This is a genomic window from Streptomyces sp. NBC_00878, assembly GCF_026341515.1.
GTDB lineage: Bacteria > Actinomycetota > Actinomycetes > Streptomycetales > Streptomycetaceae > Streptomyces.
Map to the genome: position 1 here is coordinate 1,203,774 of NZ_JAPEOK010000001.1, position 57,671 is coordinate 1,261,444.

Below are 57,671 nucleotides of genomic sequence, written 5' to 3' on the forward strand. Positions count from 1 at the left end.
TGCACTCCGTCGCGTACGTCGCCTTCCAGGAGCTCGCCACCCGCGTCTCGCACCGCAACACGGGGCACCAGTCCGGTGACCCGGTCTGCGACCGCATGCTGGCGCGCATCGCGACCGACGAGAACCTCCACATGGTCTTCTACCGCAACCTTCTGAAGGCCGCCTTCGAGCTCGCCCCCGACCTGACGATGCAGTCCGTCCGCGACGTCCTCGTCAACTTCCGCATGCCCGGCCACGGTATGCCCGGCTTCGAGCGGGCCGCCGCGCAGATGGCCATCGGCGAGGTCTACAACATGCGGATCCACCACGACGACGTGCTGCAGCCGGTGCTGCGTCACCTCAAGGTCCTGGAGCTCGACGGGCTCGGCCCCGAGGGCCTCAAGGCCCAGGAGGAGATCGGCCTGTACATGGGCGGTCTGGACGCCGAGGCCCTCAAGTTCGACGAGAAGCTCGCGGCGCGCAAGGCCCGGATGGCGGCGAGGGCCGCCGGCGTGTGACCGGTGGGCATTGCTGTCTGTCGTTCGTCGACCGCTGGTCCGGCTGTGGCTGATCGCGCCCACGCCGCGGAGCCGCACATTGACACAGCCCCGCGCCCCTTGAATCAGGGCGACCCCGCCTTGGCTCACTCGTATGCCGTCACCTGAGCCAGTGCCGCGTCTCGGACGTCGGGGTGCGGGTGGCAGCGCAGGGCCCTTAGCTGGGCGCGCCATGGCGGCGCCCAGCCCGTGCGGGTGCCGAGCGTGGCCGTGAGTGCCGTGGCGAGCAGGCCCTCGCTGTGGCCACCGTGAGCAGTGAACCGCCCGGCGGCGCCGAGCAGGATCCCGGCGTCGCCCTCCTGCGTCCGGCGGAGCCGGTCGGCCAGTTCCGTGGCGGTGCGCGCGGCGAGTGCCGGTCGCCCTTCCGTCAGCGCGGCCAGCCGGTCCAGGGCCGTGTCCACCCGGTCCGCCGCCGCGTCCAGGTCGAGATGAAACGCCGCGATCGAGGCGGCCTGCGGTACGAACCCGTCGTACCGCGCGAGCAGTTCACCGGCCCCGAGGGCCGCTTCCCGGATGGGCCCGGCGGCCGTGCCGGCCTGCTGGGCGAGCCGGGTGACGAGGTGGTCGACCCGTCGGCGGGCGGGGCGGTCGCGGCGCGGTTCGGCGTCGAGGAGGGCGAGCGCGGCGTCGACTGCGACGGCCCCGGCGACTGCGTTGGCGCTGGCATTGGCATTGGCATTGGCATTGGCATTGGCCCGACCGTCCGGCCTGTCTCCCGCACCCCGGTGCACATCACCCGCGCCCCCGGGCTCCGCGGCCGTCCCGGCCTCGGCTTCCATCCCGACCTCGGCCTCGGCCGCCGTCTCTGCCTCTGCCGCCGTCTCTACCTCTGCCTCGGCCTCTGCCTCTGCCTCTGCCAGTACGCGCAGAGCCTCCCGCAGCCCTCTCGCGCCTCCCGGCGATCCCGCCGCCGCGACCACCAGGCCTTCCGCCGCCGCCCGCCAGCTCGTGCGGTTCGACAGGTCCGCCGTGGCGGAGGCCAGGACGTTGGGGGCGTCCGGGGACCAGTGCGCCCAGTGGGACAGGGCGCCGAAGGCGAGGATCGCCGTCGCGGGGTCGTCGGTCGCGCACACGTCACGGACGAGCCGGGCATACCGCGCGCGGTGCCGTTCCGGCAGGTCGAGGGGCGCGACGCGGAGCACAGCCGCGCGGAGCACGGGTTCGGAGCCCGCGGCGTCGTGCAGGAGTTCCCAGACGCTCTCCTCGGCGAGCAGCGTGCCCGCGAAGGCTACGCACGCGGCCCGGACGTCGAGGTGGGCGCCGGGCCGCCCGTACGCCTCGGCTAGCAGCCCTGCGGCCACCGGCACGGGGAGCCGGGCCGCGGCGAGACGTGCGGCCTCCTTTCGGCCGGTCACCTTGGTGTCCGGGGCGAGCAGTACCTCGCGCAGCTGTCCCGCCAGCCGCGACGGCGCCACGTGCCGGGATGCCCGCGTGGCCGCGTACACGGCGACGCGGGCGCGGTCGTCCCCGGCATGCGCGAGCAGTTCGGGCAGTGCGTCGCCCGGCCGTTCGGTGTGGGCGAGCGCGCCGAGTGCGGCCTCCGCGAGCACGACGTCCGACGAGCCGGTCCAGTCGCGTACGAGTCCGGCGCCGCGGCCCGGCACACGGGCGCTCTGCCCGATGGCGGCCACCCTCGCGTACGACGGCAGCCCGGTGTCGGCGGCCTGATCGGCCAACTGGCGTGCCACGGCGTCCTGTTGGCGGGGCAGCCAGCGTCGTACGTCGTGGCTCACAGGCACGGTCCACGGGCTGCCCTTGGTGAGGAAACGACCGTACGGCGGGGTGTCCGCCAGGAGCACGTCGAGGAGGTCGGTACGGCGTCGGGTCACAACGGCCAGGACCGGCTCAAGAGTTCCCGCCGAGTGGTCGAGCGCGAGGATGCGCGCAGCCCGTTCGTCGCGGGTGGCAGGCGGCTCCAGCCACAGCTCGACGGCGTTGCGCACGGTCGCGTTGTCGCCGAACCTGACGGCCTGCCCCAGGAGTTCCTGCAACTCGGGCATGCCGGCGGCGCGGCGTCCGACGGCCCGGGCGAGCGAGAAGGCGAGACTGTAGTCGGCCTTCTCCGCCCCCGCCTCGATCCACGGGCGCAGCGCCTCGTACACCTGGTGCTCCTGGCCGCGCCGCAACGTCGCGTCGAGTCGGCCGAGGTCGGCGCCTGAGGTGTTCCCGGTGATCCGGACGAGGGTACGCAGTGCCCAGTTCACCAACTCCCTTGATCCTCCCCCGAATTCCGTCCGGCCCGGCCCCCTTCCCGGTTCGCCCGCCACGTGCTCTCGCAGTACGGACACGGCGAGTTCGCTGAGGTTGCCCCGGGTCTGGTGGGAGGAGTCCCGGGCTTCGACGGCGTCGGCGGCGATCCGGTCGAGGTGCGGCTCGGCGTCCTCGGTGAACAGGGCGGGCGGGATGCTGGACAGCGCGTACAGGGCCGACATCCGCACCGGCTCCTGCTCGTTGCGCAGCCGGGCCGACTCCTCCAGTACGGCGGTGACGGCCGCGGAGTCACCGGAGCGGGCGGCGTTGCGGATCAGCAACGGCCAGGCCAGGGCCCGGTCTTCGGCGGCGGGGCGGCGCGTCGCCTCGACGAGCCGTTCACGTATCTCGGCGACGGGCAGGAAGGATTCGGCGAGCAGTACGGTGTCCCACGCCTCACCGCGCTCTCGCGCCGCGGCGGCCATCCGTCGGGCCTCCTCGGCGACGCAACTGCGCGGCAGTGCCTCAAGGATGACCGCGTCCACGGTGGCACCGCCCGTGCCCCGGCCCGCTGTCGACGCCGTGTAGAAGGCGTGCCGACGAGCGGGCGGCAGCGCCTGGATGACGTGGGCGAGCCCACCCGGCGCGGCCAGCCTCCTTCCGTACAGGGCGAGTTCGTCCGACTCGGATCGCGCCAGTACGCGCAGCAGCGGGCGACTGCCTACGGCGACGAAGGGCGGAAGGCGGCCGGAGAGCAGCAGCCGGAGCACGCGTTCTGGTGCGACGGCGGCGAACGCGCCCACCCGGTCGAGGAGTTGAGGCGGCAGCCGGTCGGGGCCGAAACGCTCGACCAGCTCCAGCGCACGCAGTGGTTCGGCGGCCACGGTGACCGCGACGGCCCGCGTGTACCGCTGCCACCAGGCATCGCGCAGTGACTCCGGCAGAGCGGCCAACTCCCGCTCCACCACGTCGAGCAGGGCTCCGGGGTGCCGCGTGCCGAGGGACTTCCAGCCCCGTACGGCGTGCAGCAGCGAGGGCAGCAGCCGGGCGACCGTCTCCGGGGAGCACCCGGGCAGCAGCCGTGCCGCCTCCGCGTCGCCCCATTCCGCCCGCAGCCCGTCGACGAGCCGGTCCGCCAGCGCGGTACGCCGGCCCGCGACGACGGCGCGCAGCAGTTGTCGGCGTATCGCCTCGGGTGCGTCGGTGAGCGCCGACTCGTAGGCGGAGTCCGGCACTTGGAGACTGGCGGCGGCGCGCAGCGCGTGGCCGCGTACGAAGGAGTCCGGATCGGCGATACGCGCCGCGATCCACTCGGTGTCCCGGGCGACGGACGCCGCGACGACGGCGAGCCCCCGCTCGTAGGCGCCGCGCGTTTCGAGCTCGTCCAGGAGCGGACGCGTCTCATCCAATTCCCGTGTGCGAGCGGCGAGTTCGCGCATGCGCAATGGGTACGGGAGTGGATCGAGGGCGTTCAGCAGGCTCTCGGCCTGATGCCGCGGGGTGTGGACCATGGGGTGGATTGTGCCCGCCGGGGACCGTGGTGCGCGCCGGATTACCGATGCGGCCCACGGCGAAGCCGAAAGCCGCCCACCGCGCCCGCGACTGTCAGCCGTACGCATTTACGGGTCGGCCCAGCGGTGCAACGGTGCCCGGAGGGGGTGACACACCATGGCACAGACCCATGAGTGGATGTTCTACGAGGTCATGTGGCGCGGCTGGGCGGGCAGGGGACAGGTCCCGTATCCCGTGCCCTGGTGGGCGCAGCAGGCCTTCCGGCGCTGGAGCGACGACTTCGACACCGGGACGTACGAGTCCAAGGAGGCGGCCTTCGCCTCCAACGCCCTGTACCGCTACTGGCACATGGTCGGCGTCAAGGACCACCGGCAGGAGTCGCTGATCGGGCAGGCCGGTGAGATCGAGCCGGTCTACGACAAGTACTGCCTGTCGTTCTTCCTGCACGATCCGGCGACGGGCACGCTGCGGCTGCCCCAGCTCCCGGACGGCGGAAGCGTCGAACAGCGCATGGAGGCACCGCACTTACCGGTCGTCCTCACGACGTTCCGTACGCCGGAGGGTGTCGAGTTCGTGCAGCGCACCTTCGCCGCGCCCGTCGGCGCGCGGCAGCGGGACCTGGTCGTCTCGCGAGTGACGGTGGGCAGTCCGACCGGGCAGCCGCGCGAGGGACTGCTGTGTGCGGCGGTCATGCCCGCCGGGCGAGCGAAGCGATTGGGGGTCCCCCCGGACGGAGTCTGGGGGAGGGTTCCAGCGGCACGACCGCAACGGCCGTCAGATCACCGACCGACGGCTGACCTATCTGCGTCATCTGCCGGACGAACAGCGCGTGGAGACCAACTCGGGGTGGGGGCCGGTCTTCGACACCCCGCCCGAGCAGTACGGCGTGTACGGCAATCCGGACTCCTCCTTCGACCCGGACTCGTATCTGGCGCACAGCGCGTTCCACGACCTGGTGACGGGCGGGAAGCTGAACGGCGCCCTGGAGGCGCGGGACCAGGTGGCCGGGCTGTGCAGTGCCGTGTTCGCCTGGCCGTTCCGGGTCGTCGGGGACGAGGTCTTCGAACTCGACGTACGACTGCCGGTCGATCTGTACGCCGCGGCCGACGATCTGGCGGAGCTGAAGGGGACTCCGGCGACGGAACTGGAGTCCGCCAACCGGGACTTCTGGGCGGCGAAACTGCTGGGTCAGGGACTCCAGCCCCAACTACCGAGTCCGGTAGGACATCTGACGGACCTATTCCGGCAGGCGAGGTCGCAGCTGCTGATCCTCTCCGATCACGGCGAGATCCATCCGGGCCCGACCGTCTACGACTCGTTCTGGATCCGCGACTCGTCGGTGGAGGCCACCGCCTGCTCGCTGGTCGGCGATGCGGCCCTGGCCGAGCACCAGTTGGGCACGCACTACCCGCTGCGGTTCAACCGCGGCACCGGCCGCGTCGGCCCCGCCGAGTACGGCTTCTACGGCGGCCCGCACGAGAAGGACGACCGCGAGTGGGACAGCAACGGCCAGGCGCTGTGGGCCATCGGCCGTTTCGACCGTACGACCGGCCGACAGGCGGCGTTCGGGGCGAAGTTGTACGTCCCGTACGTGCGTGACGCGGCCCGCTGGCTGCGCGACAACCGTGACGGGTACGGGCTGTTGCACAGCGGCTGGAGCGCCGAGCACCTCGGTGAACGCGACAAGCCGCACTACTGGGACGACCTCTGGGGCCTCGCCGGGCTGTACGAGGCGGCGCGTCTCGCGGAACGGATCGACGCACCCGAGGTGCCCGAACTGTGGGCCGCCTTCGACGACTTGAAGCGCGCCACCGGCGACTCGATCCGCTGGGTGCTGGCCGAGCAGCGCGCCCGCGGCGCCTGGGAGACGTACATCCCGACCGGCCCCGCCGACGTCGGACGGCTGGACTCCACGATGATCGGCACGGCCGCCTACTTCCACCCGCTGCGCCTGCACATGGGCAGCAAGCTGGGCGACGAGGTCGACCGGGCCGCCCGCTCCACGCTGGACACGATGTACGCGCACTTCGTCACCGGCGGCTATCGCCACGAGGCGGCCTGGAACGCGTACGGGCCCTATCTGACCCTCCAGTTGGCGCGCGCGTACCTGCTCGCGGGTGATCCCGCGCGGATGGACGCGCTGCTCGGCTGGACGGTCGGCGCGGGCTTCCCGCGAACGGCGGACCGGGCTGCGGCACTGGGCGCCTGGAACGAGCAGCACGCGTTCCCGGTCGCCTCGGACTTCGCCGAAGTCCCGTACCGGCCTTGGTACATGGGGGACATCCCGCACGGCTGGGCGGCGGCCGAGTACCTTCTGCTGATCCGCGACATCCTCTTCTTCGAGGCGGACGAGGACCGCGATCCGCACCTGTACATCGCGCCGGGCATACGTCCGCACTGGGTACCGGAGGGCGAACAGGTCGGTGTGGAAGGGGCGCCCACGCTCTTCGGGGAACCGTTCGGGTACCGGCTCACGCACGATCCGGCCGGGCGGACGGTGACCGTCGACATCACCGAGGCGCCGGACGGAGTGCGGTTCGTTCATCCGTGCCGGTTCGGCCGGGTGCGGGCGGTGTCCGCCGACGGGCGGGACCTGGAGGTGACGGGCCAGGACGTGCGGGTACCGGCCGGGACGGAACGGTTCACGGTGAGGTACGAGTGACGGGCGCAGCCGTCAGCACTGCTGCTGGTCCGGGCCCGGGTCCGTGTCCAGGTCGTGGCTCTGGTCCTGGCCCTGGTCCTGATCGGGGTCCTGATCCTGGTCCTGTGTGCGTCGGAGGCTGAGCCGCTCCTTCTCGGAGAGGCCGCCCCAGACGCCGAAGCGTTCGTCGTGGTCGAGGGCGTATTCGAGGCACGCGGAGCGCATCTCGCACAGCTCGCAGATGCGCTTCGCCTCACGCACCGAGCTGCCCGGCTCAGGAAAGAAGAACTCGGAGCCGGTCTCGGCGCACAGTGCCTGTTCCTGCCAGGAGAAATCGGGCGTGTCGAGGGTGTCGTTGTGCATGCTCAGGATGATGCCGCGCATCGAAAAACGTTCGATCAACGCCGGATCAATGACGGTACCCGGCACCTAGTTGAGGAACTCCCCGCACCCCATGATGAGGCCCGGAGGCAACGGGCCGCACGGCGGCGCGCCCCAAAGGGGCGCGGGGCTGTCACATGTGCGGCTCCGCCACGTGGGCGCGCCAAGCCCCCACAACCCCGCACGCAACCACGACCGCGAGCCAACACCTCACGCAGGGCCCCGCCTGGCTACTCAGAGTAACCATCAGCCCGCCAAGCCCAGCGGCAGCGCTCCGGCAGCGATTGTCAGTGGTCGGTGCAAGACTCGGCGGTACAGGCAACGGGACCCCTCAAAGGAGGGCAACATGCTCACCACCCGCTTCGCCACCGGCGCCCCGAACTGGGTCGATCTGGGCACCAGCGACATCGACGGCGCGACATCCTTCTACAACAGTCTCTTCGGCTGGGACTTCCAGTCGGCAGGCTCCGAGTCCGGCGGCTACGGCTTCTTCCAACTGGCCGGGAAGACCGCCGCGGGCGGCATGCAGACCACACCTGAGCAGGGCCCACCGTCCTGGAACGTGTTCTTCCAGAGCCCGGACGCCGACGCCACCGCCAAGGCCGTCGAGCAGGCCGGCGGCAGCGTGCTCATGGCTCCCGACGACGTCATGGACAAGGGCCGCCTGGCCGTCTTCAGCGACAGGGCCGGCGTCAGCTTCGGCGTCTGGCAGCCACGCCAGCTGCGCGGCATCGATATCGCGGGCGACCCGGGCTCCCTGTGCTGGGTCGAGCTGTACACACCGGACATCGCCGCGGCGGCCGCGTTCTACAACTCCGTAATGGGCATGGAGACCTCGGCCGTGCCGTTCCCCGGCGGCACGTACACCTGCGTCAATCCCGCGGAGGGCGGCGAGGACTCCATGTTCGGCGGTCTCGTCCCGCTGGCCGACGACCCGACGGAGCAGGCGGCGGGGGCCTACTGGCTGCCGTACTTCGAAGTCGCGGACACGGATGCGGTGGCCGCCAAGGCCGAGGAGCTGGGCGGCACGGTCCGGATGCCCGCCACGTCCATGGAGGGCGTCGGCCGGATGGCCAAGCTCGCCGACCCGTACGGGGCGCGCTTCGCGGTGATCAAGAGCGATCCGCCGCAGAGCTGACCACGGGACAGTTCTCACAACAGGGCGGAGCTGGCCACAGGACACGGCCGGCAACAGGGCACGGCTGACAACAGGTCGGACGGAGGCCGGGTCTCCTTGATCGGGACCCGGCCTCCGTGTCGTCAAGTCCTGAACTCGGGCAAAATTCGAGAGCGCTCTCAGCCATAACCCTTGACGCCTCAACTCCCCCTGGGAACAGTGGAGCACCGCAGGAGATCGATCCCCCCACCGATCACTCCATCTCCTGCCACCCCCCACATCCCAGGAGACTTTCGTGATCTCACGCCGAGCGTTCCTTTCCAGCGCCGCGGCCGTCGGCGCCACCGCAAGCTACCCCGTCTGGGGAAGCGCTCTCAGCCCCACCGCGGAGGCCGCCCCCGCCACCTGCGAACTCGCCCTCAAGAACGCCTCGTTGCCGGGCACGGTCCGCGCGTACGTCACCGGGCACGAGCAGTCGACGCGCAGCTGGGTGCTGCTGCGGGCCGACGGCAGTATCTACCGGCCCACCTCGCCCTCGGCGCCGCAGACCCCGTTGCCCGTCGACTGTGCCATCCCGCTCGGCGCCGCCGGCTCGGCCCCGAAGGTCCTGACGCTGCCGCAGATGTTCGGTGCCCGCGTCTACTTCGTCCGTGACAGCACGCTCGACTTCTACCTCAACCCGGGCCCCGAGCTGGTCGAGCCCGCGTTCGGCACACCCGCCGACGCGAACTACGGCAAGACATGGTCGTTCTGCGAGTTCACGTTCAACAGCGACCAGCTGTACGCCAACATCAGCTACGTCGACCTGGTCACCGCCCTCCCGATCGGTCTGACCCTGGAGGGCGACGCCACGCACACGGTCGCGCCCTTGCCGAACGGCGCGGTCGACAGGATCGCCGCGGACCTCACGGCGCAGGCGGCCAGGGACGGCCAGCCCTGGGACAAGCTGGTGGTCCGGGGCAGCGGCGGCTCCGTGCTGCGCGTGATCTCCCCCCAGAGCCTGATGGCGCCGTACTTCGACCGGCCCGCCGAGATGCCGTTCCGCGACCTCTGGAACAGCTATATCGACGAGGTCTGGGCGAAGTACCGCTCGACCGACCTGAAGATCGACCTCCAGGGCGGCCGGGGCACGCTCACCGGCCGGGTCAGCGGTGACACGCTCACCTTCGCGGGCGGCCACACCTTCGCCAAGCCCACGTCGAAGGACATCTTCACCTGCAACCACGGCCCGTTCACCAACAACCCGGGCGACTCGGACGACAAGAAGGCCCTCCTCGCCCGTCTCGCCGCCGGCTTCAACCGCTCGATCATGCTCAGCCACCCGACCCAGCCCAACGGGACGACCACCGGCGACTACTACCAGGGCTCGGTCACCAACCACTGGTCGCGCATCGTGCACGCCAACTCGCCCATCGGCTACGCCTTCCCGTACGACGACGTACGCCCGGACGGCCAGCCCGACGTGTCGGGCGCGGCCCACGACGGCAACCCGCGCCGCTTCACGGTGACGGTAGGGGCGTAAGCGCTCCGCTGGAGTGCGGTAATTCGTCTGCGGGTGCGTTGTGGCTGGTGGCGCAGTTCCCCGCGCCCCTGAAAGACGGGCTGCGCCCTGTCTTTCATCTCTTGGGGGCGCGGGGAACTGCGCGGGCAACCCCCACCGGCCCGCACCCAAGAACACAACCCCCGCGGAGCGTTACGCCGAGGCGCGCCGAACCAGTGTCGTCGGCAGGACGACACTGGACGGCGCCCCCGCCAATCCGCCGGAGGCCGACGCGGAACCGGTCCGGTCGAGCCCCCGCAACAGCAGCCGCGCCATCAGCCGGCCCATCTCCTCTATGTCCTGCCGGACCGTCGTGAGCGGTGGGTCGGCCTGCTCGGTGAACGGCAGCATGTCGTCGAAGCCGACCACGGCGACGTCCTCGGGCACCCGCCGCCCCCGCTCCCGCAGGACGCGCATGGCGCCGACCGCCGTGAGGTCGTTGGCGGCGAACACCGCGTCCAGGTCGGAGCAGCGGTCGAGGAGTTCCCGCATCGCGCGCTCGCCGCCCCCCGGGGTGAAGTCGCCCTCCGCGATCAGCTTGGGGTCGACGTCCCCCATGACGTCCCGGAACCCGTCGAGCCGGTCGACCGCCGAGGTCTGGTCGAGGGCGCCGGTGATGTGGCCGACGCGCCGACGGCCCAGCCCGACGAGATGACGTACGGCCTCGCGGGCGCCGCCCCGGTTGTCGCAGTCGACGTACACCGCGCCGCGCGAACCGTCGCTCCAGCCGGGCCGCCCGCCGTACACCGTCGGCACACCGTGGATGAGGCCGGGCAGCGGGTCGTCGAGGTGCAGCGAGAAGACGAGCGCGCCGTCGACATGGCCGCCGGCGAGATAGCGGCCCACGCGCGCGTGGTCGGCGCGCCCCTCGGTGAGCAGCAGTACGAGCTGCGAGTCGTGAGCCGTCAGTTCCTTGCTGATGCCCCGGAGCTGAAGCGCGAAGAAGGGGTCCGCGAAGACTCTGGTCTCCGGTTCGGCGATCACCACGGCGACGGCGTCGTGCCGCCGGGTGACGAGGCTGCGCGCCGCCTGGTTGGGCACATAGCCGAGTTCGTCGACAGCCCGTCTGACGCGCTCGACCAGGGGCTCCCGCACACCGTCGCCGCCGTTGACGACACGCGACACGGTGGCCCGGGAGACGCCGGCCCTGGCGGCCACGGCCTCCAGTGTCGGGCGGGGCTCTGTCGACTGCTCGGTCACCTCGGGGCTCCTCAGGGCGGCGGTTGCCGATCAGGATAGCCGCCGTTGGACCCACCGTTGAGAGCGCTCCCTGTTCAAGCGGTCGAGCGCGTAGTCCCTGGAAAACCGCCGTGCCCGCACACCGGGCACTCAGTGCTCGTGCGGCTCATGGGGCTCGTAGCCCGGGATCGTCCCGTCCGTCTTCTTCACCAGGAACAGGCCCGCCATCCCCATGTCGGAGTGGCTCTGGACATGGCAGTGGTACATCCACGCCCCGGCCCCGACGCCCTCCCCCGCGATCACCTGGAAACCGAACGAGTCGGCGGGTCCCACGATCTTGTTGTCGATGACCTGGCTCGGGTCGTCGGGGCCGGTCAGCAGCCCGGTGCGGTTGTCCGCCCAGCGGTGACCGTGCATGTGGAAGGTGTGGTAGTACTCGCCGTGCGTGATCATCACGAACTCGACGCGATCGCCCACCGTGGCCGCGAAGTCGGGGCTCTGGTGACCGGGCTTGTTGTTGATCGTCATGTCGTTGAAGACGATCGTGTACGTCGTGTCGGGGAGGATGTCGCCCTGGCGACGGACGATCACAGGACCGTAGAGGCCTTTGCGGAGGCCCCCCGTGCCGTGCTCGGTGCCGACGACGTGGTCGTGGTAGTGCCAGTAACCCGCGCTGCCCGCCCGCCAGGTGCCGTCCTTGCGGCGGCCCGGGGCGTGGGTGCGCCAGGTGTACGTGCGCGTGTCGCCCGGCTCGACCTGGGACCTGCTCAACTTCGTGCCGTCGCTGGAGATTTCGTAGTCCAGGCCGTGGACGTGCAGACTCGCCGCCACGTCCATCGTGTTCTCGACCTCGATGTGGGCGGTGTCGCCCTCGTTGAGTTCGATGAGCGGGCCGGGGATCGAGGCCTTGCCCTTCTCGAAGCCGTAGCCCATCTGCCCGTCGGCGAGCTTCTCGATGTAGAGCTTGAGGTGCTTCACCTCGCCGCCCGCGGGCGCGGTCCGCGCCGGGCTGTCGGCGGAGGTCGCGTCCTGCGCGGCCACGAGCGACAACGATGTCGCGACCGTGGCCACGGCGGCCCCGCCCAGCATCATCCGCCTGCTGAGGCCGCGTCTGTCCATGCCGTCCGTGGTGCCCATGCCGAACTCCCCCAACCGGGTGCGGAATCAACGGAATTGACGGATCGAAGGAACCGAGTGACAGAGCCGAACCGGGGAGACGGTAGTGGCATCAGCCGCGTTTATCCACACCCAGGACAAAGTTCGTGCGATCCCGGTCATACCTATTGGCGAGTTCCGCGAAAAGGTCTAGCTTCCATGGCGCTGTTGCTGTGACCGAGGAGGGATGGGTGAGCACATGCGGCGCACTCCGCATCAAAAGCCCTTTGCCGTACGAGGGTTGAGCATCACCAGACGCAGAGCGAGACACCGGGGCTGGGCGGCCGTGCTGGCCGCCGGAGTCGTCACCGCGGGTGTCCTCTCGGGACCGGCCGCGAGCGCGCGCCCGGCACCCTTACCGCTGACAACGATGTCGATCAAGTCGCCGCCCGGCGGCGCCGATGTACGGGTGCTGGTCTTCCACGGGTCCGCGGCGAACGGCGAGGAGTCGCCCGTCGTCAACGCCGGGATCGAGGCGATCGAGGACATCGGTCTGTCGGGTCCGGCCGCGCAGCGCTACGAGGTCGAGGCCACGGACGACGCCTCGGTCTTCACCGACGAGACGAAGCTCGGCGGCTACAACGCCGTCGTCTTCCTGACCGGCGGCGGAGACATCCTCGAACCGGAGCAGGAGTCCGGCCTTGAGGCGTACATGGAGGCGGGCGGCGGTTTCGTCGGCATCCATGACGCGGCCCGCGCCGAGCCCTACTCGGACTGGTTCACCGGGCTCGTCGGCGCCCGTCCGGCTGCGAGCAGCCCAACCGCCGTACAACGGGCGACCGTTGAGGTCGGTGACCGCCAGCATCCGGCCACGAAGGAACTCCCGCTCCAGTGGAAGCGCCCCGACCAGTGGCTGAACTGGGTCAAGAACCCGTCCGGCGACGTGCACACCGTCGCCCGCGTCCGCGAGTCGACGTACCAGCCGGGCGACAGCAAGAACGGCGCGGACCACCCGGTGTCCTGGTGCCGTGACTACGACGGCGGCCGTTCCTTCTACACAGGTATGGGCGGCACGGTCTCCTCGTACGACGAGACGGACTTCCGCGCCCATCTGCGCGGGGCCCTCCTGTGGACGACCCGCATCGCGCAGGCCGACTGCAAGGCCACGATCAACGCCAACTACAAGGCGGAGCGCCTGACCCAGCCCAACCAGCCGGGCCAGAACGACCAGATCGGCGAGCCGCACGGCCTGGTCACCGCGCCGGACGGACGCGTCTTCTACATCGGCCGGGGCGGCACCGACTCCTCGCAGCCCGTGATCACCGACTGGAACAACCCGGACATCGGCAAGGGCAGGGGCGAGATCCACGTCGACGACCCGAAGACCAAGAAGGTCACGCTGGCCGGCGCGCTCACCGTCTTCGGCAACAAGGGCGGCGGCGACGAGCTCGTCAAGGTCGAAGAGGGGCTGCTCGGCATCGAGTTGGACCCGCGGTTCGAGGAGAACGGCTGGGTGTACCTGCACTACACGCCCCACTCCCGGATCAACCGCGACACGCGGATGGCCGAGCGCTACGTCTCCCGCTTCACGTTCAACTCGACCACGAACAGGCTGGATCTGAACAGCGAGAAGGTCCTGCTGAAGTGGCCGGTCCAGATCCACAGCTGCTGCCACTCGGGCGGCGGCCTGGCCTGGGACTCCAAGGGCAACCTCTACATCGCGACCGGCGACAACAACTCCAGCGGCTTCAGCGACGGTTACTCGGGCAACAACCCTCAGCCGAACTACAAGGGCGTCTCCTTTGCGGACGCGCGCCGCACGGCGGGCAACACCAACAACCTCAACGGCAAGATCCTGCGCATCCATCCGGAACAGGACGGCACGTACACGCTGCCCGAGGGGAACCTCTTCACCGGCAAGGAGACCGCAGAGGGCGGCGGCAAGACGCGCGGCGAGATCTATGTGATGGGTGTCAGGAACCCGGCGCGCATCTCCGTCGACAAGAAGACCGACACCCTGTACGCGGGTTGGGTCGGCCCGGACGCCCCTGCGCCGTCGACGACCTGGGGGCCGGCGAAGTACGACACGTTCGCCGCGATCACCAAGCCGGGCAACCACGGCTGGCCGTACTGCATGGGCAACAAGCAGCCCTACCGGGACCGCAATCTGCCCGATCCGTCGAAGCCGCTCGGCTGGTACGACTGCGACAAGCCGAAGAACGAGTCGCCCAACAACAACGGTCTCGTCAACCTGCCGCCCGTCACCTCGAACACCATCTGGTACTCGCCCCAGGGCGGCGGCCCGGACTACCCGCGCGACGCGAACGGCATCCCGTCGTACAAGACGGAGGACCAGAAGTTCCTGCTGCCGTGGCTGAAGGGCGGCGGACAGGCGGCCATGGACGGGCCCGTCTACCGCTACGACAGCACGTCCGCTAGCACCGCGAAGTGGCCCTCGTACTGGGACGGCAAGTGGTTCGTCGGCGACTTCTACGACGCCGACCAGCCGCGGCACGCCGTGGTCCTCGACCCCAAAACGGCCGGGCAGGGCGGCATTCCGGTACACGCCGAGACGCTGAAGAAGATCATCCCCATCGGCAACGACGGCATCAAGAACCTCATGGACTGGAAGTTCGGCCCCGACGGCACGCTGTATGTCCTCGACTACGGGCGCGGCTTCTTCACATCGGACTCCAAGTCCGCGCTGTGGCAGGTGACGTACAAGGGCGGCGGCCCCACGCCTGCCACCGATCAGCTGGCCAGGGAGGCGCAGTGACGACTGTGACGGGCATGCGAAAGCGAAGAACTGGACGACTGTGGACGGCACTTGTGGCGTCGCTGCTGATGGTGCTCGGGCTCGCCTCCACCTCGGCGTCCGGCCAGACCGACGGCGCTCCGGCCGGCCCGGCTGCGGCCGCGCAGACGCTCACGTGGACGGCCGGGGACGACATCTCCACGTACGTGTCCGTGCCCGCCACGGCGGTCGAGGGCGCGACGACGATCGTCTTCGAGAACAGCAAGGCGACCGGCAACACCACCGGTATGCCGCACACGTTGACGTTCGACGTCTCCGATCCGGAGTACAACAACGACGTACCGCTCAACATCCTGGCCAATCCCAACGACGACCAGGGCGGCAGGCACACGGCCGAGGTGACCCTGACGCCCGGCCGGTACCGCTACTACTGCACCATCCCCGGCCACGGTCAGATGCAGGGCATCCTCGTGGTCACCGAGGGCAGCGGCGACGACACGACGGCGCCCGAGACCGCGGCGGACGTGAGCGGTACGCGGAACGCGGACGGCGCGTACGTCGGTTCGGCGACCGTGACGCTCAGCGCGAAGGACGCGGAGTCGGGCGTGGAGCGAATCGAGTACGCGATCGGTGACGCGGGCGCCTGGCAGCCGTACACGACACCCGTGGTGGTCGATCAGGTCGGTGCCCACAAGGTCCGCTACCGAGCGGTCGACAAGGCCGGGAACATGGCTGCCGAGAAGGCGGAGTCGTTCACGGTGGTGGCCAAGCCGACGGACGACACGACTCCCCCGGAGACGTCGGCGTCCGTGACCGGCCAGCAGAACCCGCAAGGTGAGTACCTTTCCATGGCGACCGTCACGGTGACGGCCTCCGACACCGGCTCGGGCGTCAACACCATCGAGTACGCGCTCGGTGACGCGGCTGCCTGGCAGCCGTACACCACGCCGGTGATGGTCCACGAGGTGGGCACGCACAAGGTGCGGTTCCGGGCCACGGACAAGGCGGGCAACGCGGCGGCCGAGAAGTCCGTCTCGTTCACCGTGGTCACACCGCCCGCCGAGGACACGACTCCCCCGGTGACCGGCGTGAGCGTCGACGGCACGAAGAACTCGTCCGGGGCGTACATCAACAACGCCAAGGTGACGGTGACCGCGACGGACGCGCACGGCTCGGGGGTCGCCGCGATCGAGTACGCGCTCGACGGCGGTCCGTACCTCGCCTACACCGCTCCCGTGGTGGTCGACCGCGTGGGTGCGCACACGGTGGCCTACCGTGCGCGAGACAAGGCGGGCAACACCTCGGACGCCCGTACGGTGAACTTCACGATCGCCCCGGGCGGCGGCGTTCCGGCGCCCAACTGTGCCGAGTACGACGAGCGGTTGACGGTCATCGTCGGCACGGTCGACACGGGCGTGCCGAACCGGATCACCAACAGCCGTTGCCGCATCAATGAGTTGATCGAGGACGAGAAGGAATGGACGTCCCACGCGCTGTTCCTCAAGCACGTGACGACGGTCCTGAACACCCTCCTCAAGGAAGGTGTCATCGTCCAGCGTGAGTACGACCTGATCGACGAGGCGGCGAAGGAGTCGGGCATCGGCAAGCCGGGCCAGACCGAGGGGTACCGGACGATCCTCGACGGTACGCCGGCGTCGTTCGCCAAGTGGCAGCAGGTGGGCGGCGGTTCGTTCGGTCTGAACGCCGACGGGTCGATCACCTCGGGCACGTCGAGGGACGGGCTCGGCATGCTGTGGTTCCCCGAGCGCAAGTACGGGGACTTCTCGCTGAAGCTCCAGTGGCGTGACGACGCGCCGGGCACGGGCAACGCCAACTCCGGTGTGTTCGTGCGGTTCCCGGGGGTCCACGGCCATCCGGAGGAGTCACGGCCCGAGTGGGTCGCCATCAAGTACGGGCACGAGGTGCAGGTCCTCGACCGTCCCGACGGCGACATGTACAAGAGCGGTTCGATCTACGGCTTCGACCGGGTGGGCCTGGCCGGTGCCGGCGTCACCCAGAAGGGCACCTGGAACGACTACGAGATCCGAGTGGTGGACCAGCACTACTCGATCTACCGCAACGGCGTGCTGATCAACGAGTTCGACAACACCGGCGGCCAGGACTTCACCCCGCCGCGCTCGGACGACCCGGGCACGGACGGGCGGCGGTTCGCCTCCGGCTATGTCGGACTGCAGGTGCACGGCACGACGGACGTGGTCTCGTACCGGGACATCAGGATCAAGGAGTTGTGATCAGCTGCGACCAGCTGTGATCAAGGAGTTGCAGGGCCGTTCTCCTTCTTGTTCCTGGCCCTGCTCGGCTGTACCCGCTTGGGCTCACCCGGCATCTTCGGGTACTCGGGCGGGTACGGCAGATCGCCCAGGCCGTGGTCGTGTTCGTCGCGGCTGGCGAGTTCGAGCAGGGCTTCGAGGGAGTAGGCGCGGTCGTCCATGTCCGCGTGCACGTCGCCGAGTTGGGCGAAGCGCGCGGGCATGGTCGCGAGGTCGAAGTCACGGGGGACGGCGTCGGGGACCTCGTCCCAGGTGAGGGGTGCCGACACCGGGGCGTGCGGGCGGGGGCGTACGGAGTAGGCGGAGGCGATGGTGCGGTCCCGGGCGGTCTGGTTGTAGTCGACGAAGATCTTCGCGCCACGCTCCTCCTTCCACCAGGCCGTGGTCACCTGCTCCGGCATCCGCCGCTCCAGCTCGCGCCCGACGGCGATGGCAGCCCGGCGGACCTGGGTAAAGGTCCAGCGGGGCTCGATCGGCACGAAGACGTGCAGACCACGCCCTCCGGATGTCTTGGGAAAGCCACGCAGATCCCCGTACTCGTGAAGCACTTCGCGCAACTCGTGGGCGGCGCGGACGGCGTCGGCGTAGCCGGTGCCGGGTTGCGGGTCGAGGTCGATGCGCAGTTCATCGGGGCTGTCGACGTCATCACGGCGTACGGGCCAGGGGTGGAAGGTCAGCGTGCCGTACTGGGCGGCCCACAGGACGGCGGCGGCCTCGGTCGGACACATCTCGTCGGCGCTGCGCCCGCTGGGGAAGGTGATGTGGGCGGTGGGGATCCAGTCGGGCATGTTCTTCGGCGCCCGCTTCTGGAAGAACGACTCGCCGGTCACTCCGTCGGGGTAGCGCTCCAGGGTGGTGGGCCGGTTCCGCAGGGCGCGCAGAATGCCCGGGCCGACGGCGATGTAGTACTCGGCGAGGTCCCGCTTGGTGAAGCCGCGCTCAGGGAAGAAGACCTTCCCCGGACTGGACAGCCGCACCGTCCGCCCCGCCGCCTCCAGCTCCACCGCGTCTCCCATGCGAGCCACGGTAGGCGCAGTGGGCGCGGCTCGCATATTTGGGTGCATGGTCCGTATCGGGCGGATGGGGCGATCGCTGCGCCGATGAGGCATGGCTTGGATTAGTGCACATGTTCGATGCGGCTGGGGTCCAGGGTGCGGCGGTTGTGACACTTGGCGCTGGTTGGCCATGCGCATCGATCGTTGGGTTGCCACTGGAGTCCAGCGCCACTAGGACTGTGACTGAGCGGCTGATCTGCCCTCTGAATGCTTGAGTTGTTCGTCAGCGCCGCAGTTGACCCGGCTGAACACGGACCACGGTTTCCGTGCGGCGATCGACCCCGGCGGAGTTCGGTCTCCCGCTCAGTAGCCGGGCGGGATCCGGTCCTGCGGCCCGTCGGCCACCTCCGCTGCGCCTTCCTCCATCTGCGCCCTCTTGGCCACGGCCGGGTCGGTCGAGTCCGAGACCAGCTCCGCGATACGCAGAGTGCACTCCCACTCCGTCAGCTTGCCTTTGATTACCACCAGGTATGACTCCTGGTCGGCGAAGCGGTACACGCGGCGCCGCTTCTCGACGATATTTTTGCTCGGTAGATACGTGTGGAGGACGGCACGGAGCTCCTCCCGTGCCTGGTCCTTCGTTTCCCTCCCACGGCAGATGAACTCGGTCCTGTACGACTCGCCGTTGTAGTACTGCGCGATCACGGCCCAGTTGCCCATACTCACTCCCCCTCGGTGCCGCCGTCAGTCAGCCACAGCTCAGCCGCTGGGACAAGAGCAATACAGACCGTGGGGTGGCCGCCACGCGGTGGCGGGTGGGACGAGCGACTGACCAGCGCCGGACGGGACGAACCAGAGTCGAGACCGCAGCGGCCAACCATCTCTGAGCAGAATGACCAACCGCCCTTGGACCCAGGCTGCTCGCCAGCGCGGCACGAGTTCGTGCCGCGCTGGTGGCACCGCGGCCCTGCAGGCTGGACCCTCAACGAGGGCGAGGACGACCACCTGCGCTGGCTCGACACCGCGTACAGCGACCGCTCACTCATCACCAGCGTCGGCCCTCTTCACGCCGACCACGCCGAGCAGAATGACCGCCCCGTCGGCCTGCCGACATCGTCGAGCACCCTGCCGAGCCTGGTCGTGCGCATGTTCCAGCACGCCCGCCTCGGCGACCGCGACCAGCTGCTCGACGTCGGCACCGGCTCCGGCTACGGGACAGCCCTCGCGTGCCTGCGCCTCGGTGACTTCCAGGTCACCAGCATCGACGTGGACCCGTACCTCGTCGACGCCGCCCGCGAGCGCCTGGAGCACCTCGAACTGCGCCCCGACCTCGCCGCCCTGGACGCCACCGGCGAACTGCCCGGCGCCTACGACCGCATCGTGGCCACCGTCGGGGTCCGGCCGGTGCCCGCCGGCTGGCTCGCCGCGCTCAGGCCCGGCGGCCGGCTGGTGACGACGATCGGCGGCACCTCGCTCATCGTCACTGCCGAGAAGCAGCAGGACGGCAGTGCCGTCGGTCGCGTCGAGCGGGACCGCGCCGGATTCATGCGCACCGGGCACGGCCCCGACTACCCGCCGGGGTCCCGGGAGATCCTCGCCGCGGCACGCGAACACGACGGCGAGAGCGTCACCACCGGGCAGTATCCGGTCGTCGACGTCGAGCAGGCGTGGGACCTGGCCTCGATGCTCGACATCACGGTCCCAGGCATCCTCTACGGCTACGCGGAAGACCGCGGGCTGCGCACGGCGTGGCTCACGCACCCGGACGGCTCCTGGGCCCGCGCCACGGCATCGGGCTTCGCCCCGCCCACCGTTCACCAGTCGGGAGACCGCCGCCTGTCGGACACCCTCGACGAGATCCGCGCCCACTGGCTCCAGCACGGCGAACTACCTGTCCGCAGCGCCCGCGTCCTGATCACGCCGGACGGCAGGGCGCGGCTTGCTCGCGGTGCGTGGAGGGCCGAGCTGTGAGCTCCTCGCACCCCCGCGTGATCACATTTCACTGGCCTACGCCATTCGCAGATCGCTGAGCCGAGGCCCTGAGCCGGAGGCCCTGAGCTGGAGGCCCTGAGCTGGACGTTTTGGATGTCCACGCCCAGCAGGCGGACATCATTCGCGGCTCATAGAGTCGGAACATGGATCTGCCGGTGATGCCGCCCGTGAAGCCCATGCTCGCCAAGTCCGTCGCGAGGATTCCGCCGGACATGCACTACGAGGCGAAGTGGGACGGGTTCCGGGCGATCGTGTTTCGGGACGGCGATGAGATCGAGATCGGCAGTCGTGCCACCAAGTCGCTGGTCAGGTACTTTCCCGAGCTGGTTGAGGCGCTGCGGGAGCGGCTGCCGGAGCGTTGCGTGATGGACGGTGAGATCGTGATCGCGCGCGACGGGCGGCTCGACTTCGACGCGCTCACCGAGCGCATCCACCCGGCTGCCTCCCGCGTGAAGACGCTCTCCGAGCGGAACCCCGCGTCGTTCGTGGCGTTCGACCTGCTCGCGCTCGACGACGAGTCGCTGGTGAACGTTCCGCTGAGCGACCGGCGGACGCTGCTGGTGGCGGCGCTGTCCGGCGCCACAGCTCCTGTCCATGTGGCGCCGGCGACGACGGACATCGAGGTGGCGCGACGGTGGTTCGAGCAGTACGAGGGCGCGGGCCTCGACGGGGTCGTCGCCAAGCCGCTCACGCTGCGCTACCGGCAGGACGAGCGGCTGATGTACAAGGTCAAGCACGAGCGCACGGCGGACGTGGTGGTCGCGGGCTACCGGCTCCACAAGAGCGGCCCGGTCGTCGGGTCGCTGCTGCTCGGCCTGTTTGACGCCAAGGGAACGTTGCAGCATGTGGGGGTGTGCGCGTCGTTCACGATGAAGCGGCGCGAGGAACTGGTCGCGGAGCTGGAGCCGCTGCGGATGGAGTCGGCCGTCGGGCATCCGTGGGCGGCCTGGACCCAGGACGCGGCGCACGAGACGGCACGGATGCCGGGCGCGCCCAGCAGGTGGACGGGCAAGAAGGACCTCTCCTGGCTGCCGCTGCGGCCGGAGCTCGTGTGCGAGGTGGCGTACGAGCACATGGAGAACGGCGAGCGCTTCCGCCACACGGCCCGCTTCCGCCGCTGGCGCCCCGACCGTACGCCCGAGAGCTGCACCTACGCCCAGCTCGACGAGCCGGTCGGATACGACCTGGCGGACATCCTGGGACCGCAGGACTGACCAGGCTGACCAGGCTGGCTGGGCTGGCTGGGCTGGCTGGGCTGGCTGGGCTGACCACAGCGACCCGTCCGACCAGGACTGACATCAGGCAGGGCGTCCGTGGGTACCCGGACGGCCTCCGCCGACCCCTCGGCGTGTATCGATCGGCCATCAACCCTGGCCGATCGACCCATCAACGCGCGCAATCAGAATCGAGCGGGTATGGCCATCAATGAACTTATAAGCGCACAATCATTAACATGAGACGCGGTGGCAACGGTGGACAGGGGACGGATGGCACGCAGGCAGCGCAAGCGGAACAACACCATGACGGCGGCACTGCTGGCTGCCACGGTGGCCGCCTCTCTGGCGTTCGCGTCGGGCTGTACGACACCTGACGGCCGACTCGACAACGGCCGCGAGAACGTCCCGGACGGCACGGACAGCGGCAGCCCCGAGACTGGGACACCCCGCACCGGTTCACCGCTCGCCGTGAAGATCGACAACGTCCCCGGCGCCCGGCCGCAGACGGGCCTGGACGCCGCGGACATCGTGTACGCGGAGCAGGTGGAGGGCGGCCTCAGCCGGCTGATGGCGGTGTACGCGACGAAGCTGCCGAAGACCATCGGCCCGGTGCGCAGCGCCCGCGAGTCCGACCTTGAACTGCTGCGCCAGTTCAACGATCCGACGCTGGCTTTCTCCGGAGCGCAGGGCAAGCTGCTGCCGCTGATCGACAAAGCGCCGTTGCACCCGGCCTCTCCGGCCGACGCCGGCAAGGCGTACTACCGGGGATCGGACAAGCCCACGCCACACAACCTCTATCTGCGCCCGCAGCGGCTCCTGGCGGCCACGCCCGGAGCGGACGCGCTGACGACGGGATTCCGGTACGGGGCGGCGCCCGAGGGCGGCAAGGCCGAGCTCACACGTACGGTCCGCTTCCCGGCGGCCCGTTTCACCTTCGACTGGTCGAAGGACCGGCAGCGCTGGCTGGTGTCGATGGACGGCACGCCGACGGTCACCACCGACGGCAAGCGGGTGGCCGCCTCGACGGTCGTCGTGCAGTACGTGGAGGTTCGGAAGTCCGCGTACCGCGACTTCCTGGGCAACAACACTCCCTACACGAAGACCGTGGGCTCGGGCACGGCGAAGGTCCTGCGCGACGGCAAGGTCTTCGACGCCGACTGGAAGCGGCCGGCGGCCGCGGACGGCACGGAGTTCACGACGACGAACGGCACACCTCTGAACTTCGCGAAGGGCCAGGTGTGGGTGGTGTTCACGAAGGCCTGAGCCTCAGGGCCGAACCTCAGGCCCAGCCCCAGAGCCAAGCCTCAGGGCCGAACCTCGGGCCCAGCCCCGGAGCCAAGCTTCAGGGCCGACCCTCAGGCCCAGCCCCGGAGCCAAGCCTCAGAGCCGAGCCTCAGACCGACCAACCACGGGTTCCACCGAACCCCCGGGGTTACGCAGTCCCTCCGCCGCGTCCGACACCCGTTGGAGCAGATCGAAGAACACGGCCTGCTCCTCGCCGGAGAGCGGCGCCAGGAAGACCTGGTTCATCCGCGCCGTCCGCACCGCCAGTTTCCGGTGGACGCGCACGCCCTCGTCGGTGAGGCGGACCAGGAAGCGCCGTCCGTCCTGCGGGTCGCGCACCTTGTCCAGGAGTCCGCGTCGGCCGAGCCGACTGATGACCTCGGCGATGGTGGACCGGTCGAGCCCGACCCGCTCCCCCACCGAGCACTGGTCGAGCCCCGGCTCGGCGACGAGCGCGTTCAGCACCGCGAACTGCGGTGAGGTGATCTCCTCGGAGACCATCGTGTTCCAGAGTAGGTAGTGCGCCTGCTGCAGCCGCCGGGCCAGGTGCCCGGGGTGGGCGGAGAGATCCACCGCGGCCATGTGCCCTCCTCGTTAGTTGGTGCACTGAGCTCATTAGTTGGTGCACTGAACGATAGCGGGCAACCGCTCTCCTTGTCTCACCATGAGACGAGACTCTGAACTGCGGATTCCACCAAAGCCTTGACGGTTGCGGGATCGAATGACAGCGTGTTTGAAACCTCGAATAAATGCTCAGTGTCCTGACTAATTGGCACCGCAGGGTACTCGGGAGAGATGGGGCTTCGCAGATGGACAAGGTGGTCGCCACAGCCGCCGAGGCAGTGGCCGATGTGCCCGACGGGGCGACCCTCGCGGTGGGCGGTTTCGGCCTCAGCGGTGTGCCGAACGTGCTGATCGAGGCGCTGTACGAGCGCGGAGTCTCCGGCCTGGGGGTCGTCTCCAACAACTGCGGGGCAATGGAGTCCGGGCTGGCGGTACTGCTGGCCGCCGGGCGGATCGCCCGCGTCACCGGCTCCTACATCGGGGCGAACAAGGAGTTCGCACGGCAGTACCTGGCCGGGGAGCTGGAGGTGGAGATGATCCCGCAGGGCACACTCGCCGAACGGCTGCGGGCCGGCGGGACCGGGATCCCCGCGTTCTTCACCCCGGCCGGCGTCGGCACCCAGGTAGCCGACGGCGGACTGCCCTGGCGCTACGACGGCAACGGCGGCATCGCCCTCGCCTCACCGCCCAAGGAAGTCCGTGAGTTCGACGGCACGCAGTACGTCCTCGAACACGGCATCCGCACCGACTTCGCCCTGGTCCGCGCCGCGAAGGGCGACCGGCACGGAAACCTCGTCTTCAACAAGTCCACCCGGAACTTCAACCCCCTGGCCGCCATGGCCGGACGCGTGACCATCGCCGAGGTGGAGGAGTTGGTCGAACCGGGCCACATCGACCCGGACGCCGTGCATCTGCCGGGCATCTTCGTGCAGCGGGTCGTCGCCCTCACACCCGAACAGGCCGCCGACAAGAAGATCGAACAGCGGACGGTGAGCAGCTGATGGCCTGGACCCGCGAACAGATGGCCGCCCGCGCCGCCCGCGAACTCGAGGACGGCCAGTACGTCAACCTCGGCATCGGTCTGCCGACCCTGATCCCCAACCACCTCCCACCCGGCGTCGAAGTGATCCTGGAGTCCGAGAACGGCATCCTCGGCACCGGCCCCTACCCCACCGAGGACCAGGTCGACCCCGATCTGATCAACGCGGGCAAGGAAACCGTCACCGTCCTGCCGGGCGCCTCCTTCTTCGACTCCGCCCTCTCCTTCGGCATGATCCGCGGCGGCCACATCGACGTCGCCGTCCTCGGCGCCATGCAGGTCTCCGCAACCGGAGACCTCGCCAACTGGGCCGTCCCCGGAAAAATGATCACCGGCATCGGCGGGGCGATGGACCTCGTCCACGGCGCCCGCACTGTCATCGTCGTCATGACCCACACCGCCAAGGACGGCTCACCGAAGATCCTGGAGCAGTGTGCGCTGCCCCTGACCGGCAAGGCCTGCGTGAACCGGATCATCACCGACCTCGCCGTCCTCGACGTCACCGACGAGGGACTGGTCCTCGTCGAGACCGCACCCGGCGTCACGGCCGGGGAGATCGTGGCGAAGACCGCCGCGAAGGTCCGTATCGCCGACAAGCTCACTGACGAGCTCACCGACGAGCTCACCGAGGAGATCCAGTCGTGAAGGACGTCTACGTCGTCGACGCGGTCCGCACTCCGTTCGGCAAGTACAACGGGTCGCTGTCGTCCGTCCGCCCGGACGACCTGGCCGCCCACGCCATCCGCGAACTCCTCGCCCGTACCCCGGAGTTGGACCCGTCCCGGATCGAGGACGTCTACTTCGGCAACGCCAACGGGGCCGGTGAGGAGAACCGCAACGTCGCCCGCATGGCGGGCCTGCTGGCCGGACTGCCCACCTCCGTGCCCGGTGTCACCGTCAACCGGCTGTGCGCCTCCGGCCTCGAAGCCGTCGTCCAGGCCGCCCGCGCCATCGCGGTCGGAGACGCCCACATCGCGCTCGCCGGTGGCGTGGAGTCCATGACCCGCGCCCCCTACGTGCTGCCCAAGAACGACAGGCCCTTCCCGGCCGGCCACACCGAGCTGTACTCCACCACCCTCGGCTGGCGCATGGTCAACCCGAAGATGGACCCGCAGTGGACCATCCCGCTGGGCGAGTCGGCCGAACTCATCGCCGACAAGCACAAGATCAGCCGCGATCAGCAGGACGAGTTCGCACTCGCCAGCCACCGCAAGGCCGCCCAGGCCCAGGCGGACGGCCTCTTCGACACCGAGATCGCCCCCGTGTCCATTCCGCAGCGCAAGGGCGACCCCCTCGTCTTCGGCGCAGACGAATGCGTACGGGCCTCGACATCGCTGGAGGCGATGGCCAAGCTCAAGCCGTCCTTCCGCACGGAACACGGCACGGTCACCGCGGCCAATGCCTCACCGCTCAACGACGGCGCCGCCGCGCTGCTCCTCGTCGACGAGGACGGCCTGAAGGCCACCGGCCGCGAACCCCTCGCCCGCGTCTCCGCCACGGGCGTCTCCGCCCTCGACCCGGACTACTTCGGCCTCGCCCCCGTCGAAGCCGTCAACCGCGCCCTCGCCAAGGCGGGCAAGGGATTTGACGACCTGTCAACTCTCGAACTCAACGAGGCCTTCGCCGCACAGGTCCTCGGCTGTGTCGCCGAGTGGCCCGACTTCGACCCGGCCGTCCTCAACCCACAGGGCGGTGCCATCGCACTCGGCCACCCCCTCGGCGCATCCGGCGCCCGCCTCGCCGGAACCGTCGCCCACCAACTCGCCCGCAAAGGCAGCGGAACCGGCGTCGCCACCCTCTGCATCGGCGTCGGCCAGGGCCTCGCCCTCGTACTGGAGCGTTAGGAACTCTCATGGCTCTCACTCAGTCGGACATCGACGTCGAGATCAAGGATCGCCAGGACGCGTACGACAAGGCGGTCGCCGGCGGCGCCCCGGTCCTGCACCACCCGCGGCGCGACTACCCGCCGTACCGCAGTTCCGTGCTGCGGCACCCCAAGCAGCCGCTGGTCGCCGTGAGCGGCGGGGACCCGGAGGCCGTCGAGCTGTCGGGGCCGGTGTTCGGTGTCGCCGACATCACCGAGCACGACAGCGACCTGACCCTCCAGCACCGGGGCGAGCCGATCGGCGAGCGCATGACCGTCTCGGGCCGACTGCTCGACCGCGACGGCCGTCCCGTGCGCGGCCAGCTCGTCGAGATCTGGCAGGCCAACGCCGCCGGACGGTACGCCCATCTGCGCGAGCAGCATCCGGCGCCCCACGACCCCAACTTCACCGGTGTGGGGCGGACCCTGACGGACGATCAGGGCCGGTACTCGTTCACCACGATCAAGCCGGGCCCGTACCCGTGGGGCAACCACACCAACGCGTGGCGGCCCGCGCACATCCACTTCTCGGTGTTCGGCACCGCGTTCACCCAGCGGCTCGTGACGCAGATGTACTTCCCGAGCGACCCGCTGTTCCGGTACGACCCGATCCTCCAGTCCGTGACGGACGAGGCGGCCCGCAACCGGCTGATCGCCGCGTACGACCACGACCTCTCGCGGCCCGAGTTCTCGATGGGCTACGCATGGGACATCGTTCTCGACGGTCCCTCCGCCACCTGGATCGAGGAAGGCCGTTGACCATGACCGAGACGACCGGGCGCCTGCTCCCCACCCCGTCCCACACCATCGGCCCGTTCTACGGCCACGCGCTCCCCTTTCCCGGCGGCGCCGAGGTGGCGCCCCCGGGCCGCTCCGACGCGATCACCCTGCACGGGTACGTGTTCGACGGCGCGGGTACGCCGATCCCCGACGCCCTGCTGGACTTCTGGCAGGCGGCGCCCGACGGCTCGCTGACCGGCGCGCCCGGCTCGATGCGGCGCGACCCGGCGACGGGCGGGTTCGTGGGCCGCAACGGCGTCGGCTTCACGGGCTACGGGCGGGTTCCCACGGACCCGGACGGGCACTACGCGCTCCACACGTTGCCGCCGGGCAACACCGGGCTGCCGTACATCAGCGTGTGCGTGTTCGCGCGCGGTCTGACGCACCACCTCTTCACCCGCGCGTACCTCGCCGACGGCGCGGACCCGCTGCTCGACTCCCTCCCGGCCGAGCGGCGCGCCACGCTGATCGCGGCGGAGGGCGCCCACCGGACGTACCGTTTCGACATCGGCCTTCAGGGCGAAGGCGAAACGGTCTTCCTGGAGTTCCAGTGACAGCTGCCTCCCCTGCCGATCCCGGCAACCCCGGCGATCCCGCCGGTTCCAGCGATCCCGTCGCGTCCAGCGATTCCGTCAGTCCCGTCGATCCCGGCGGTTCCGACGTCGGTCTGCTCGCGCCCGGGCGGGCGGGCTCCCCCGCCGAGTCCGCGACGGGCGACCGCGCCTTCCTTCAGGCGTTGCTCGACGCGGAGGCGGCACTCACCCGTGCGCAGGCCTCGCTCGGCCTCGCCCCGGCGGAGGCCGCCGACGCGGTCACCGCGGCGGCCGACGTGGCACGTTTCGACGTCCGCGGCCTGGCGCTCCGCGCACGGGACGGCGGCAATCCGGTGATCCCGCTGGTGGCGGACCTGACGTCGGCCGTCGCGGCGGTCGACACCGAGCACGCCCCCTACGTCCACCGGGGCGCGACCAGCCAGGACATCATGGACACGGCCGCCATGCTCGTCGGCACCCGGACGCTGGACCTGATCCTGGCGGACCTCGCCCGTACGGAGCGTGCGCTGGCGCGGCTCGCGCGCGAGCACCGGGACACGGTCATGCCGGGACGCACCCTCACCCAGCACGCCGTGCCGACCACCTTCGGGCTGAAGGCGGCGGGCTGGCGGGCGCTGGTACTGGACGCGAGGGACCGCGTCCAGGCCGTGCGAGAGCGACTCCCGGCCCAACTCGGGGGCGCGGCGGGCACGTTGGCGGCCTTCACCGCGTACGGCGCCCCGGACACGGGTGCCCTTGTCGAGGCGTACGCCCGTGAACTGCGCCTCGCCGTACCGGTGTTGCCCTGGCACACCCTCCGCACGCCCGTCGCCGACCTGGCCGGAGCCCTCGCGTTCACCGCGGGTGCCCTCGGCAAGACGGCCGCGGATGTGCTCACCCTCGCCCGTACGGAGATCCGTGAGCTGAGCGAGAGCGCGGGCGGTGGTTCGTCGGCCATGCCGCACAAGGCGAACCCCGTACGCGCCACGCTCGTCGCGGCGGCAGCCCGCCGGGCACCGCACCTCGCCGCGACGCTGTACGGGTCCCTCGCCGCCGAGGACGAACGGCCCGCCGGTGCCTGGCACGCCGAGTGGGAGCCCCTGCGTGACCTGCTGCGTCTGGTCGGCGGGGCAGCACGCGACGCGGCCGAGCTGACCGAGGATCTGCGGGTCCACGCGGAAGCGATGCGCGCCCACCTGGACCTCACCCACGGCCTGATCGTCTCCGAGCGACTGTCCGCCGAACTCACGCCGGTGCTCGGGCGGGCCCGCGCCAAGGAACTGCTCACGCTCGCCGCGCGGCGGGCCACCGCCGAGGACCGGCCACTCGTGGAACTCCTCGCCGAGGAGCCCGAGTTGAAGGACCTCGACCTCGCGGTCCTCACCGACCCCACCCAGTACACCGGCTCCGCCGGAGCCCTCACCGACCGTGCCCTGGAGCGACGTTGACCACCCAACCACCTCTCCCCTACGGCAAGTTGCCGCACCACCGCGCCGAAGGCCCCGTATCCGCTCCCCCACTCCTCCTCGGCCCGTCCCTAGGGACGTCGACGGCCCTGTGGGACAAGGTCGCGCCCGAACTCTCCGTCACCCACCGAGTCGTGCGCTGGGACCTGCCGGGCCACGGCGGCTCCTCCGCCGGTCTGATCGGTCCCGGAGCGAGCGTCGCCGACCTCGCCGCGCTGGTGCTCGCGCTCGCCGACTCGCTCGGCATCGACCGGTTCTCGTACGCCGGTGTCTCGCTCGGTGGCGCGGTGGGGCTGCATCTCGCCGTCCACCACCCCGAGCGGGTCGAACGGCTCGCGGTGATCTGCTCCTCCGCGCATTTCAACGGCTCCAAGCTGTGGGAGGAGCGCGCCGCGCTCGTGCGGGCCGAGGGACTGGCCGAGCTCGCCAAGGGCGCCGACTCCCGTTGGTTCACGCCCGGTTTCACCGTTCCCGAGCTGATCGAGGATCACCGGACGGCGGATCCGGACGCGTACGCCGCCTGCTGCGACGCGCTCGCCGCCTTCGACATCCGGGAGCGGCTTCCGGAGATCGGCGCGCCCACGCTGCTCGTCGCCGGGCGTGAGGATCCCGCGACACCGCCCGCGCATCTGCGCGAGATCGCCGACGCGGTTCCCGGTGCCGCGCTGGTCGAGATCCCGGGTGCCTCGCACCTCGCGCCCGCCCAGTGCCCGGAGGCCGTACTCACCGCTCTGCGCGCGCACTTCGACGGTGGCGCCAAGCGGGGCATGGAGGTTCGCCGCCAGGTGCTGGGTGACGTACACGTCGACCGTGCGCAGGCCCGGCAGTCGGAATTCACGGCGCGGTTCCAGGACTTCATCGCTCGGTACGCGTGGGGCGAGATCTGGACCGACCCCACCCTGGCGCGCCGCGAGCGGAGCATGATCACGCTGACCGCGCTGGTGGCGCACGGGCACTACGACGAGCTGGCGATGCACATCCGCGCCGCCCGCCGTAACGGGCTCACACCGGAGGAGATCGGCGCGGTGCTGCTGCAGACCGCCGTGTACTGCGGGGTCCCGGCGGCCAACTCGGCGTTCGCCGTGGCCCAGCGGGTGCTCGCCGAGGAGGACGAGGCCACGGGCTGACCTGCCCCTCGGTCAGTCGGTCAGTCGGTCAGTCGGTCAGTCGGTCAGTCGGCGGACGGTGCGCCAGAGGGCGCTCGGCCCGGCTCCAAAATCACCCGGCCGCCGAGCCATCCCCCACCGAGCCATCCCCCACCGAGCCATCCCCCACCGAGCCATGTCACAGAGACAACCGTCATAGAGACAACCGCCGCCGCTCCGTCAGCGAGGGCGGGGCACTCGGACCGGGTCCAGTGCCTCCCGGGCCCTGGCCACCAGGCCGTCCGCGCCGCAGGTGCGCGCCAGTGTCAAACCGCGGGTCAGCTCGGTGACGGAGCCGGACGCGATGCCGTAGTCGACGCGGGCCGCCGCGTGCTCGTAAGCACAGGGGGACGCCTCGAGGTAGGCGACGGCCTGCGCGTGCAGCGTGACCGCGCGCCGGCCGGTTTCCAGGGTGGCGGCGCAGCGGAGGGCTTCGCCTATGGCCGTGTCCGTGCCGAAGCGTTCGGCCTGGATGCGGGCCTCGGCCGCCACTTCGGCGGCGCGGCGCGGGTCCGCGACGGCGAGGGTCCGGGCGAGGTCTCCCGCCCAGGGCGCCACCACCGTGTTGTGGCCGCCGCGGGCCGCGGACATCTTCTCGGCGGTCTCCAGTTCGTTCACGCCCTCCTCGACGCGGCCGGTGGCGATCAGCAGGCGGCCCCTGATCGAGTGGGTGTCCGGCAGGACGATCGTGGACGGGTGGGGCGGTTCGAAGGAGTACCGCTCGGCGATCTCCTCGGCCGCGCCGACATGGCCGCGGGCGAGCAGTGTGTCGATGAGCATGCACGCCGCCGACCAGTGCATGGGCAGCCCGCGGCCCACCCGGTCCGCCAGCCGGAGTGCCTCGCGCAGGGACTCCTCCGCGTCCACGAGGCGGCCCCGTCTGCGGAGCACGTATCCGCCGAAGGCGTGCGCGAGGGCCAGATGGCCGCCGCTCCACCCGGCGTGCTCGTATGTCCGCTGGGCCTCCGTGAAGAGGCTCTCGGCGCGGTCGAGGCGGTCCGCGAACGCGTAGGAGATGCCAAGCATCATGAGGAGCTCGAAGCTCCACTCGGTGTCGGTCCAGCCGAGGCCCGGTGCGAGGCGGCCGTTGACGAGGGCGCGGTCGCAGTGTTCGACGACCTCCTCGGCGTTCTCCCCGCGGGTCATCGCGTCGAAGGCGCGCAGGATGAGCAGGGCGCGCTCGGAGTTGTCGCGGCCGGTGAGCGGCTTGACGAGCTCGGCGAGGCGGCGGGAGCGGCCGGACGCGTCCTCCTCGCCGACGTGGACGCCCTCCCACATGTAGTGCACAGCCTGCAGGCGCATACGGGCGGGACCGGGCTGGAGCCGGGCGGCCTCCGCGTCGACCGCGGCGACGGCCTCCTCCGGCTGGCCGTTGTGGATGTAGGCGGAGGAGAGCCGGCAGACCGCGTCGACCCGCAGCTCCTCCTCCAGGCCGTGCACCGTGAGTGCCTGCCGCAGGTGCCCTATCGTCGTCGCGGGCGAGGTGAGGAGCGTGGCGCAGCCCAACTCGTAGAGGACGCGCGCGTGGACCTCCGGAAGCGGCGGTTCCAGCAGGGCGCGCTCCAGACAGCGGCGGGCCGCCTCCGGGGCGCCGACGGCGAGGTGTTCGCGGGCGGCCTCGCGCATCTGCTCGACGAGTTCGGGGTCGTCGTCCGGATGGACCTCGAGGAGGTGGCGGGAGGCCGCGGCGGCACCGAGGCCCGAAGCGGTGACGACCGAGGCGGCCACCCCGTGCATCGCGGTGCGCAGCCCGTCGGGGATCGAGCGGTAGACGGCGGTGGCGATGAGCGGATGGACGAACTCCAGGTCCCCTTCGGCGACTTGGCCGAGCGGTGGGTCGGCCGCGGTGAGGATGCGCGCCGCGCCGAGGAGAGTCGCGCAGCGCTCCGCCTCCTCCCGCGGCATGCCGGCGAGTTCGGCCGCCAGTTCCAGGGAGATCTGTGTGCCGAGGATGGCCGCCGCCCAGGCGAACCGGGTGGCGTCCACGCCGAGTCCTTCGAGCCGGTCGACGAGTCCGCGGCCCCGCGCCGAACGGTTCAGCGCGCGCAGTTCCGAGGCCGACTCCTCGACCGGTTCGAAGTCGCTGTCCTGGACCTTGGCGAGCAGTTCCACGGTCTCGAACGGGTTGCCGTCGGTGACAGCCCAGACCTCGCGGCAGAACGGGGCGTCGGCGTGCACGCCGAGCGTGGCGCGGGTGAGTCCGGCCGTGGCGCCGGGGGTCAGCGTGCGCAGGGCGGGCATCGGGCCGGCCAGGGCGCCGATGGTGTCGAGGTGGCGGGCGCTCTCGCCGGTGGCGTCACCGGGGCGGCGGGCGACCACGACGAGGACGGGCAGATCGTCGAGGCGCTCCGCGAAGGCCGCCAGCCAGTGCAGGGTCTCCTGGTCGGCCCAGTGCGCGTCGTCGACGAACAGCACCAGCGGCCACTCGCGTCGGGCGAGCCTGCGCACGGCCGCGACCAGGCCGTCGCACACGCCCTGGGGGTCGGCCTGGCGGTCGCCCGGTTCGGCGATCCCGAGGGCGGGTCCGGAGATGTCGTACCAGTCGCCGAAGTACTCACGCGCCTCGTCGGGCATCAGCGCCACGAGCGCGGGCTGCAGCAGCTGCCGTACGACATTGAAGGGAACGGACGTGATGGTCTCGCCGCCGCGTGCCGACCACACCGTGCACTTGCGTACCTCCGCGATCCGGCGTGATTCGGCCAGGAGCGCGGTCTTGCCGATGCCGGCCTCGCCGGTGAACATCAGCAGGCTGCCCGAGGCCGAGCCCGCGCACAGCGCGTCGATCGCCTCCGTGACCGCGGCGAGTTCCGTGTCTCGCTCCCAGAGCGGTGCCGAGGCGGCCGTCCCCGGCCCTGCCTCCGTCATCCCGCTACCTCCCCAGGTCGCCCAAACGTCACCCAACCGACGTACAGACCTTGAGCCTAGCCCTCCGCAAGGCACGGTGGAGCGTGGTCGGGACACCTGTTGCCGCGACGGGTGACCTGGAGCCAACAGAGTTGCCGGACGGAACCGCCGAGCGACACGCGTGAACGTAATTGACTGTCAAAAGCCGCGTACTGACACTGACTTTCCACATCGTCGTGACGGCGGGAGGAACGGCATGGGCGCCCCGGTGCACGGCTCCGGCCCGCGGACCGACCGGCCCGACCGGCCCGAGCGCTCCCGCAGGGCGCTGGTCGCGGGGTCGGTGGGCAACTTCATCGAGTGGTACGAGTTCGGCGTCTACGGCTATTTCGCGACGGTCATCGCGGCCCGGTTCTTCACGCCGGAGGGCGGCGGCGAGGCCGAGGCGCTGGTCAGGACGTACGCGTCCTTCGCGCTGGCGTTCTTCTTCCGGCCCGTCGGCGCGGCGCTGTTCGGGCGGCTCGGCGACCGCGTCGGTCGGCGGCCCGTGCTCATCCTGGTCATCGTCCTCATGACGGCCGCGACGACCCTGATCGGCGCGCTGCCCACGTACGACACGGTCGGCGCCCTCGCGCCCTGGCTGCTGACCTTTCTGAGGGTTGTTCAGGGGCTGTCCGCGGGCGGGGAGTTCGGGGGCGCGGTGTCGGTGATGACGGAGTTCGCGCCACCGGGCAGGCGGGGCCTGTACGGGTCGTGGCAGTCGTTCACGGTGGCGCTGGGGCTGCTGGGCGGGGCGGGGGTGGCGGCCCTGCTGGCGACCGTGCTCAGTGAGGCGCAACTGAGTGACTGGGGCTGGCGGCTGCCGTTCCTGCTGACGCTGCCGATGGGGCTCGGGGCGCTGTGGCTGCGCCTGCGGCTCGACGAGACGCCGTCCTTCGAGTCGCTCCGGGAACGACGGGAACTCGGAGAACTACGGGGAGTAGGAGAGCTACGAGAGCCACGAGAACTACGGGCACAGCAGGAACATCGGGAACAACTGCAACAGCGGGAACAGCAGGAACAGCGGGAACCACAGGAGGAGCCCGGGCCGGAGCGCCCGCCGGGGCGTGAGGTGGCGAAGGCGATCGTGCTGGGCGCGGGGCGCGTCATGGGCTGGGCGGCGGCCGGGTACACGTTCCTCGTCGTGCTCCCCTCGTATCTGCAGAGCTCGCTGAACGCCACGTTCCAGCAGGCGCTGGTCGCCACCGTCCTGGCCAACCTGGGCTTCGCGGTCACGATCATTCCGGCGGGCCTGCTCAGCGACCGGATCGGGCGGCGGCCGGTGATGCTGACGGGCGCGCTGCTGGTCACAGTCCTCGCGGTCCCGCTGCTCAACCTCCTTCAGGACACGGGCACTTCGGGTCCGGGAACTTCGCACGCGGTGAAGGGTACGGCCGTGTTCGTCGCGGGCGCCGTCGTGGGGCTGATGGCTGGGCCGGGGCCCGCGATGCTCTCGGAGATGTTCCCGACGAGCGTCCGCTACACCGGGCTGGGACTCGCCTACGCCCTGTCCAATGCCGTCTTCTCGGGATGTGCGGGCCTCATCATCACGGAGACGATCAAGCGGACGGGCAGCGTGGACATTCCGGCGTACTACGCGGCCGTGACATGCGCGGTGAGCGCGTTGACACTTCTGACGCTCCGTAAGGCGCCTGTGAGGCAAGGGAGTTGATGAGGTGCGGGTGATCGGCCTGATGTCCGGCACGTCGTACGACGCGATCGACGCGGCTGCGGCCGACCTGCGGCTCGACGGAGACAGCCTGGTACTGCGGCCGCTCGGGATGGTCAGCGGGGCGTACGGGGCCGAGTTGCGCGAGGCGCTGGCGGTGGCGCTGCCTCCGGCGGCCACGACCCTCGCCGAGGTGTGCCGCCTGGACACGCTCATCGGGCAGGCCCTCGCCGCCGCCGCTCTCCGCGCCGACCGCGAACTGTGCGAGGGACAAGCCGAGTTGGTGGCCTCGCACGGCCAGACCGTCTACCACTGGGCCGACGGAGAGCGGGTGCGCGGCACCCTCCAGATCGGTCAGCCCGCCTGGATCGCGGAGGTCACCGGGCTGCCCGTGGTCGCCGATTTCCGGCCGCGCGACATCGCCGCGGGCGGCCAGGGGGCGCCCCTGGTGAGCCTCGTCGACCTGATGTGGCTGCGCGGCAGACCAGGCACACCAGTTGCGCTGAACCTCGGCGGCATCGCCAACCTGACCGCGCCCGACGGCACCGCCTTCGACACCGGGCCCGCGAGCGCGCTCATCGACGCGGCGGTCCACCACTTCACCGGCCGCGCCTACGACATGGACGGCGCGCTGGCCGCCCGCGGCACCGTCCACGAACCGCTGCTGCGCCACCTCCTCGACGAGCCGTACTACGCGCGCCCCGCACCCAAGACCACGGGCAAGGAACTGTTCCACCGGGACTACCTGTTGACAGCACTGACGGCGCTGACGGCTCCAGCGGCACTGGCCGCTCGGGCCGTACCGGCGGACATCGGCCCTCCGGCCCACGAGGACGTGATCGCGACCCTCACCCGGCTCACCGCGCGCACGGTCGCGGACGCCGTCCGTTCGGTGCGCGGAACCGAGGTGATCGCCTCGGGCGGCGGCACGCGCAACCCCGTCCTCATGGCGCTGCTCGCCGAGGAGTTGCCGGGGGTGCCACTGCACACCTCCGACGCGCTGGGCCTGCCGTCGGCCGCGAAGGAGGCGTACGCCTTCGCCGTGCTCGGTTTCCTGACGCTGCACGGTCTCGCGGGCACCGACCCGAGGAGCACCGGCGCCCGGCACTCCAGCGTGCTGGGCTCGGTGACGCCGGGGCGGAACGGGCTGCCGCCACTGCCCCGGGGCCTGAAACAGCCGGTGCGGCTCGTGATTGAGTGAACTGAATCCGGTCCCTCTCATCCGGCTTTCACTCGCACCTCATACGGTGGACCCATGACGCAGGCGACTCCCCCCGGCTGGTACCCCGACCCCGGGCAGACAATTGACAGCCCCGCCACGCAGCGCTGGTGGGACGGTAGAACATGGACGGACCAGACCCGCCCCGCGGAGTCCGGCGCCATTTGGGGTCCACACGCGTTTCCGCCGGGCTCGCCGTACCCGGGCGCGCACCCCGGCGGCCCGCGGCGCAGAGTACGTACGTCCATAGCCGTCGCCGCGGCCGTCGCCGTGCTCGCCGGCATCGGCGGCGGCGTGTACGCACTGACCACGAACGGCGATTCGGGCGGCGACGAAGCGAGCAACACCCAACCGCTGCCGACCCCGCCGGGCGGCACGCCGGGACAGGACGGCGGCAGCCAGGGCGGCCCCAGCGGCCCGGACGGCGGCGAGTCCCAGATCCCGCAGCCGGTGCCGTCCGAGGAGGGCTACGCCGCTGACCCGATCAACGGCATCAGTCTCCCCGTGCCCGAGGGCTGGAGCGGTGAGACCATCCAGGTGGGCGCCCAGGTGACGTCCAAGGACTCCTACAAGTGCCCCGGTGACACCACGAAGGACTGCACACGCGGCGGCGCCTACTCCGCCCCGGCGCTCGCGCTGGAGCTCAAGGCCACCACCGTCGAGGCAGCCGCCAAGGAGGACATCGCCAAGAACGCCGAGGAGTCCTACGGCGGCAAGAGCTACGGCAAGATCACCTCGACCGACGAGCTCTCCTCCAAGGCCGTCACCGTGGCCGGGCAGAAGGGCTACGCGGTCCGCTGGAAGGTCGTCACGAGCAAGGGCGACGACGGCTACGTCGAGTCGCTGGTCTTCCCGGCGCCGGGCAACGCCAAGCAGCTCGTCGTCGTGCGCTTCGGCATCGATATCAGTTCCAAGGCTCCCAAGCAGTCCGTGATCGACGAGATCACCAAGGGCATCAAGGAGTCCGCGACCGGCGGCGGCAACGGGCAGAACGTCTAGGACGTACGACGGTCAGGACGTACGGCAGGCAGGACGCACGGCGGTCAGAAGACGCACGACGCCCAGAACTGGCGGTGCCGGGACAGCAGTCGGCCGGGTGGGGTGCCTCTCCGCTCAAGAGGAACCCCACCCGGCCGGGGGGTGCGCGCCGCCCCCGTCCCCACGGTGCGGCGCGAGCAGGTCGCCGTCCAGTCATCCCGTGGACGGCGGCCTGGGTCTCAGGTGGTCTCCGACAGTCCGAGGGCCGGCAGCAGGGCCACTTCCACGTAGCGCAGGAGGTATTCGGCGTCGGCGGGCTGGCCCTCTAGGAGAGGGCGGACGCGGAGCATGCCGAGGAGTTGGGCGGGCACGAATTCCAGTGCCGGATGGTCGGCCGCGATCTCGCCCCGTTCGACCGCGCGCCGGACCATCTGCCGGAGCGCCTCGATCTCGGGTTCCACCAGCGCGTCGCGCAGCGCGCGCTGCAGTTCGTCGTCCTGCATCACGGACTGACCGAGTGCCTGGAGCAGTCTGGTGTCCTCGTCGGACCGCTCGCCCGCCGTGCGCGCGACCACGCGCAGGTCGCCGGCGAGCGAGCCGGTGTCGATACCGGTGAACTTGGGACAGTGGTTGGCGCGCAGTGCCGCCGCCACGAACTGGGGCTTCGTCTTCCACTGCCGGTAGAGCGTGGACTTGCTGCACCGGGTGCTGGCGGCGACGCCCTCCATGGTCAGCGCGTCATATCCGCACTCGCGGATCTGGTCGATCACGGCGTCGAAGAACTCCTGCTCACGCTCGGGCGTGATCTTGGAGCGGCGCGAGGCGGCGACCGTCTCCGGTCCGTCCGCTGCCTGCGACGTCATGGCTCTTCTCCTCGCTCGTCTCCGTGACCCCGGGCGGGCCCGTTCCCTGTGGTTCCCAGTGTGGCCCTCGGCCCGGCCTCAGTGTGGCGCATCTCCTATCGATACGCCAGTGTACCGGAACGCAAACGTATCGGTACACTGGCGTATCGATGAGCCTTGGACAGGACCCACCCCTGTGTCGAGTGGATCCCCTCCTGGGCTCACCACGCACCAGAACACGCGAGACCGTCAGCAAAGGGGCCGGGGGATGGCATGCCCAACCGAGCCTGCAGAGAAGGGGTCCGCCGCGACAGCGCGGCCGCCCCTCGTCCGTGAGCTCCTGCTCGTCGCGGGACTCTTCCTCGTCTACAAGCTCGGCCGGCAACTGGCCACGGGCCACACCGGTGAGGCCTTCGCCAACGCGCACCGGGTCTGGGACCTCGAACGGTTCCTGCGCCTGCCCGGCGAAGGCGACGTGCAGTCGGCGCTGCTGCACAGCGACGGCGTCGTACACGTCGTCAACACCTACTACGCGACCGTTCACTTCCCCGCCACCGCGGCCTTCCTGGCCTGGCTGTACCTCCGGCGGCCCAGGCACTACGTGTGGGCCCGCCGGGTCCTCGCCGCGGTCACCGCCGCCGCCCTGGTGACGCACCTCGCGTTCCCGCTCGCCCCGCCGCGCATGCTCGCCGCGACGGGCCTCATCGACACCGGCCAGGTGTACGGGCCCACGGTGTACGGCGCCTCGCCCGAGACCGACTCGCTGTCGAACCAGTTCGCGGCGATGCCGTCGCTGCACTTCGGCTGGGCCCTGATGGTCGCGGTCGGCCTGATCGCCGCGACCCGGTCCCGGTGGCGCCCGCTGTGGCTGCTGCATCCGCTGGTCACGCTGCTGGTGATCGTCGGTACGGCGAACCACTACTGGCTCGACGCGATCGTGGCGGCCGCGCTCCTCGGCATCGCCCTCGCCGTGATCCGCGTCCCGCGCCGGACGGCGCCAAGGGCAACGACGGCGGAGCCCGGCCGGGAGCGCGTGGGCGCCGGCATCTCCGTACCGGAAGGGCCGGACGGGCCACAAGCACCGGGCGGGCTCGGCGGGCCGGGGACGCCCGGCGGGCAGGACGCGCCGGAGCTCGTGGGAGCCGGGCGATGAGCGCCACCCTCGTCGCCGTCGTCCTGTCGCTGTTCTCGGCCGTCGCGTACGCGGCCGCCGCGGTGGCCCAGGAGCGGCTGGCCGCACGGACCACCGACTCCGGAGTGCTGCGTCTGCTCGGCCGCGGTGCCTGGTGGTGGTCGGTGGGCCTCAACGCGTCGGCGGCGGTGCTGCACGTGGCCGCCCTCAAGTACGGGACCCTCACGCTGGTCCAGCCGCTCGGCGCGCTCACGCTCGTCGCCGCGGTGCCGCTGGGCGCGCGGATGGCGGGGCGGCGGGTCACGGTCGTCGAGTGGCGCGGTACGGCGCTGACGCTGGCCGGGCTCGCGGCCCTGCTGGTCACGGCGTCCGGGCCCGCGCCCGACGACGTACTGAGCGTCCCGCAGGCGCTGGCCGTGGCAGGCACGACCACGGCCCTCATCGGCGTACTGGCCAGGCCGGGCACGCGCCCCGGACTGCGGCACGCGACCGCGTCCGGCTTCGCCTCGGGCGTCGCCTCGGCACTCACCCAGACCGTCACGGTCGCCGCGACGGACCGCTCGGAGTCTCTCCTCAGCGGGCAGGTGATCGTGGTCGCCCTGCTGGTCGCCGCCTTCGCGGCGGGCGGGCTGCTGCTCTCGCAGACCGCCTACAAGGGCGGACTCGGCGCTCCCCTGGCGGTGGTGACGCTGGCCAACCCCATCGCCGCCGTGGTGATCGGCCTCTCGCTGCTCGGCGAACGGCCGCAGGGCGGTGCGGCGGGGCTCCTGCCGACACTGGTCGGGGCCGCGGTCGCGGCCTGGGGTGTGGTGACGCTGTCGCGCTCCACACCCGCCCCTCCGGCGGTGGACCGGGAGCCGCATCCCGTCGCCGCGGTTCTCGCGCTGGAGCCCCAACCCGCCCCGTTCAAACCGTTCTTGATTCCCCGTCAGCCGACGCCGCCGACGTCCGAGCACCTGACACCACTCTGACCCGCTGCCCGCTGCCCGCTGCCCCGCCCGCTCCACGACGAGGGCGGCCGGTGCGTACCGTACTCGGTACGCACCGGCCGCCCTCGTCACACGCCCCTCTACGACCCGACCTACCTGGCGATCGCCGGGTCGCTGACGCCCACCCGGCCGTTCTCGACGTGACCGGCGAACCGGCGCAGGAAGGAATCGTCGGTGTCGGACACGACGGTGAGGTCGTACCAGCGCTTGCTCGTCCGCAGGTCCACGGTGTGCCTGACGGTCGCGCCCCGCCGCACGCGGAACGAATGCGGCCTGCCGCCATAGCCGTTGGTGAGCTTGAGGTTCACCGTGCGGGTGCCCTTGTTGGTGAAGGTCAGCTCGATGTCGTCGCCGTCGTGGCGGGCGGTGACCTCGGGTCCGGCGGCGTCGGCCGAGCCCTTGAACACGCGCACGAAGCCGTTCGGCCCGTGCACGGTCAGGTCGTACGAGCTGTCCGCGTACGAGTCCGCCGAGTCCGCCGGCTCCCAGGTGTCCGAGACGCTCTTGCCCGCCTCGGTGGTGTAGGTCCAGGGGCCGTCGGTGAGGTTCCCGGACGTGACGTGGAAGGAGGCGCCGGCCTTGCGGCCCGAGGCGAAGGTCAGCTTGAACTTCCCGGCCCTCGCGTCCAGCGAGCCGTCGGTCCACGGCGCGTACCGGAGCGGACGGGCGAGCCGCAGGCCACCCTCCTGCCTGGGCAGCTCCGGATTCGCGGGCGGGGTCGGCTTGTAGTCCGGGTGCCGGTCCTTGTCCGGCGGCTCGTACGCGTCGGTGTCCGGGAGGTCGACGGGTTTGCTGTCGTTGCGGGAGAAGTCGAACGCGGCGGTCAGGTCGCCGCAGATGGCCCGCCGCCAGGGCGAGATGTTCGGCTCCTCGACGCCGAAGCGGCGCTCCATGAACCGGATGATCGAGGTGTGGTCGAGCGTCTCGGAGCAGACGTAACCGCCCTTGCTCCAGGGCGAGACGACGATCATCGGCACCCGCGGGCCGAGACCGTACGGGCCGGCGACGTTCTTCTCGCTCCCCGGGAAGAGGTCGAGGCCGACGTCGACGGTGGACTTGCCGTGCTCGGCGTCGCGCGGCGGCAGCGGCGGGACGAGGTGGTCGAAGAAGCCGTCGTTCTCGTCGTACGTGATGAACAGGGCCGTCTTCGCCCACACCTTGGGGTCGGAGGTGAGCGCGTCCAGGACCTGGGCGATGTACCAGGCACCGTAGTTCGTGGGCCAGTTGCCGTGCTCGGAGAACGCCTCGGGGGCGGCGATGTACGAAATCTGCGGCAGCGTGCCGCCCAAGACGTCGGCCCGCAGCTGGTCGAAGAAGCCCTCGCCCTTGCGGGCGTCGGTGCCGGTGCGGGCCTTGTCGTAGAGAGGGTCGCCGGCCTTGGCATTGCGGTACTTGTTGAAGTAGAGCAGCGAGTTGTCGCCGTAGTTGCCGCGGTACGGGTCCTGGATCCAGCCCCAGGAGCCGGCCGCGTCCAGGCCGTCGCCGATGTCCTGGTAGACCTTCCAGGAGATCCCGGCCTTCTCCAGGCGCTCGGGGTACGTCGTCCAGTCGTAGCCGACCTCGTCGTTGCCGAGGACGGGACCGCCGCCCTTGCCGTCGTTGCCGGTGAAGCCCGTCCACATGTAGTAGCGGTTCGGGTCGGTGGAGCCGATGAACGAACAGTGGTACGCGTCGCAGACGGTGAACGTGTCGGCGAGCGCGTAGTGGAACGGGATGTCCTCGCGGGTCAGGTACGCCATGGTCGTGGGGCCCTTCGCGGGGACCCACTTGTCGTACTTGCCCTTGTTGTAGGCGGCGTGCCCGTCGGGCCAGCTGTGCGGCAGGCCCTCCAGGAACTGCATGCCGAGGTCGTCGACCTCCGGGTGGAAGGGCAGCACGTCCTTGGTGCCGTCCGACTGGTGCCACACGGACTTGCCGTTGTCGAGCGTCACCGGGTGGGGGTCACCGAAGCCACGGACGCCTCTGAGCGCACCGAAGTAGTGGTCGAAGGAACGGTTCTCCTGCATGAGGACGACGATGTGCTCGACATCCTCGATGGTGCCGCGGTGATACCCCGCGGGGATGGCCGCGGCCTTGGCGATGCTCTCCGACAGCGCGGTGAACGCCGCGGTGCCGCCTGCAAGTTGGAGAAATCGGCGCCGATTCACTTCGGGCATGGCTGGTGACCTCTTGTCCTGAAGGAGTGCTGAGGGCGCGTACGCGATGAACGTGCGCGACTGGAGTTTTACAAGAGCAACAAACGTCAGGGAAGGGCCGCATGACTTCTGCGTGAAAGACGGCGGTACGTGAGAGGCGTGGGGCCTTCGTGAACAAGGCGAGCCCTGGCACAGATGCCAGGGCTCGTACACGTTCATCGGCCGAACCGCACCGGGATCGCCTCGGTGGCTCTCACGTTGTCGCCAGGGCCTCCGTCGGGGTGAGGCGGGAGGCCCTGATGGAGGGGTAGACACCGGCGGCCATGCCGATCAGGACGGCGCCGCCGAATCCGCCGGCCACCGCCGGGAGCGGGATCACTGGCGGCCAGCCCTGATAGGTGGCGTAGCCGATGGTCGCCAGGACTCCGAGCACCGTGCCGGCCAGGCCGCCGAGGCAGGAGAGGGCCACGGATTCGGTGAGGAACTGGCTGCGGATCTGGCCCCGGTTGGCGCCCAGCGCCCGCCGCAGCCCGATCTCCCGGCGGCGTTCCAGAACCGAGATGACCATGGTGTTGGCCACTCCGATGCCGCCCACCAGCAGGGCGACTCCGGCGAGGCCGAGGAAGAGGGCGGAGAAGGTCGTCTGGGTGGCGCGCTTGGCGGCGAGGGCATCGGACGGACGGCTGACCTGCACCAGGCCGGGCAGTTCGGGGTAGATGGTCGGGCCGAGGACGTCGCGGACCGCGTCGATGCCGTCCTCGCGGGCCTTGACGAAGATGACGGTGGGGTGGCCGGTGAACTTCAGCTGGGTGCGCGCGGCGTCCCAGCCGACCAGGACCGAGCGGTCGATGTCGGGCGAGAGCGGGGTCCTGGCGAGGACGCCGATGACCGTGAACCAGCGTTTGTTGATGTAGACCTGCGGGGCGGGCTGCCCCGGGACGACCTTCGCGATGCCCATCCGGGTGGCCGCCACCGAGCCGAGGACGGCCGTGGGGAACTTCTCGGTGGTGGGGCCGAGGAAGCGTCCGGACTGGACCTCCGCGTTGATCGCCCGCAGCAGATTGGTCTTGCTGGCCAGGACGGCGAGGCCCGCGTAGTCGTCGGAGCCGACGCGGTCGTTCCGGAAGATCTCGGAGTGGGTGTTGGCGACCGCGCTGACCTCCGTGACCGGTCCGATCCGGCGGACCATGTCCACCGACTGGGGCGGCAGTTGGACCGGCGGGTCCTGGTTGGGGACCGGGACGGCCTGGAGCATGTTGGTGCCCAGCGCGGAGAGTTCGTTCATCAGCGCCTTCTGGCTGGACGCCGGGATCCCGGTCACGACGATCATCGTGGCGATACCGATGGAGATGCCCAGCGCGGACAGCGCCGCGCGCATCTTCCGCGTACGGATGCCCAGCAGCCCCAGCCGCAGGATGTCCAGCGGGGCCAGCCGAACCGGCCTGGTGTCGGCGTCGACGGCGACGGGGACGGGGACGGCGGGCCGCTTCGAGGTGGTGGTTGTGGTGGTGGTCATGGCCGGCGTTCCCCGTGGGTGTCGGTGAGGGCGCCCGTACGGATGGCCACTGTGTCGTCGTCGAGGCTGTCGGTACGGGTGGCGAGCGTGTCGTCGAGACCGCCGGTACGGGTAGCGAGCGTGTCGTCGGCGCCGTCGGTACGGGTGTCGGCGACCAGGCGGCCGTCGAGGATCTCCACCCGGCGGGGCAGTTGCTGGGCGATGTCCCGGTCGTGAGTGATGATCGCGATGGTGGTGCCCTCGTCGTTCAGCGTGGTCAACAGGTCCAGTACGGCACGGCCGTTGGCGGTGTCCAGGGCGCCGGTGGGCTCGTCCGCGAGCACCAGGGCCGGGCGGTTGACCAGCGCGCGGGCGATGGCCACCCGCTGCCGCTCACCGCCGGACAGCTGGCTTGGCAGGTGCCCTGCGCGGCGCGCCAGGCCGACCCGGGCCAGCGCCTCCCGGGCCAGCGGGTGACGCTGCCTGCGCGGCACCCCGGCGTACAGCAGCCCGGTGGCGACGTTCTCGGCGGCGGTCAGGCCGTCGGTGAGGTGGAACTGCTGGAACACGAAGCCGAGCCAGCGCCCGCGCAGCGCGGAGAGCCGACGGTCGGAGAGCGCCGCGACGTCGTGCCCGCCGATCTCCACGGTGCCGCTGGTCGGCCGGTCCAGGGTGCCCATGATGTTCAGCAGGGTCGACTTGCCGGACCCGGACGGGCCGACGATGGCGAGCAGTTCGCCCTTCTCGATGGCGAGCGAGACACCGTCCAGGGCCTTCACCCCGCCGGGGTACGCCATGCCCGCGTTGATCACGGCCAGCACCGGTCGGGTGTTCACGAGGTGGTCACGACCTTCGTCCCGGCCGCGATGCCGGTGCCGGTGACCTCCACCATCCCCTTGGAGAACATCCCGGTCTTTACCGCGATCAGCCGGCCGCCGGAGAGCTGGACGGCGTAGCCGCCCTCGCTCAGCGCCATCAGCGCGCCGACCGGTACGGCGAGCACGCCCTTGCGGGTCGCCGAGGTGAACGCCACCTGCACCGGGGCGGAGGTCAGCTCCCGTACCGGCCCGGTGTCGCGCACCGAGATGGTGACCGTCATCCGGGCGGGGCTCGCTCCGCTGGTGTCACCCTCGGAGTTGTCGGCGGTGGCGGTGGCACCGACGACCTCGATGGTCCCCTTGACGGTGGAGTTGTCCGGGAGGGTCACCGTCACGCGGTCGCCCCGGGACATCGAGCCGACCTCCGTCGCGTCCACCGTCACCGACACCGTCTTGGTGGTGGAGCTGACCGTCAGCAGGCTCCCGGTGGCGTCGTCGCCGGTCTGGGCCTGCACCGCGTCGACCCGTACCTCACCGGGCTGCACCGTGACGTCCCCGACGCCCAGTACGCCGGTGACGGGCATCCCGACCTGGTTCTGCCAGCGTCTGATCGCGGCGATCAGGTCGGCGGTGAGCACCCCGTCTCCCCGCTTGACCTGGACGGAGGTCGCGGTGGGGGTCGGGGACGGGTTCGTATCGGGGCTCGCGGACGGGTCGGCGCCGCCGCCTGTCCTGCCGGACGGGTCGGTTGTGCCACCTGCCTTGCCCGACGGGTCGGCCGTGCCGCCGGTCTCTTCGGACGGGTCCGCCGTGCCACCGGCCTTGTTGCCGGACGCCCTGTCGTCGGCCGTGTCCGCCGGGGCGGCGGCCGGGTGCTGTGCGACCCAAGTGCCCGCCGTCGGCTGCGGGCCGATGTCGTACCCGAGCCGCACGAGGTTGTCGGCGATCACCTTCACGTCGGGCCCGGTGGTGCCCCTGTCGTCCAGCCTCCGGTACAGCGGCGTACCGCCGTAGAACACCGGCACCGGGACGTTGTCCACCTTGTACAGCGTTCGGCCCCGGGACACCTTGGCGCCCGCCGCGGGCAGCCACGTGACCAGTCCGGCCTTGCCGCCCTTGACCGGTGCCGCCTTGCCGTAGCCGAGCGTCCCGCTCAGCGTCTGGGCGTTGGACAGGTCCGTCCTGGTCACCGTCGCGGTACCGACACGCGCCGAAGCGTCGGCGGTCGTGCTCGGCTTCGCGTCATCGCCCTGCCATACGGTGACGCCGAGCGCGGTGGCCGTGACGCTCACCAGTGCCACGGCCCCGATCTTCAGTCGCCGCTTTCCGCGACGCGGACGGGCGTCGTCGAGGTCGTCGCCACTGTCGCCACTGTCGCCACTGGGGGTGTTCGGGCTCTTGGCCCGCGTGGCCCGTGTCATTTGTACGCCTTCAGCTCGCAGTCGCGGTCAAGCTTGTGTTGCTGGGCTTCGGTCAGGTCGCTCTCGCCGTCGTAGTTCCAGCCGCCGCCGTCGGGCAGGGCCTTGACCTTCAGGCCTCCGGCGTTCAGACAGCGGATGTACTCGCGGTAGTCGTCCATGTAATGCGGGTTCTTCGCCTGGTCCAACTCCGGTGGCTGGAGCGGCCATTTCGACTTGCACGCCTTGTAGGCGGCGGGGTACTTCCTGATGTCGGCGTTGACGCTGATTCCCGTGGAGCCCGGCTTGGTCCCGCCGGGCACACCTTGCTCGTACAGACACCGGAAGAAGATCTGGTTCAGCCGTGCCGTCTCCGCGTCGGAGGTGTCCAGCCGCAGCTGGGGACGGCCCGTATCGGGGTCGGTGCCCGTGGACGGCGACGCGCCGCTCGGGCTCGTACCAGTGCTCGGACTGGCGATCGAGGCAACGCCGTCGTCGTCGGACGCGCCGCTGCCGCCGCCCGAGCCACCCGTGCCACCGCCGCAGGCCGTCAGCAGCGAGAGCGCCACGAGCGTTCCGGTACCGAGGACCGCGGTGGACCGCGCGGCCCGCGTCACTGGAACGCCTTGAGCGTGCAGGTCCGGTCGAGCTTGTCCTGCGCGGACGCGCTCATGGTGGGCACCGAGCTGTCATAGGTCCAGCCGGCGTTGTCGGGCAGGGCGTGGACCTTCAGCCCCCCGTCGTTCAGGCACTTGATGTAGTCCCGGTAGTCGTCCGCGTAGTGCGGGTTCTTCGCCGGGTCCTGCTCCGGCGGTTGGAGCGGATTCTTCGACTGGCACGCCTTGTAGGCGGCGGGGTACTTGGCGGCATCACCAGCGGGGGAGAAATGGCTTGCTCCCGGCTTGCGCCCGCCGGGGACACCCTTCTCGTGCAAACAGTCGAAGTAGATGCCTGTCAGCCGGGCACGCTCCGCCTCGGAGGTGTCCAGCCGCAGCTGGGGACGGCCCGCGTCGGCGTCGGCGCTCGCCGTCGACGACCCACCGCCCGCACTCGGACTGTCGAGCGAAGCAACGCCCTTGTCCTCGGATGAGGTGTTTCCGTCTCCGCCCGAGCCGCCGCCACAGGCGGCGAGGAGGGACAGTGCCGCTGCTGTGCCTACGCCGGCAAGGACGGCGGACCGCCTTCGATGAATGAGGTTCGACATGGCGGCACCGTGGCCGGAGCATATGAAGATCCTGTCAGGCTGCCGTCAGAATTCTGTCTGGTGTGGCGGCCGTGACCCTAGGGTGAGGGCCGTGAGCGCATATGTCCTGGTGGCCGAGGACGACGTCAAACAGGCCGAGGTGATCCGCCGCTACCTGGAACGCGAGGGCCACACCGCCCTCGTCGTCAACGACGGGCGCGCGGCGATCGACGAGGTGCGGCGCCGACAGCCCGACCTGCTCGTCCTCGACGTCATGCTGCCCCTGATCGACGGCCTGGACGTGTGCCGCGTGCTGCGCCGGGAGTGCGATGTGCTCGTGCTGATGCTGACCGCCCGCCGTACCGAGGCGGATCTGCTGCTCGGCCTCGACCTGGGCGCCGACGACTACATGACCAAGCCCTACAGCCCCCGCGAGCTGATGGCCCGGATCCGCACCCTTCTGCGGCGAACGCGTGCCACGACGCCCGACGATCCCGTGCTGAGGATCGGTGCTCTCACCATCGACCCGGTGCGCCGTACCGTCGGTCTCGACGGGCGGCCGGTGGTCTGTACGCCCGGGGAGTTCGAGATCCTCGCGGCGATGGCCACGGAACCGGAACGGGTCTTCACCCGCCGCCAGTTGCTGACCGTGACCCGTGGGTTCGACCGCTACATCACCGAGCGCACCGTCGACGTACACATCCTCAATCTGCGCAAGAAGATCGAGGCCGTACCCGGGCGGCCGGCCTATCTGCAGACCGTGTTCGGGGTCGGATACAAGCTCACCGACGGCAGCAGCCGTGCGCACTGAGGCGGAAGCCGATACCGGGCCGGACGGCAAGTCGGCTGCGGGCGGCGCTTCTTCCACGGAGCCGCGGCCCAAGGCCAGGGTCAGGGTCAGGGTCAGAGTCAGGGCCAAGGTGCCGCTGCGCAGAAGCCTGCTGGTCCGCCTGCTGGTCGCCTCCGTGCTGATCGCCGTCTGCGCGGTCGCGGCCACCGCCTGGCTGGCCGCGCGCACCACCAGCAGCGCCATCCAGCAGGAGCAGGGCCAACTCCTGTCGTCCGACGCCGAGATCTACGACACCCTCGTCGGATACGCCGCCGCCCACCCGGACTGGGACGGCGTCGGCCCCACCCTGCGCCGGCTGGCCGAGCGCACCGGACGCCGGATCACTCTGACCACCCAGAACCGCCGCCCCATCGCCGCTTCGACCGCCGTCACCGTCGCGTCCCTGCCCGCCAGGGCGTCGGCGGTCGTCGATCCCCTGCACACCGACCCGGCACTGCTGCCCGGCGCCGAGACGAACGGCATCGACCCCCGTGCCGTCGGCCCCTACCGGCTGACCACCGCCGAGCGCGAGGCCCTGAGCGGCCTGGCCGACGAGATCCTCGCCTGCCTGGGCGGCCCGGGCAGGGGCGCCACCCTCGTCCAAGGACCCAGCGGCCGCCCCACCATCAAGCTCGCCGACAGCGCCCTGGACGGAGCCGCGGGGAACCGCGGATGCGGCCTGGCGGCGCTCGCCACTGCCGTCCCGACCGAGCGCGAGCCGCTGATCCGGCTCAACGCCACGGTCAACGACTGCCTGCGGCGCCGTCACCTGGACACCGTGAAGTTCGGCGTCGACTTCATCCTCAGCCGCAGCGGCCCACCCGCCCAGAGCTGCCTGGACACCGCCCGCCGCGACCAGCTCACCCCCTACGTGGCACCGGCCGCGCTGCTGTTCGTCACCACCCCGACCGGATCGGCCGCCCCGGTCTTCCACCTCTCCTCGGCCAACACCGCCCGCATCGCCGGCGTCGCCGGCCTCGTGCTGCTGGTCACCGTGGCCGTCACCGTCGTCGTCGGCATCCGCCTCGTGAGACCCCTGCGCGCGCTGGCCGACGCCGCCCGCCGCCCCGTACAGGAACACCAGCGGGTGCCGGTGACCACGAACGACGAGATCGGCTATCTCGCCGCCGCCTTCAACGACCTGTCCCAGCGCCGCGAGCGCATGGAGGATCAGCGCAAGGCCATGGTCAGCGATGTCGCCCACGAACTGCGCACCCCGCTCAGCGCCATCCGCAGCTGGCTCGAAGCCGTCCAGGACGGCGTCGCCACCTCCGACCAGGCCCTCATCGACTCCCTGCTCGAAGAGGCTCTGCTGCTCCAGCACATCGTCGACGACCTCCAGGACCTCGCGGAGGCCGACGCGGGCCAGCTGCGGATCCACCCCGAGCCCCTCCGCGTACGCGACCTTCTCGACCACGTCGCCACCGCCCACCAGGGCCGCGCAGAGACCGCGGGCGTGGCCCTCACCACCCGTACCGACGGCGATCCCGAGCTGTGCGGCGACCCGGTCCGGCTGCGTCAGGTCGTCGGCAACCTGGTGTCCAACGCCGTACGGCACACCCCGCCCGGCGGCAGCGTCGCCCTGCGGGCCCGCCGGGCCGGGGACCAGGTGACGATCGAGGTCGCCGACACCGGCACCGGCATCCCCGCCGAGGACCTGCCCCGGGTCTTCGACCGCTTCTGGCGGGCCGAGAAGTCCCGCAGTCGCCGGACCGGCGGCAGCGGCCTCGGTCTCGCCATCGTCCGCCGGCTCACCGAGGCCCACGGCGGAACGGTGACGGTGACCAGCACCGTCGGCGCCGGAACGGTCTTCACCATCCGCCTTCCCACATGAGCCCCGTACGGGCCTGGGGGCGTGCCCGGAGCACGGTCAGGGGCGCTCGGGTTCGGGGTCGGGTGGGAGGTCGCGCCCGGTGCGCAGCCGGTCCGCCAGTCCGGGGCGGGCGTCCGGGGGAACCAGGCTGAGCACGATCTTTCCGCGCGTGTGCCGCCGCTGGACCTGCCGGTAGGCCTCCTGGACCTGTTCCAGCGGGTGGACCGCGCTGATGGGGACGGTGAGCAGCCCCTTGGAGACCAGGGCGGCCAGTTCGGCGACCAGGTGGGGAGAGAAGGCGTCCTCCTGGGCCTTGCTGCGCACGCCGTAGCGGGCGACGGCCCGTCCGTCGGCCAGGGTGTTGATACGCCCCGGAGCCACGCCCAGCGCGATGGCGGTGTCGACATTGCCCTGGCCGAAGGTGTCGATGAAGGCGTCGATTCCATCGGGAGCGGCGGCCAGCAGCCGGTCGGCCAGGCCAGGACCGTGCTCGACGGGGACGACACCGAGCGAGCGCAGGAAGTCGGCGTTGTGCGGCCCGGCGGTACCGATGACCGTCGCACCCCGCAGGCGGGCCAGCTGCACGGCGAGGGAGCCGACCCCGCCCGCGGCGGCGGACACCACGACAGTGTCCTCGGCGGTGACGTGTACGGCGTCGACGGCGGCCCAGGCCGTCACCCCCACCGCGGACAGCGGTGCGGCCTGTTCCCAGGCGATGTCCGCGGGCTTGGGCGTGAGAAGGCCCGCGGTCGAGACGACGTAGTCGGCCTGTGCCGCTCGGGGCAGGTAGCCGATGACCTCGTCACCGACGGCGAACGTGTCCACGCCCTCGCCGAGTTCCGCGACCCACCCGGCGAAGTCGTTGCCCTGTCCCTCGGGGAAGACGGCCGGCCAGATGTCCGCGAAGACGCCCTGCCGGATGCCGGCCTCACCGGGATTGACCCCGGCGACGACCACCCGGACCACTACCTCCCCCGGGCCTGCGTGCGGTCGCGGCACCTCGGCGATGTCGAGCACCTCGGGGCCGCCGTAGCGCGAGAACTTCACTGCTCGGGGCATGTCGTCTCCTGGATCCGGGGCAGGTGCGGGGGTCCGCCGTGGGTTTCCAGCGTAGCTCTTTGTTGACACATCAACAACCGGCCCATCCGGCTTACAGGAGGTACTGCCACTTGGTCATTCGGTCCTTCAGGTCGACGGTCGGCCCGTCGAGCGTGAAGGTGCCGTCCCCGCGGTGGTGGAACAGCTGCGGCCGGTGATGCGAGGAGTCGACCCACGCCCTGACGGGCTCCAGCAGGAAGAGGCTGTACGGGGCCACGAGGCTGCTGTCGGCGACCCGGCACTCGATGTTGGCGAAGCATTCGGCCACGAGCGGTGCCTGGACCTCCTCACCGGCCACGGCGGTCAGGTCGAACTCCTCGAACTTGTCCACGTCGGCGCCCGAGCAGTTGCCGATGTCGACCACGGTGGCGGCCAAGTCCGCCGTCGGGACCGAGAGCACGCACTCGCCGGTTTCGACCAGGGCCTGGTAGCTGTGGTCCCAGGGGCCGATGGTGCAGGCGATCAGCGGCGGGGCGTGGCGCACCATCATGTTGAACCCGTTGGTCATCACGTTCGGAATCCCGCGATGCCGGGTGGTGACCAGGATGACGGGGCCGGGTTCGATCAGACGGTGAACCTGGTCCAGGGGGTGGGGCTGAAGGTCCTTCACGGTGATCATGTCCGCTCCTGACGCCGTGCGATACGCGCGTCGGCGTCAGGGCCGGCGCGCTGTCTGTCGAACCGAGTGTCGACAGGCGGACGCACCGCTATGAAGGCCGCGTTGTTCCTGGGTGCGGCAGGACCAGCCTCCATGAGGGCTCACACGCGCACGGCCAGCCCCACCCGAGCTCACACACGCACGGCAAGCCCCACCCGAGCTCACACGCGCACGGTCGCCGCTACCGCTACTACTGCTCCTTGGCGGCGAGGCCGGCCTCGGGCACGGCAGCCCGGGCCTGCTTCGGCCGGACGGCCATGGCCCTCAGCGTCTCGAACGCTTCCGCCGTCGGGCTGGCCGGTTCGGCCTGATAGACCACCAGTTGCTGATGCGGGGCCCCATTGACCGTGAAAGCCGCGAACTTGATGTGCAGGTCGCCGACCTCAGGGTGCTTGAGGTGCTTCCCTTCCTGGGACTTGCTCTTGACCTCGTGCAGCTGCCACATCGCCGCGAACTCCTGGCTCTCGGCGGACAGTTCCGTCACGACGGCGGCGATGCGGGCCGATTCGGGATCGTGGCCGTAGGCGGCCCTGATCTCGGCGACACAGGAATGCGCGGCTCGCTCCCATTCCTGGTAGAACTCGCGCCCCGCCGGGTCGACGAACACCATGCGGGCGAGGTTGTCGAAGTGTTCGAACCCGCCATGGAGGGCCGTGGCAAGGGAGTTGCCCGCCATGATGTCGAGGGCGGGGCCGACGACGAAGGCCGGAGTGTGCTCCCAGCCGTCCATCAGCTGCAACAACTGCTGACTGACCTCGGTCTCGCCCCAGTCACGCGGACGCTGCGAGGCGGCGAGGCAGAGGCGGTTGAGATGATCGGCGGCCTCCGCGTCCAGCTTCAGCGCCTGCGCCACGGCCTCCAGCACCTGCGGGGACGGACTGTTCTCGCGCCCCTGTTCCAGCCTGATGTAGTAGTCGGAGCTGACTCCGGCGAGCAGCGCGACTTCCTCTCTGCGCAGCCCCGGCACCCGACGTCGCCCGTATTCCGGCAGACCGACGTCGTGCGGCTTCAAGACTTCTCGGCGGGCTCTGAGAAAGTCACCCAAAGGTGTGCCGTTGCTCATGCGGCAAGACTAGATGCTTTCCAGCCGATGAGAAGTGCCGGTCCTGCACTATTGCACCAAGTCGCGCTTCCTTCACACACAGTGATTCGTCGCCTTTCGGGCTCCGGAGGCCTTCTCGCCGTACGTCACATCCCCGCGCCACCCGGGGAGCCGCAATCCTGGGTGCAACGCACCCACCGTCGACAGCGCTTCTCCGGGCTTTTTCCGCCTAGCCTCGACACCATGTACAACGACACGCGCCCTGACCCGGTTCAAGGGCTGGGTCAGTTCCTCCGCTCCCGCAGAGGACGCCTCAGCCCCGTGGCGGCGGGACTGCCCAGCACCGGCCGCCGACGGGTGCCCGGCCTGCGCAGGGACGAGGTCGCGGCGCTCGCGGGTGTCAGCCTGAGCTACTACAGCCGCCTTGAGCAGGGCCGTGAACTCAGCCCCTCACTCCGGGTGCTGGAGGCCATGGCCCGCGTGCTCCAACTCGGGGAGGAGGACACGCGGGAGCTCTTCCGGCTGGCCCGGCCGGCAGGCCGCCGCACGAAGTCCCCGTCGCGGGTCGAGCGGGTCCGCCCGCACCTGCGGCAACTGATCGAAAGCTGGACCAGGACGCCGGCCTTCATCATCGGCCACGCCCAGGACCTGCTGGCCACCAACGCCTTGGCCGACGCCCTCTACCGCGACTTCGCCCAGCACGACAACGTACTGCGCATGCTCTTCCTGGACCCCGCGGCGAAGACCTTCTACGGAAACGCCGAGCGGGCCAAGAATCGCGCGGTCGCCGACCTTCAGCAGACCGCCGCGACAACCCCCGAGGATCCCCGCATCCTGGAGCTCGTCGGCGAACTGTCGGTGCGCAGCGGCGAGTTCCGCTCCCTGTGGGCACGCGAGTACACCCGGGTCCCGCCCTACGACGTCAAGCAGATGTACCACTCCGTCGTGGGAGACCTGGAGCTGCGGCACGAGGCCCTCACCATCCGCAGCGCTCCGGGACAGCAGCTCATCCTCCTGCAGGCCGAGCCGGGCTCCCCCTCCGCCGACGGCCTGGCCCTGCTGGGCTCCATCAGCGCACCTGAAGTACCTCACCAGCAGAATCCCGCACAGGACGCCTGAGTCAGGAGCGTCTGAGCCGGGGGCGTCTGAGTCGGGGCGCCGGAGAACCGCGAAAACCTTCTCCGTCGAGATCATCGTTTGGTAAATTCCCGCGGAATTCAGCAGCCTGGATTCCTTCCCAACTTCTGTGCGGGCAAACGACGTTAGGCGGGGAATGGTTCACCCGATACCGGCAGCCGCCTTTTGGAAAGGCAGCCATTGACAGGATCTCGCACGCTGTTCAATTATCACCGTGCACCCCGGTGGTCCCCATCGCCGGAGTGATGTGACGCGTCCGCATTCGTGCGGCGCCGAGACCGAGAAAGCTGGTGCACGGCATGCTGCGGAAGGTCACCGACGTCCCCACACCTCCCGCTTCGGCAACGTTGTCGTAGCCATCGGCCGCCAGGACGGATCACGCGGCGGGCCAACGGTCCCGGCCCCGCACTCCGTCCCACGCCACTCGTGACTCTCGTACCCCGTTCCTTGCCCGAGGGGATGCCCGAGCCTTGTCACCGCGATACACCCCCCATGCCACCACCCCCCACACCGCTTCCCACACGACTGACCACACCGTCTCCCCCACTTCCCCCGGCGTCGTCGAGCCCGCCGCGACTTCCCCGACCGCCCTGACCGCCCCCGCCTCCTTCGCCCAGCAGCGGCTGTGGTTCCTCTCCCAACTGCCGGGTGCCGACTCGGCGTACAACGAGCCCGTCTCCTTCGCCCTGCGCGGGCCGCTGGACCGGGAAGTCCTGGGCCGGGCCCTGGATGTGCTGACCGACCGTCACGAGACTTTGCGTACACGCCTGTTGGCCGTGGGCGGCGAGGTCCGGCAGGTGATCGATCCGCCCGGTACCGGATTCGCCCTGGCCGCCCACGACTTCAGCGATCTGCCCGGCGTGGAGGCCGAGGCCCGGCTGGAGGCCCTGCACCACGAAGGCGCCTCGACACCGTTCGACCTCGCCCGCGGACCACTCGGACGCGGCAGCGTCGTCACGCTCCAACCCGACCGGCACGCTCTGCTCCTGACGTTCCATCACAGCGTCTACGACGGCCAGTCGATGAACGTGATGCTGCGGGAACTCGGGCCGGTGTACGCGGCACTGCTGCGCGGCGAACCCGATCCGCTGCCGCCCCTCGCGCTCCAGTACGCCGAGCACGCCGAGGCCCAGCGCGCCCGGATCCGCGACGGCGAACTCGCCGGGCAGGCCGCCTACTGGCAGCAGAACCTGCGGGGCGCCCCGCCGCTGTCCGACGCGCCCGCCGATCGGCCGCGGCCCGCCGAGCAGGACCATCGGGGCGGCCGGGTGGAGTTCACCCTGGACGCCGACGTCACGGCGGCGCTGCGGGCCCTGGCGCGCCGCCGGAGCGGCACGCTGTTCGTGGCCGTCCTGACGGGCTGGACGGTCCTGTTGTCCCGGCTCAGCGGCCGGACCGACATCGTTGTGGGCACCCCCACGGCGGGCCGCCGCCGCGACACCGCGGACCTCATCGGTTTCTTCGTCAACTCGCTTCCGCTCCGGGTCGACCTGTCCGACGCGCCGACCGGCGCCGAGGCCCTCACCCGGGTACGCGGCGTCCTCCGCGCCGCCCTGGACCACCAGGACCTGCCCCTCGAACGGATCGTGGAGCTCGTCAACCCGCCGCGCAGCGCGGCCCACACCCCGCTGTTCCAGACGATGTGCGCCTGGGTCCCGGAGCGGCGGGGCCTGCTCGATCTGCCCGGGATCGACACGGAACCGCTCGACATCCCGTACGCCCCCGCCAAGTTCGACCTGGCCCTGTCGGTGACCGAGTCCGACGGGCGGGTCATCGGCCATCTCGACTACGCCACCGCGCTGTTCGACCCGGAGACCGCCGAACGCCTCGTCCGTCACCTGCGTCACCTGTTGACCGACCTGGCCGTGCGGCCCGAGACCGAGGTCGGCGCGCTGGAGCTGATGGACGCCGCGGAGCAGCGGAGCCTGCTGGCCGACTGGGACGCCGGCGACTCCCCTCCCCCGTCACACCAACCGGGTGGAGTCGTCGAACGGTTCGAGGCGCAGGTACGCGCCCACGGCCCGCGGACCGCCCTGGTGTGCGGCGACACCCGGCTCGACTACGCGACACTGCACCGGCGCGCGACCCGTCTCGCCCGAGCACTCGCCGGCCGCGGCGTGCGCCCCGGCCAGGTCGTCGCCCTGCACACGGGACGCACGCCGGAATACGCCGTCGGCGTGCTCGGCATCCTCATGGCGGGCGCCGCCTACCTGCCGCTCGACCCGGGCCAGCCGTCGGCGCGCCTCGCGGCGATGGTGGAGGACGCGGCCCCGGCCCTCGTCCTCAGCGATCGCGCCGACCGGCCCGCCGACTGGCGCGACCTGGCAACCGTCGAGGCCGAGGCCGATGACGCCGCGCCCCCTCGGCTGCCCTACGACGCCGCACGGCCCGCGTACGTGATCTACACCTCCGGATCCACCGGGCGGCCCAAGGGCGTCGTCGTGACCCATGGCAGTGTGCGCAACCTCTTCGACAACTGGCTGGCCCGCATGGGCGACGCCCCCGGCGAGGCCTCCTCCGCGTGGTCGAGCATCGGGTTCGACGCCTCGGTGCACGAGTTGCTGATGCCGCTCACCACCGGTGGTGAACTCCATCTGGTCCCGGACGAGTTGCGCGGCGACCCCGAGGCGCTGATGGAGTGGCTGCGCGACCACCGCGTCACCCAGGCGTTCCTGCCCCCGGCGTACGTCCGTTGGATCGACGAGGACCCCGGGAAACGGCTCGCGGGGCTCCGTCTGCGCCGGCTGCTGACCGGCGTGGAGTCCCTGCCCGAGGCCGCGCTGCACCGCATGTGCGAGCACCTGCCGGGCCTGCGCGTCTGCTTCGGCTACGGCCCCACGGAGGCCACGCTGTACAGCACCGCCCACTACGACCCCCGGCCGCTGGAGCGGGCGTGCCCCATCGGGCGCCCCCTGGCGGGCACACGGCTCTACCTTCTCGACGCCCGGCTGCGGCCGGTCCCCGTCGGCGTCGCCGGCGAGGTGTACCTCGGTGGCGCGAGCCTCGCCGCCGGCTATCTGCACCGGCCCGACCTGACGGCGGAGCGCTTCCTGCCCGACCCCTTCGTGCCCGGCGAACGCGTCTACCGCACCGGCGACCTGGCCCGCCGCCTGCCCGACGGCACCGCCGTCTACCTCGGACGCGCCGACGACCAGGTGAAACTGCGCGGCTTCCGGATCGAACCGGCCGAGGTCGAGGCCGCGCTGCTGGCCGTACCCGGGGTGCGCGAGGCGGTCGTACTGACCGACCGGGACGCGGCCGGCGCACCGCGCCTGATCGCCGGCATCGGCCGCGGCGACACCCCCGCACGCTCCGCGCACGCCTGGCGCACGGCTCTTACGGAGCGGCTGCCCGACTACATGGTCCCCTCGCTCTTCGTCGACCTGCCCGCCCTCCCGCTGAGCCGCAACGGCAAGCTCGACCGGGACACCCTGCTCCGGCAGGCCGCCGAGACGGCCCCCGTCCAGGTCAACGTGGCCAGCCCGCGCGACCGGATCGAACTGACGCTGTACGAGATATGGCGCGGCATCCTGCTGCACACCGACATCGGCGTCCGGGACAGCTTCTTCGACCTCGGCGGCACCAGCCTGTCGGCCATCAAGATGACGCACGCCGTCCGCGAGGCACTCGGCGTCGGTGTCCCGGTCCGCGACATCCTGCTCCACCCGAGCATCGAGGCACTCGCCGCCCTTGTCCGCCGGGGCAGCTCCGGCCCGCCACCGAGCAACCTGATCGAGTTCCGGCCCGGCACCGGGCACGGACAGGTCGTCTGCGTCCACCCGGCGGGCGGCACCGCCTTCTGCTACCTGTCCCTGGCCAAGGCCCTGCCGGAGAGCGTCGGCCTCTACGGCGTGCAGTCGCCGGGAGTGAACCCCGGCGAGGACTTCCTGCCCTCCGTCGAGGCGATGGCCGAGAGCTACCTCCGGCTCGTCCAGCCGCACATCACCGGTCCGCTCGTCCTCAGCGGCCTGTCGTACGGCGGGCTGGTCGCGCACGAGATGGGCCGCCGTCTGGCGCGGTCGGGCCGGCGCGACGTGAGCGTGGTGCTCCTGGACACCCAGGCCACGGACGACCCCGCGGCACAGGCCGCGATCGGCCCGGTGCCCCTGGCCGAGTTCCGCGACAAGCTCGTGAAGTTCAACGGCATGTACCCGGGCATCGACGACGCCCAGATCGAGCAGTACTTCCGCGTCTACAACCACAACCGGAGCACCGCCCGCGACCATGTGCCGGCCCCG

The 57,671-nt window shown here is 70.8% G+C and carries 43 protein-coding genes (2 of these 43 cut by a window edge); 25 read left to right on the plus strand and 18 right to left on the minus strand.

The genetic code is table 11. The features are described from left to right. Positions 1 to 497: the 3' portion of an acyl-ACP desaturase gene (locus tag OHA11_RS04855; RefSeq protein WP_266492290.1), read on the plus strand. Its footprint begins 484 nt before the window's first position; 497 of the gene's 981 nt are visible here — the last part of the coding sequence; the start codon falls outside the window, past its left edge; its stop codon occupies positions 495 to 497. Positions 498 to 622: 125 nt separating this feature from the next. Here OHA11_RS04855 and OHA11_RS04860 read toward each other — a convergent pair whose 3' ends face one another. Beyond that, on the minus strand, positions 623 to 4,237 hold the full coding sequence (locus tag OHA11_RS04860) for a hypothetical protein (RefSeq protein WP_266492293.1): 3,615 nt from the start codon (positions 4,235 to 4,237) through the stop codon (positions 623 to 625). Positions 4,238 to 5,067: 830 nt separating this feature from the next. Between OHA11_RS04860 and OHA11_RS04865 the strand changes: the two genes are divergently transcribed. Then, entirely contained in the window at positions 5,068 to 6,900 is a 1,833-nt protein-coding gene (locus OHA11_RS04865; RefSeq protein ID WP_266492295.1) for a hypothetical protein, read from the plus strand. Between the two features lie 12 nt (positions 6,901 to 6,912). Here the strand turns inward: OHA11_RS04865 and OHA11_RS04870 are convergent, their stop codons facing one another. Continuing rightward, the gene (locus tag OHA11_RS04870; RefSeq protein WP_323186519.1) at positions 6,913 to 7,281 is read right to left on the minus strand and encodes a WhiB family transcriptional regulator; all 369 of its coding nucleotides are present in this window, start codon (positions 7,279 to 7,281) and stop codon (positions 6,913 to 6,915) included. A gap of 325 nt (positions 7,282 to 7,606) precedes the next feature. Between OHA11_RS04870 and OHA11_RS04875 the strand changes: the two genes are divergently transcribed. Both OHA11_RS04875 and OHA11_RS04880 read left to right on the plus strand, forming a co-directional pair. Continuing rightward, positions 7,607 to 8,398: a VOC family protein gene (locus OHA11_RS04875; protein ID WP_266492297.1), complete on the plus strand. Its 792-nt coding sequence runs from the start codon at positions 7,607 to 7,609 to the stop codon at positions 8,396 to 8,398. Positions 8,399 to 8,672: 274 nt separating this feature from the next. Next, on the plus strand, positions 8,673 to 9,899 hold the full coding sequence (locus tag OHA11_RS04880; RefSeq protein ID WP_266492298.1) for a glycoside hydrolase family 64 protein: 1,227 nt from the start codon (positions 8,673 to 8,675) through the stop codon (positions 9,897 to 9,899). A gap of 171 nt (positions 9,900 to 10,070) precedes the next feature. On the opposite strand, the gene OHA11_RS04885 is transcribed toward OHA11_RS04880, so the two are convergent. After that, entirely contained in the window at positions 10,071 to 11,117 is a 1,047-nt protein-coding gene (locus OHA11_RS04885; RefSeq protein WP_266492299.1) for a LacI family DNA-binding transcriptional regulator, read from the minus strand. A 129-nt stretch (positions 11,118 to 11,246) separates the two neighbouring features. After that, positions 11,247 to 12,215: a multicopper oxidase domain-containing protein gene (locus tag OHA11_RS04890; protein WP_266506952.1), complete on the minus strand. Its 969-nt coding sequence runs from the start codon at positions 12,213 to 12,215 to the stop codon at positions 11,247 to 11,249. Between the two features lie 235 nt (positions 12,216 to 12,450). Here OHA11_RS04890 and OHA11_RS04895 point away from each other — a divergent pair, with 235 nt between their 5' ends. Then, positions 12,451 to 14,967, plus strand: coding sequence for a ThuA domain-containing protein (locus OHA11_RS04895; RefSeq protein ID WP_266506954.1), 2,517 nt, complete (start codon positions 12,451 to 12,453; stop codon positions 14,965 to 14,967). Positions 14,968 to 14,981: 14 nt separating this feature from the next. Then, positions 14,982 to 17,198, plus strand: coding sequence for a family 16 glycoside hydrolase (locus OHA11_RS04900; RefSeq protein WP_266492300.1), 2,217 nt, complete (start codon positions 14,982 to 14,984; stop codon positions 17,196 to 17,198). Between the two features lie 20 nt (positions 17,199 to 17,218). Here the strand turns inward: OHA11_RS04900 and ligD are convergent, their stop codons facing one another. Both ligD and OHA11_RS04910 read right to left on the minus strand, forming a co-directional pair. Beyond that, positions 17,219 to 18,253: a non-homologous end-joining DNA ligase gene (ligD, locus tag OHA11_RS04905; RefSeq protein ID WP_266492302.1), complete on the minus strand. Its 1,035-nt coding sequence runs from the start codon at positions 18,251 to 18,253 to the stop codon at positions 17,219 to 17,221. Positions 18,254 to 18,595: 342 nt separating this feature from the next. Further along, entirely contained in the window at positions 18,596 to 18,952 is a 357-nt protein-coding gene (locus tag OHA11_RS04910) for a hypothetical protein (protein ID WP_266492305.1), read from the minus strand. 186 nt (positions 18,953 to 19,138) lie between these two features. On the opposite strand from OHA11_RS04910, the gene OHA11_RS04915 reads away from it, so the two are divergent. The 3 genes from OHA11_RS04915 to OHA11_RS04925 all read left to right on the plus strand — a co-directional run bounded on the left by OHA11_RS04915 (position 19,139) and on the right by OHA11_RS04925 (position 22,704). Beyond that, positions 19,139 to 20,203, plus strand: a complete 1,065-nt coding sequence (locus OHA11_RS04915) for a methyltransferase domain-containing protein (RefSeq protein WP_266492307.1) — start codon at positions 19,139 to 19,141, stop codon at positions 20,201 to 20,203. 164 nt (positions 20,204 to 20,367) lie between these two features. Continuing rightward, positions 20,368 to 21,438, plus strand: a complete 1,071-nt coding sequence (locus OHA11_RS04920; protein ID WP_266492308.1) for an ATP-dependent DNA ligase — start codon at positions 20,368 to 20,370, stop codon at positions 21,436 to 21,438. Between the two features lie 273 nt (positions 21,439 to 21,711). Then, positions 21,712 to 22,704, plus strand: coding sequence for a DUF3048 domain-containing protein (locus OHA11_RS04925; RefSeq protein WP_266492310.1), 993 nt, complete (start codon positions 21,712 to 21,714; stop codon positions 22,702 to 22,704). 117 nt (positions 22,705 to 22,821) lie between these two features. On the opposite strand, the gene OHA11_RS04930 is transcribed toward OHA11_RS04925, so the two are convergent. Then, positions 22,822 to 23,307 carry a MarR family winged helix-turn-helix transcriptional regulator gene (locus OHA11_RS04930; RefSeq protein ID WP_266492312.1) on the minus strand — a complete coding sequence of 162 codons (486 nt, stop codon included), beginning with the start codon at positions 23,305 to 23,307 and terminating at the stop codon, positions 22,822 to 22,824. 227 nt (positions 23,308 to 23,534) lie between these two features. On the opposite strand from OHA11_RS04930, the gene OHA11_RS04935 reads away from it, so the two are divergent. The 7 genes from OHA11_RS04935 (at position 23,535) to pcaD (ending at position 30,098) form a co-directional block, all read left to right on the plus strand. Beyond that, entirely contained in the window at positions 23,535 to 24,290 is a 756-nt protein-coding gene (locus OHA11_RS04935) for a CoA transferase subunit A (protein WP_266492314.1), read from the plus strand. Continuing rightward, positions 24,290 to 24,973: a CoA transferase subunit B gene (locus OHA11_RS04940; protein WP_266492315.1), complete on the plus strand. Its 684-nt coding sequence runs from the start codon at positions 24,290 to 24,292 to the stop codon at positions 24,971 to 24,973. The genes OHA11_RS04935 and OHA11_RS04940 overlap by 1 nt, the downstream gene beginning before the upstream one ends. Next, on the plus strand, positions 24,970 to 26,172 hold the full coding sequence (locus OHA11_RS04945) for a thiolase family protein (RefSeq protein ID WP_266492318.1): 1,203 nt from the start codon (positions 24,970 to 24,972) through the stop codon (positions 26,170 to 26,172). Before OHA11_RS04940 ends, OHA11_RS04945 begins: the two co-directional genes overlap by 4 nt. An 8-nt stretch (positions 26,173 to 26,180) precedes the next feature. Continuing rightward, a complete protein-coding gene (pcaH, locus tag OHA11_RS04950; RefSeq protein WP_266492319.1) occupies positions 26,181 to 26,951 on the plus strand; it encodes a protocatechuate 3,4-dioxygenase subunit beta in 771 nt (256 codons plus the stop codon). Continuing rightward, entirely contained in the window at positions 26,948 to 27,526 is a 579-nt protein-coding gene (gene pcaG / locus OHA11_RS04955) for a protocatechuate 3,4-dioxygenase subunit alpha (RefSeq protein ID WP_266492320.1), read from the plus strand. Before pcaH ends, pcaG begins: the two co-directional genes overlap by 4 nt. 113 nt (positions 27,527 to 27,639) lie before the next feature. Then, complete coding sequence (gene pcaB, locus OHA11_RS04960; RefSeq protein ID WP_266506955.1) at positions 27,640 to 28,953, plus strand: 3-carboxy-cis,cis-muconate cycloisomerase; 1,314 nt, start codon at positions 27,640 to 27,642, stop codon at positions 28,951 to 28,953. Next, positions 28,950 to 30,098, plus strand: coding sequence for a 3-oxoadipate enol-lactonase (gene pcaD / locus OHA11_RS04965; protein ID WP_266492321.1), 1,149 nt, complete (start codon positions 28,950 to 28,952; stop codon positions 30,096 to 30,098). The genes pcaB and pcaD overlap by 4 nt, the downstream gene beginning before the upstream one ends. A 198-nt stretch (positions 30,099 to 30,296) precedes the next feature. Here pcaD and OHA11_RS04970 read toward each other — a convergent pair whose 3' ends face one another. After that, positions 30,297 to 32,981: an AAA family ATPase gene (locus OHA11_RS04970; protein ID WP_266492323.1), complete on the minus strand. Its 2,685-nt coding sequence runs from the start codon at positions 32,979 to 32,981 to the stop codon at positions 30,297 to 30,299. 235 nt (positions 32,982 to 33,216) lie between these two features. Between OHA11_RS04970 and OHA11_RS04975 the strand changes: the two genes are divergently transcribed. The 3 genes from OHA11_RS04975 to OHA11_RS04985 are packed head-to-tail and all read left to right on the plus strand — an operon-like array spanning position 33,217 to position 36,886. Further along, a complete protein-coding gene (locus tag OHA11_RS04975; protein WP_266492325.1) occupies positions 33,217 to 34,671 on the plus strand; it encodes an MFS transporter in 1,455 nt (484 codons plus the stop codon). Between the two features lie 4 nt (positions 34,672 to 34,675). Further along, positions 34,676 to 35,869, plus strand: coding sequence for an anhydro-N-acetylmuramic acid kinase (locus OHA11_RS04980; protein ID WP_266492327.1), 1,194 nt, complete (start codon positions 34,676 to 34,678; stop codon positions 35,867 to 35,869). A gap of 54 nt (positions 35,870 to 35,923) precedes the next feature. Further along, positions 35,924 to 36,886, plus strand: a complete 963-nt coding sequence (locus OHA11_RS04985) for a DUF2510 domain-containing protein (protein ID WP_266492330.1) — start codon at positions 35,924 to 35,926, stop codon at positions 36,884 to 36,886. Positions 36,887 to 37,104: 218 nt separating this feature from the next. Here OHA11_RS04985 and OHA11_RS04990 read toward each other — a convergent pair whose 3' ends face one another. Beyond that, a complete protein-coding gene (locus OHA11_RS04990) occupies positions 37,105 to 37,728 on the minus strand; it encodes a TetR/AcrR family transcriptional regulator (protein WP_266492334.1) in 624 nt (207 codons plus the stop codon). Positions 37,729 to 37,975: 247 nt separating this feature from the next. Between OHA11_RS04990 and OHA11_RS04995 the strand changes: the two genes are divergently transcribed. After that, positions 37,976 to 38,860 (plus strand): phosphatase PAP2 family protein, encoded by an 885-nt coding sequence (locus tag OHA11_RS04995; RefSeq protein ID WP_266492338.1) that lies wholly within the window; start codon positions 37,976 to 37,978, stop codon positions 38,858 to 38,860. Continuing rightward, positions 38,857 to 39,810, plus strand: coding sequence for a DMT family transporter (locus OHA11_RS05000; protein ID WP_266492341.1), 954 nt, complete (start codon positions 38,857 to 38,859; stop codon positions 39,808 to 39,810). Before OHA11_RS04995 ends, OHA11_RS05000 begins: the two co-directional genes overlap by 4 nt. Positions 39,811 to 39,920: 110 nt before the next feature. Here OHA11_RS05000 and OHA11_RS05005 read toward each other — a convergent pair whose 3' ends face one another. From OHA11_RS05005 to OHA11_RS05030, 6 genes are all read right to left on the minus strand, one after another. Next, on the minus strand, positions 39,921 to 41,984 hold the full coding sequence (locus OHA11_RS05005) for a phosphocholine-specific phospholipase C (protein WP_266492343.1): 2,064 nt from the start codon (positions 41,982 to 41,984) through the stop codon (positions 39,921 to 39,923). Positions 41,985 to 42,216: 232 nt separating this feature from the next. Then, complete coding sequence (locus OHA11_RS05010; protein ID WP_266492346.1) at positions 42,217 to 43,479, minus strand: ABC transporter permease; 1,263 nt, start codon at positions 43,477 to 43,479, stop codon at positions 42,217 to 42,219. Continuing rightward, a complete protein-coding gene (locus OHA11_RS05015) occupies positions 43,476 to 44,255 on the minus strand; it encodes an ABC transporter ATP-binding protein (protein ID WP_266506957.1) in 780 nt (259 codons plus the stop codon). The genes OHA11_RS05010 and OHA11_RS05015 overlap by 4 nt, the downstream gene beginning before the upstream one ends. Positions 44,256 to 44,290: 35 nt before the next feature. After that, positions 44,291 to 45,697 carry a hypothetical protein gene (locus tag OHA11_RS05020; RefSeq protein WP_266492348.1) on the minus strand — a complete coding sequence of 469 codons (1,407 nt, stop codon included), beginning with the start codon at positions 45,695 to 45,697 and terminating at the stop codon, positions 44,291 to 44,293. Beyond that, a complete protein-coding gene (locus OHA11_RS05025) occupies positions 45,694 to 46,290 on the minus strand; it encodes a hypothetical protein (RefSeq protein WP_266492350.1) in 597 nt (198 codons plus the stop codon). The genes OHA11_RS05020 and OHA11_RS05025 overlap by 4 nt, the downstream gene beginning before the upstream one ends. Beyond that, positions 46,287 to 46,877 carry a hypothetical protein gene (locus OHA11_RS05030; RefSeq protein WP_266492352.1) on the minus strand — a complete coding sequence of 197 codons (591 nt, stop codon included), beginning with the start codon at positions 46,875 to 46,877 and terminating at the stop codon, positions 46,287 to 46,289. Before OHA11_RS05030 ends, OHA11_RS05025 begins: the two co-directional genes overlap by 4 nt. Positions 46,878 to 46,968: 91 nt before the next feature. Between OHA11_RS05030 and OHA11_RS05035 the strand changes: the two genes are divergently transcribed. Together OHA11_RS05035 and OHA11_RS05040 are read left to right on the plus strand one after the other, a co-directional pair. Next, the gene (locus tag OHA11_RS05035) at positions 46,969 to 47,667 is read left to right on the plus strand and encodes a response regulator transcription factor (protein ID WP_266492354.1); all 699 of its coding nucleotides are present in this window, start codon (positions 46,969 to 46,971) and stop codon (positions 47,665 to 47,667) included. Between the two features lie 130 nt (positions 47,668 to 47,797). Next, positions 47,798 to 49,519 (plus strand): cell wall metabolism sensor histidine kinase WalK, encoded by a 1,722-nt coding sequence (locus OHA11_RS05040; RefSeq protein WP_266506959.1) that lies wholly within the window; start codon positions 47,798 to 47,800, stop codon positions 49,517 to 49,519. A gap of 36 nt (positions 49,520 to 49,555) precedes the next feature. Here the strand turns inward: OHA11_RS05040 and OHA11_RS05045 are convergent, their stop codons facing one another. The 3 genes from OHA11_RS05045 to OHA11_RS05055 all read right to left on the minus strand — a co-directional run bounded on the left by OHA11_RS05045 (position 49,556) and on the right by OHA11_RS05055 (position 52,317). Further along, entirely contained in the window at positions 49,556 to 50,557 is a 1,002-nt protein-coding gene (locus OHA11_RS05045) for an NADP-dependent oxidoreductase (protein ID WP_266492356.1), read from the minus strand. A gap of 91 nt (positions 50,558 to 50,648) precedes the next feature. Then, positions 50,649 to 51,215 carry a flavin reductase family protein gene (locus OHA11_RS05050; protein WP_266492357.1) on the minus strand — a complete coding sequence of 189 codons (567 nt, stop codon included), beginning with the start codon at positions 51,213 to 51,215 and terminating at the stop codon, positions 50,649 to 50,651. A 229-nt stretch (positions 51,216 to 51,444) separates the two neighbouring features. Beyond that, complete coding sequence (locus OHA11_RS05055; RefSeq protein WP_266492360.1) at positions 51,445 to 52,317, minus strand: helix-turn-helix transcriptional regulator; 873 nt, start codon at positions 52,315 to 52,317, stop codon at positions 51,445 to 51,447. A gap of 222 nt (positions 52,318 to 52,539) precedes the next feature. Here OHA11_RS05055 and OHA11_RS05060 point away from each other — a divergent pair, with 222 nt between their 5' ends. Then, on the plus strand, positions 52,540 to 53,415 hold the full coding sequence (locus tag OHA11_RS05060; RefSeq protein WP_266492363.1) for a helix-turn-helix transcriptional regulator: 876 nt from the start codon (positions 52,540 to 52,542) through the stop codon (positions 53,413 to 53,415). A gap of 641 nt (positions 53,416 to 54,056) precedes the next feature. Further along, positions 54,057 to 57,671 carry the 5' portion of an amino acid adenylation domain-containing protein gene (locus OHA11_RS05065; protein WP_266506960.1) on the plus strand. It continues 228 nt past the right edge of the window, so the window shows 3,615 of its 3,843 coding nt (coding positions 1-3,615); it begins with the start codon at positions 54,057 to 54,059; its stop codon lies beyond the right edge, outside the window.

Bases quoted from the DNA above. Each gene is read 5' to 3' on its own strand.
- OHA11_RS04860 (WP_266492293.1), bottom strand. From the start codon at position 4,237: ATGGTCCACACCCCGCGGCATCAGGCCGAGAGCCTGCTGAACGCCCTC.
- OHA11_RS04875 (WP_266492297.1), top strand. From the start codon at position 7,607: ATGCTCACCACCCGCTTCGCCACCGGCGCCCCGAACTGGGTCGATCTG.
- OHA11_RS04890 (WP_266506952.1), bottom strand. From the start codon at position 12,215: ATGGACAGACGCGGCCTCAGCAGGCGGATGATGCTGGGCGGGGCCGCC.
- OHA11_RS04895 (WP_266506954.1), top strand. From the start codon at position 12,451: ATGCGGCGCACTCCGCATCAAAAGCCCTTTGCCGTACGAGGGTTGAGC.
- OHA11_RS04900 (WP_266492300.1), top strand. From the start codon at position 14,982: ATGCGAAAGCGAAGAACTGGACGACTGTGGACGGCACTTGTGGCGTCG.
- ligD (WP_266492302.1), bottom strand. From the start codon at position 18,253: ATGGGAGACGCGGTGGAGCTGGAGGCGGCGGGGCGGACGGTGCGGCTG.
- OHA11_RS04910 (WP_266492305.1), bottom strand. From the start codon at position 18,952: ATGGGCAACTGGGCCGTGATCGCGCAGTACTACAACGGCGAGTCGTAC.
- OHA11_RS04920 (WP_266492308.1), top strand. From the start codon at position 20,368: ATGGATCTGCCGGTGATGCCGCCCGTGAAGCCCATGCTCGCCAAGTCC.
- OHA11_RS04925 (WP_266492310.1), top strand. From the start codon at position 21,712: ATGGCACGCAGGCAGCGCAAGCGGAACAACACCATGACGGCGGCACTG.
- OHA11_RS04930 (WP_266492312.1), bottom strand. From the start codon at position 23,307: ATGGCCGCGGTGGATCTCTCCGCCCACCCCGGGCACCTGGCCCGGCGG.
- OHA11_RS04935 (WP_266492314.1), top strand. From the start codon at position 23,535: ATGGACAAGGTGGTCGCCACAGCCGCCGAGGCAGTGGCCGATGTGCCC.
- OHA11_RS04940 (WP_266492315.1), top strand. From the start codon at position 24,290: ATGGCCTGGACCCGCGAACAGATGGCCGCCCGCGCCGCCCGCGAACTC.
- pcaH (WP_266492319.1), top strand. From the start codon at position 26,181: ATGGCTCTCACTCAGTCGGACATCGACGTCGAGATCAAGGATCGCCAG.
- OHA11_RS04970 (WP_266492323.1), bottom strand. From the start codon at position 32,981: ATGACGGAGGCAGGGCCGGGGACGGCCGCCTCGGCACCGCTCTGGGAG.
- OHA11_RS04975 (WP_266492325.1), top strand. From the start codon at position 33,217: ATGGGCGCCCCGGTGCACGGCTCCGGCCCGCGGACCGACCGGCCCGAC.
- OHA11_RS04985 (WP_266492330.1), top strand. From the start codon at position 35,924: ATGACGCAGGCGACTCCCCCCGGCTGGTACCCCGACCCCGGGCAGACA.
- OHA11_RS04990 (WP_266492334.1), bottom strand. From the start codon at position 37,728: ATGACGTCGCAGGCAGCGGACGGACCGGAGACGGTCGCCGCCTCGCGC.
- OHA11_RS04995 (WP_266492338.1), top strand. From the start codon at position 37,976: ATGGCATGCCCAACCGAGCCTGCAGAGAAGGGGTCCGCCGCGACAGCG.
- OHA11_RS05000 (WP_266492341.1), top strand. From the start codon at position 38,857: ATGAGCGCCACCCTCGTCGCCGTCGTCCTGTCGCTGTTCTCGGCCGTC.
- OHA11_RS05005 (WP_266492343.1), bottom strand. From the start codon at position 41,984: ATGCCCGAAGTGAATCGGCGCCGATTTCTCCAACTTGCAGGCGGCACC.
- OHA11_RS05010 (WP_266492346.1), bottom strand. From the start codon at position 43,479: ATGACCACCACCACAACCACCACCTCGAAGCGGCCCGCCGTCCCCGTC.
- OHA11_RS05015 (WP_266506957.1), bottom strand. From the start codon at position 44,255: ATGGCGTACCCCGGCGGGGTGAAGGCCCTGGACGGTGTCTCGCTCGCC.
- OHA11_RS05020 (WP_266492348.1), bottom strand. From the start codon at position 45,697: ATGACACGGGCCACGCGGGCCAAGAGCCCGAACACCCCCAGTGGCGAC.
- OHA11_RS05030 (WP_266492352.1), bottom strand. From the start codon at position 46,877: ATGTCGAACCTCATTCATCGAAGGCGGTCCGCCGTCCTTGCCGGCGTA.
- OHA11_RS05045 (WP_266492356.1), bottom strand. From the start codon at position 50,557: ATGCCCCGAGCAGTGAAGTTCTCGCGCTACGGCGGCCCCGAGGTGCTC.
- OHA11_RS05050 (WP_266492357.1), bottom strand. From the start codon at position 51,215: ATGATCACCGTGAAGGACCTTCAGCCCCACCCCCTGGACCAGGTTCAC.
- OHA11_RS05055 (WP_266492360.1), bottom strand. From the start codon at position 52,317: ATGAGCAACGGCACACCTTTGGGTGACTTTCTCAGAGCCCGCCGAGAA.
- OHA11_RS05060 (WP_266492363.1), top strand. From the start codon at position 52,540: ATGTACAACGACACGCGCCCTGACCCGGTTCAAGGGCTGGGTCAGTTC.